At 43.6% G+C, this 57671-nt stretch carries 51 protein-coding genes and 1 riboswitch (1 of these 52 running past the window's edge); of the genes, 15 read left to right on the forward strand and 36 right to left on the reverse strand.

What is annotated here, in order from left to right; all coding sequences use genetic code 11:
- Positions 1 to 117: 117 nt before the first annotated feature.
- The 10 genes from BXO88_RS13185 to BXO88_RS13235 form a co-directional block, all read right to left on the reverse strand.
- Positions 118 to 1791: a hypothetical protein gene (locus BXO88_RS13185; RefSeq protein WP_078038197.1), complete on the reverse strand. Its 1674-nt coding sequence runs from the start codon at positions 1789 to 1791 to the stop codon at positions 118 to 120.
- 1286 nt (positions 1792 to 3077) lie between these two features.
- Positions 3078 to 3824, reverse strand: coding sequence for an IS21-like element helper ATPase IstB (gene istB, locus BXO88_RS13195; protein ID WP_078038199.1), 747 nt, complete (start codon positions 3822 to 3824; stop codon positions 3078 to 3080).
- A 13-nt stretch (positions 3825 to 3837) separates the two neighbouring features.
- On the reverse strand, positions 3838 to 5385 hold the full coding sequence (istA, locus tag BXO88_RS13200) for an IS21 family transposase (RefSeq protein WP_168171711.1): 1548 nt from the start codon (positions 5383 to 5385) through the stop codon (positions 3838 to 3840).
- A 623-nt stretch (positions 5386 to 6008) separates the two neighbouring features.
- Positions 6009 to 7007: a hypothetical protein gene (locus BXO88_RS13205; RefSeq protein WP_078038201.1), complete on the reverse strand. Its 999-nt coding sequence runs from the start codon at positions 7005 to 7007 to the stop codon at positions 6009 to 6011.
- A gap of 354 nt (positions 7008 to 7361) precedes the next feature.
- Positions 7362 to 8216, reverse strand: coding sequence for an IS3 family transposase (locus BXO88_RS13210; RefSeq protein WP_330395170.1), 855 nt, complete (start codon positions 8214 to 8216; stop codon positions 7362 to 7364).
- On the reverse strand, positions 8180 to 8749 hold the full coding sequence (locus BXO88_RS13215) for a helix-turn-helix domain-containing protein (RefSeq protein ID WP_078038203.1): 570 nt from the start codon (positions 8747 to 8749) through the stop codon (positions 8180 to 8182). The genes BXO88_RS13210 and BXO88_RS13215 overlap by 37 nt, the downstream gene beginning before the upstream one ends.
- Positions 8750 to 8852: 103 nt before the next feature.
- Entirely contained in the window at positions 8853 to 10034 is a 1182-nt protein-coding gene (locus BXO88_RS13220) for a cation:proton antiporter (protein ID WP_078038204.1), read from the reverse strand.
- Between the two features lie 49 nt (positions 10035 to 10083).
- A riboswitch (Fluoride riboswitch) is annotated at positions 10084 to 10160 on the reverse strand.
- Positions 10161 to 10465: 305 nt separating this feature from the next.
- Positions 10466 to 11728 carry an IS110 family transposase gene (locus BXO88_RS13225; RefSeq protein WP_078038205.1) on the reverse strand — a complete coding sequence of 421 codons (1263 nt, stop codon included), beginning with the start codon at positions 11726 to 11728 and terminating at the stop codon, positions 10466 to 10468.
- A 390-nt stretch (positions 11729 to 12118) separates the two neighbouring features.
- Positions 12119 to 13051, reverse strand: a complete 933-nt coding sequence (locus BXO88_RS13230) for a DUF1848 domain-containing protein (protein ID WP_078038206.1) — start codon at positions 13049 to 13051, stop codon at positions 12119 to 12121.
- 51 nt (positions 13052 to 13102) lie between these two features.
- The gene (locus BXO88_RS13235) at positions 13103 to 13456 is read right to left on the reverse strand and encodes a cupin domain-containing protein (protein ID WP_078038207.1); all 354 of its coding nucleotides are present in this window, start codon (positions 13454 to 13456) and stop codon (positions 13103 to 13105) included.
- A 145-nt stretch (positions 13457 to 13601) separates the two neighbouring features.
- On the opposite strand from BXO88_RS13235, the gene BXO88_RS13240 reads away from it, so the two are divergent.
- Positions 13602 to 13934, forward strand: a complete 333-nt coding sequence (locus tag BXO88_RS13240; protein WP_036612188.1) for a winged helix-turn-helix transcriptional regulator — start codon at positions 13602 to 13604, stop codon at positions 13932 to 13934.
- 12 nt (positions 13935 to 13946) lie between these two features.
- Positions 13947 to 14477, forward strand: coding sequence for an NUDIX domain-containing protein (locus BXO88_RS13245; RefSeq protein WP_078038208.1), 531 nt, complete (start codon positions 13947 to 13949; stop codon positions 14475 to 14477).
- 475 nt (positions 14478 to 14952) lie between these two features.
- Here BXO88_RS13245 and BXO88_RS13250 read toward each other — a convergent pair whose 3' ends face one another.
- The 3 genes from BXO88_RS13250 to BXO88_RS13260 all read right to left on the reverse strand — a co-directional run bounded on the left by BXO88_RS13250 (position 14953) and on the right by BXO88_RS13260 (position 16878).
- Entirely contained in the window at positions 14953 to 15414 is a 462-nt protein-coding gene (locus BXO88_RS13250) for an RpiB/LacA/LacB family sugar-phosphate isomerase (RefSeq protein WP_029201160.1), read from the reverse strand.
- A 316-nt stretch (positions 15415 to 15730) separates the two neighbouring features.
- A complete protein-coding gene (locus BXO88_RS13255) occupies positions 15731 to 16099 on the reverse strand; it encodes a DUF488 domain-containing protein (protein ID WP_078038209.1) in 369 nt (122 codons plus the stop codon).
- Positions 16100 to 16119: 20 nt separating this feature from the next.
- Complete coding sequence (locus BXO88_RS13260; RefSeq protein WP_078038210.1) at positions 16120 to 16878, reverse strand: DUF6429 family protein; 759 nt, start codon at positions 16876 to 16878, stop codon at positions 16120 to 16122.
- 366 nt (positions 16879 to 17244) lie between these two features.
- Here BXO88_RS13260 and BXO88_RS16355 point away from each other — a divergent pair, with 366 nt between their 5' ends.
- The gene (locus BXO88_RS16355) at positions 17245 to 17499 is read left to right on the forward strand and encodes a hypothetical protein (RefSeq protein WP_139355595.1); all 255 of its coding nucleotides are present in this window, start codon (positions 17245 to 17247) and stop codon (positions 17497 to 17499) included.
- On the opposite strand, the gene BXO88_RS13275 is transcribed toward BXO88_RS16355, so the two are convergent.
- From BXO88_RS13275 to BXO88_RS13295, 5 genes are all read right to left on the reverse strand, one after another.
- Entirely contained in the window at positions 17474 to 18790 is a 1317-nt protein-coding gene (locus tag BXO88_RS13275; RefSeq protein ID WP_078038212.1) for a sensor histidine kinase, read from the reverse strand. The two genes, BXO88_RS16355 and BXO88_RS13275, sit on opposite strands and share 26 nt — an antisense overlap.
- Positions 18787 to 19482, reverse strand: a complete 696-nt coding sequence (locus BXO88_RS13280; protein ID WP_078038213.1) for a response regulator transcription factor — start codon at positions 19480 to 19482, stop codon at positions 18787 to 18789. The genes BXO88_RS13275 and BXO88_RS13280 overlap by 4 nt, the downstream gene beginning before the upstream one ends.
- 136 nt (positions 19483 to 19618) lie before the next feature.
- Complete coding sequence (locus BXO88_RS13285) at positions 19619 to 21703, reverse strand: hypothetical protein (protein ID WP_078038214.1); 2085 nt, start codon at positions 21701 to 21703, stop codon at positions 19619 to 19621.
- Positions 21704 to 21915: 212 nt separating this feature from the next.
- The gene (locus BXO88_RS13290; protein ID WP_078038215.1) at positions 21916 to 22461 is read right to left on the reverse strand and encodes a hypothetical protein; all 546 of its coding nucleotides are present in this window, start codon (positions 22459 to 22461) and stop codon (positions 21916 to 21918) included.
- A gap of 42 nt (positions 22462 to 22503) precedes the next feature.
- On the reverse strand, positions 22504 to 22800 hold the full coding sequence (locus BXO88_RS13295) for a cation:dicarboxylate symporter family transporter (RefSeq protein WP_078038216.1): 297 nt from the start codon (positions 22798 to 22800) through the stop codon (positions 22504 to 22506).
- Between the two features lie 353 nt (positions 22801 to 23153).
- Here BXO88_RS13295 and BXO88_RS13300 point away from each other — a divergent pair, with 353 nt between their 5' ends.
- The 4 genes from BXO88_RS13300 (at position 23154) to BXO88_RS13315 (ending at position 26161) form a co-directional block, all read left to right on the forward strand.
- Complete coding sequence (locus BXO88_RS13300) at positions 23154 to 23378, forward strand: Nif11-like leader peptide family natural product precursor (protein ID WP_078038217.1); 225 nt, start codon at positions 23154 to 23156, stop codon at positions 23376 to 23378.
- 52 nt (positions 23379 to 23430) lie between these two features.
- Positions 23431 to 23661, forward strand: coding sequence for a Nif11-like leader peptide family natural product precursor (locus tag BXO88_RS13305; RefSeq protein WP_078038218.1), 231 nt, complete (start codon positions 23431 to 23433; stop codon positions 23659 to 23661).
- A gap of 62 nt (positions 23662 to 23723) precedes the next feature.
- A complete protein-coding gene (locus tag BXO88_RS13310) occupies positions 23724 to 24710 on the forward strand; it encodes a hypothetical protein (protein WP_078038219.1) in 987 nt (328 codons plus the stop codon).
- 116 nt (positions 24711 to 24826) lie between these two features.
- Positions 24827 to 26161 (forward strand): radical SAM/SPASM domain-containing protein, encoded by a 1335-nt coding sequence (locus BXO88_RS13315; RefSeq protein ID WP_168171713.1) that lies wholly within the window; start codon positions 24827 to 24829, stop codon positions 26159 to 26161.
- Positions 26162 to 26264: 103 nt separating this feature from the next.
- Here the strand turns inward: BXO88_RS13315 and BXO88_RS13320 are convergent, their stop codons facing one another.
- The 6 genes from BXO88_RS13320 to BXO88_RS13345 form a co-directional block, all read right to left on the reverse strand.
- On the reverse strand, positions 26265 to 28778 hold the full coding sequence (locus BXO88_RS13320) for a glycoside hydrolase family 31 protein (RefSeq protein WP_078038221.1): 2514 nt from the start codon (positions 28776 to 28778) through the stop codon (positions 26265 to 26267).
- A gap of 20 nt (positions 28779 to 28798) precedes the next feature.
- On the reverse strand, positions 28799 to 31294 hold the full coding sequence (locus BXO88_RS13325; RefSeq protein ID WP_078038222.1) for a TIM-barrel domain-containing protein: 2496 nt from the start codon (positions 31292 to 31294) through the stop codon (positions 28799 to 28801).
- Positions 31295 to 31475: 181 nt separating this feature from the next.
- Positions 31476 to 32795, reverse strand: coding sequence for a TRAP transporter large permease (locus tag BXO88_RS13330; protein ID WP_078038223.1), 1320 nt, complete (start codon positions 32793 to 32795; stop codon positions 31476 to 31478).
- Positions 32795 to 33283 carry a TRAP transporter small permease gene (locus BXO88_RS13335; protein WP_078038224.1) on the reverse strand — a complete coding sequence of 163 codons (489 nt, stop codon included), beginning with the start codon at positions 33281 to 33283 and terminating at the stop codon, positions 32795 to 32797. The genes BXO88_RS13330 and BXO88_RS13335 overlap by 1 nt, the downstream gene beginning before the upstream one ends.
- Positions 33284 to 33305: 22 nt before the next feature.
- Entirely contained in the window at positions 33306 to 34358 is a 1053-nt protein-coding gene (locus BXO88_RS13340) for a TRAP transporter substrate-binding protein (RefSeq protein ID WP_078038225.1), read from the reverse strand.
- Positions 34359 to 34449: 91 nt separating this feature from the next.
- Positions 34450 to 35016, reverse strand: coding sequence for a YcxB family protein (locus tag BXO88_RS13345; RefSeq protein ID WP_078038226.1), 567 nt, complete (start codon positions 35014 to 35016; stop codon positions 34450 to 34452).
- A 278-nt stretch (positions 35017 to 35294) separates the two neighbouring features.
- Between BXO88_RS13345 and BXO88_RS13350 the strand changes: the two genes are divergently transcribed.
- Positions 35295 to 36197: a helix-turn-helix transcriptional regulator gene (locus tag BXO88_RS13350; RefSeq protein WP_078038227.1), complete on the forward strand. Its 903-nt coding sequence runs from the start codon at positions 35295 to 35297 to the stop codon at positions 36195 to 36197.
- A gap of 183 nt (positions 36198 to 36380) precedes the next feature.
- Here the strand turns inward: BXO88_RS13350 and BXO88_RS13355 are convergent, their stop codons facing one another.
- Positions 36381 to 38108, reverse strand: coding sequence for a carbon starvation CstA family protein (locus BXO88_RS13355; RefSeq protein ID WP_078038228.1), 1728 nt, complete (start codon positions 38106 to 38108; stop codon positions 36381 to 36383).
- A 511-nt stretch (positions 38109 to 38619) separates the two neighbouring features.
- Here BXO88_RS13355 and BXO88_RS13360 point away from each other — a divergent pair.
- A complete protein-coding gene (locus BXO88_RS13360) occupies positions 38620 to 39195 on the forward strand; it encodes a hypothetical protein (protein ID WP_078038229.1) in 576 nt (191 codons plus the stop codon).
- Positions 39196 to 39794: 599 nt separating this feature from the next.
- A complete protein-coding gene (locus BXO88_RS16735) occupies positions 39795 to 40337 on the forward strand; it encodes a hypothetical protein (RefSeq protein ID WP_078038230.1) in 543 nt (180 codons plus the stop codon).
- A 623-nt stretch (positions 40338 to 40960) separates the two neighbouring features.
- Here BXO88_RS16735 and BXO88_RS13370 read toward each other — a convergent pair.
- From BXO88_RS13370 to BXO88_RS13415, 10 genes are all read right to left on the reverse strand, one after another.
- The gene (locus BXO88_RS13370; RefSeq protein ID WP_078038231.1) at positions 40961 to 42268 is read right to left on the reverse strand and encodes a hypothetical protein; all 1308 of its coding nucleotides are present in this window, start codon (positions 42266 to 42268) and stop codon (positions 40961 to 40963) included.
- Positions 42269 to 42292: 24 nt separating this feature from the next.
- Complete coding sequence (locus tag BXO88_RS13375; protein WP_078038232.1) at positions 42293 to 43399, reverse strand: LacI family DNA-binding transcriptional regulator; 1107 nt, start codon at positions 43397 to 43399, stop codon at positions 42293 to 42295.
- A gap of 84 nt (positions 43400 to 43483) precedes the next feature.
- Positions 43484 to 44908, reverse strand: coding sequence for a glucuronate isomerase (gene uxaC, locus BXO88_RS13380; RefSeq protein WP_139355596.1), 1425 nt, complete (start codon positions 44906 to 44908; stop codon positions 43484 to 43486).
- Positions 44909 to 45010: 102 nt separating this feature from the next.
- Complete coding sequence (locus BXO88_RS13385) at positions 45011 to 45811, reverse strand: SDR family NAD(P)-dependent oxidoreductase (RefSeq protein WP_078038233.1); 801 nt, start codon at positions 45809 to 45811, stop codon at positions 45011 to 45013.
- 37 nt (positions 45812 to 45848) lie between these two features.
- Positions 45849 to 47066: a UxaA family hydrolase gene (locus tag BXO88_RS13390; protein ID WP_078038234.1), complete on the reverse strand. Its 1218-nt coding sequence runs from the start codon at positions 47064 to 47066 to the stop codon at positions 45849 to 45851.
- Positions 47067 to 47149: 83 nt separating this feature from the next.
- Entirely contained in the window at positions 47150 to 47482 is a 333-nt protein-coding gene (locus tag BXO88_RS13395; RefSeq protein ID WP_078038235.1) for a UxaA family hydrolase, read from the reverse strand.
- Between the two features lie 96 nt (positions 47483 to 47578).
- On the reverse strand, positions 47579 to 48289 hold the full coding sequence (locus BXO88_RS13400; protein ID WP_078038236.1) for an RraA family protein: 711 nt from the start codon (positions 48287 to 48289) through the stop codon (positions 47579 to 47581).
- A 182-nt stretch (positions 48290 to 48471) separates the two neighbouring features.
- Positions 48472 to 49782 (reverse strand): TRAP transporter large permease, encoded by a 1311-nt coding sequence (locus BXO88_RS13405; protein ID WP_078038237.1) that lies wholly within the window; start codon positions 49780 to 49782, stop codon positions 48472 to 48474.
- Positions 49775 to 50371, reverse strand: a complete 597-nt coding sequence (locus tag BXO88_RS13410; RefSeq protein WP_078038238.1) for a TRAP transporter small permease — start codon at positions 50369 to 50371, stop codon at positions 49775 to 49777. The genes BXO88_RS13405 and BXO88_RS13410 overlap by 8 nt, the downstream gene beginning before the upstream one ends.
- A 26-nt stretch (positions 50372 to 50397) precedes the next feature.
- On the reverse strand, positions 50398 to 51564 hold the full coding sequence (locus tag BXO88_RS13415) for a TRAP transporter substrate-binding protein (RefSeq protein ID WP_168171714.1): 1167 nt from the start codon (positions 51562 to 51564) through the stop codon (positions 50398 to 50400).
- 458 nt (positions 51565 to 52022) lie between these two features.
- Here BXO88_RS13415 and BXO88_RS13420 point away from each other — a divergent pair, with 458 nt between their 5' ends.
- The 3 genes from BXO88_RS13420 (at position 52023) to BXO88_RS13430 (ending at position 54650) form a co-directional block, all read left to right on the forward strand.
- On the forward strand, positions 52023 to 52601 hold the full coding sequence (locus BXO88_RS13420) for a YcxB family protein (protein WP_078038240.1): 579 nt from the start codon (positions 52023 to 52025) through the stop codon (positions 52599 to 52601).
- A gap of 135 nt (positions 52602 to 52736) precedes the next feature.
- Positions 52737 to 53864: an enolase C-terminal domain-like protein gene (locus tag BXO88_RS13425; protein WP_078038241.1), complete on the forward strand. Its 1128-nt coding sequence runs from the start codon at positions 52737 to 52739 to the stop codon at positions 53862 to 53864.
- Positions 53865 to 53900: 36 nt separating this feature from the next.
- Complete coding sequence (locus tag BXO88_RS13430) at positions 53901 to 54650, forward strand: SDR family NAD(P)-dependent oxidoreductase (protein WP_078038242.1); 750 nt, start codon at positions 53901 to 53903, stop codon at positions 54648 to 54650.
- A 58-nt stretch (positions 54651 to 54708) separates the two neighbouring features.
- Here BXO88_RS13430 and amrA read toward each other — a convergent pair whose 3' ends face one another.
- Positions 54709 to 56094: an AmmeMemoRadiSam system protein A gene (gene amrA, locus BXO88_RS13435; RefSeq protein ID WP_078038243.1), complete on the reverse strand. Its 1386-nt coding sequence runs from the start codon at positions 56092 to 56094 to the stop codon at positions 54709 to 54711.
- A 136-nt stretch (positions 56095 to 56230) separates the two neighbouring features.
- On the opposite strand from amrA, the gene BXO88_RS13440 reads away from it, so the two are divergent.
- Both BXO88_RS13440 and BXO88_RS13445 read left to right on the forward strand, forming a co-directional pair.
- Positions 56231 to 57409, forward strand: coding sequence for a cysteine desulfurase family protein (locus BXO88_RS13440; RefSeq protein WP_078038244.1), 1179 nt, complete (start codon positions 56231 to 56233; stop codon positions 57407 to 57409).
- A gap of 127 nt (positions 57410 to 57536) precedes the next feature.
- Positions 57537 to 57671: the beginning of a sensor domain-containing diguanylate cyclase gene (locus BXO88_RS13445; RefSeq protein ID WP_078038245.1), read on the forward strand. Its footprint extends 1881 nt past the window's final position; only the first 135 of its 2016 coding nucleotides appear in the window; the start codon lies at positions 57537 to 57539; its stop codon lies off the right edge, out of view.

Raw genomic sequence — 57671 nt, forward strand, 5'->3', positions numbered from 1 at the left:
TTAAATTTAATCAATTAGCAATGGTGGGGTTACCCACTATAAATGACGAAAGGCCCTATATTTAATTCATATTTATCTTCAACAGTAAATTCTTCTTCGGATACAACATTTAATATGCTATCCATTTTGTCCTCCTAAGCTATTAACATAATCATTGAATTCTTGCCGTTGACAATTTAGAGTCTCCTCTAAGTGTTTTATTTCATTTGAAGCTGATGTCTCATCTTTTTTCATTCTTTGTAATACTGATTCATTATTTAATAGACCTATATTTGTTTGCTTGGTTACATACAACGCCTTGTCTGCAGCTTGTTCTGGTGCATCACGATCTAGTAATTGTCTCCCTACTGTTTTTGCATCAAGCTTTTCGCTTTCAAAATAAGCCTTTAATTCATCTTTTTCAGCTAGTTCAATAACTTGGCCTATTCCATTCAGAAATTCCTCTCCTGAAGGTAGAATGATTTTAGCTCTAGATCTTATAACCTTCTTAATTGATGCTTCACATATTTTAGTTGCAAATTCTTCACGGTCTGTACTTGCAAACATATTAAGTAACTCACCACGGCTTAATATTAGCCTTAACTCATTAACCGATATTTTCAATTCCTCTTGAGTTAAAATATTATATTGGGCACTTTTTATGAGCTGAATATTAATAATATCCAACATTTCAACCACGTCATCTTCTACAATCTTATCGAGTATTCTGTGTGCAGCTTCTCCTGACAAAGTGCTTCCGATAATTCCTCCAATGACAGCTCCAACTGGACCCATAGTACTTCCTATTGCACTACCTATATAACCACCACTAACACCACTTACCAAAGTTGTTACATCTTTTAACAACTGTTTAGTTGAAATTCTTCCTCGAAGAACATTTGAAACATCCTCGGCTGAAAGTATTGCTATCATTACTCCTGCAGATATAATATTTCCTCTCATGAGTTTTGCCAGATTATTTGTAGCAGCTGCACCATATATAGGTGCACCTGAACGCAAAGAATTCACTAAAAGATGTCTTATATTACTCGGAAGGAATTTGACTATTTGAATAGATGGATTCAACAAGAGCCCATTCACACCAGTTCTAACTACCTGTGCAGTTACAACTGATCCTACAAATGCTAAACCACCGGATCTTAATCCTTCATATGCAGCCGCTTCTATTGCATATTCTGTACTGTGTCCATCCCAAATTGATCTTGCAAAAGTTATTGCTCCGGAGATTCCCATTGCGCTACTTGCAATAACAACACCATGAGCTGCATCAAACATGATGGAATCTATATTACCAGCTTTAGCAATACGAACTGCGGTCTTATAGTCAATGTTTCCTCTACGGACCAGTTTTACTGCATCTTTAGGATCAGAAATGCCCGGTACTTGACCGTCCGATATCCTTTTTTCCATATATTTTATGGCAGCTTCATACTGATCTTTAGGTACTTCAATCTGCATAAAGTTACCATTGTTATCGACATATCTATAACTACCATTTTTAAATGCATGATCAACGGACTGATATGCATTTTGATAATATTTTGTTTGGATTAGAGTCCCTTCAGATATTCTATCTGGACCATTTTTCTTGTTGTCATCTCCAACAATCGTACTATCCTTAAAATGTAATTTATCTATAAGATCATTAGCTTGCTCAGCTGCAAATCCATGCCCACCCTTTGGGGAATTAAAACGAGTTAAACGATCAGCATGAGCACCATTCTCTACGGAACTCTGATAAGCTGCGGCCTCATTTGCTGTTGTTTTTTCTTTTAAATCCTTATTATTCATATATAACATTCCTCCATAAATATTTATACATATTGACACATTTCTCTGTGATTTTTCCGCATATGAATTACATACTATCTATTAGCATTTTCGTATATATTTTATGATTTTCATCTAGAGTCATTTGAAATGTGATAATAAAGAAATTATATATGTTTATAATGACAAAATAAGTCTAGGTAATGTTATTATATTATTCCTTTATAATTTATTTAGTGTCATTATTATTTTTAAAACCAGAAGTACTAAATATCATTCGCAGATTCTATAAGCACTTCATATTACCGCATTCACATATTTCATCGACGTATTTTTACATGGTATAAATCTGGCATATATAGGATACTTTTATCAAAAGATATCAACACTGAATCAAGAATGATGCAATAAATTATATTTAATATTTGGTAATATTAATTAAATTCATTTTAATTCAATTCAAATTTAATTTCTGCCCCTTGTGAGTATAGTTTGTCACTGATACAATAAATTTAATTCTTACAAGAAAGGAGGTCGGCATATATTAATGTCATTTTTTGATTATTTACATTGTTGGAAGATTACAGATCCGACATTTAATAATTGTTTTGATTATAACCATTGCAAGGTCAATGTTTTTCTCAAGAATTTGATGGAAGAAATCAAGAGAGGACGTTATATTATTTTACGTGGAATCACAATTCGTACTCTTGATGAGCTGATTAATGAAATCAAATCCATTAATGACGATTTCAATGTTAGAATTGATTACGATAAACTTCTCAGAGATGTTACTGAGTAAAGATTATTTCATAGTGCCTTATTATATTAAACCTATGAGCCACGGAAAACTACCGTGGCTCTATTCATTTTTCTTACTGTTATTTTCGTTTTACCGAATTATTAGTTATCCCGAAAATTTTTGTATGAAGTCCTTATGTTAAGCGGTTCTTTCATCACTTTCGGGATAATCTTTGCAAGCAGGGCCTCGGTTATCACCGGAGGCAATTTGCTTGTTGGTTGGCATTGCCCCCCAATCCCCCAGAACCTCATTTCACTCGGAGCTACGCATCACTGAAAGAGACACTGAAAGACTTTGCGTATAACGCAAAAAAGAGGGCAATCTCACTCCGGTATAGAGTGAAATTTGATGATTCTTGTCAATCTGGGACAGCGTTCCTATAATTCGCGGACAACGTTCCCGAAATATACGGACAGCATTCCTATATCATCCGGACAAAGAATGCTGTCCCAGAGGGACAAGCTAGCATCTTAAGTTTTAATGTAGCACATTACGGCTTTCGTCATCAAGCCGAAGGCTCATGTTCGACCGTAGGTCGCCTTGACGGTCCTTTCAAGTCAAAGCGATATGCATTTCTGACTAAACGGTCGAGTATAGCATCTGCAACAGTCTGATCCTTGAAAACAGAAGGCCATTCTTTAACCGGAAGCTGTGCAGAAATGGCTATGGACCTTTTGGCATGATGTCTTTCTTCTACAACTTCCAGAAGATCCTGAGCCATACTGATATCTAATTGTTTAATGCCAAAATCATCAAGTATGAGTAGATCCGGTTTAATCATATCCTGAATGATCTTATTGTATGAACCATCTCCACGTCCAATCCCCAGATTGGTCAACATGCGTGGCATTCTGTAACTTCTGACAGACAATTTTTTCATACATGCCTCCCTTCCGAAGGCGGACAGCAGATATGTTTTGCCGACTCCTGTTGCACCGGTGATGATCAGGTTTGACCCTGTTCTGATCCACTCACAATCAGATAATCTTGCCACATCTGTTTTTTTGATCTTACGCACAGGATCATAGTCAATGTTTGCAAGATAAGCGGATGGTTCTCTTAAATCTGCCACTTTTATCAGACGCTTAATTTTGGCATTCTGCTTGGCGGAATACTGTTCATTGACAATCATAGAAAAGCGTTCATCAAAGTCGAGATCTGCCATAGCCGGTAGTTCTTGCTGCCTCCGGTATTCGATTCTCATTGCATGCAGATTCATTTCCGTGAGTTGCTCATTGGTTTGATAGTTCACGATTTACACCTCCTTACATCCATTCTCCGATACGGAGATTTTCATGTAATGGCGTTGGATCGTCCGAATCGGAAGCGTTAGCGAGTTCTCCCTGAGACTCCTGACCATTTCTCAGGATGTTCTTCAGAGTTGTATATGTCACAGAGTTAAGACGTATTGCTTTCTCACAAGCTTTCTCTACTCTGTAATCACCATAGGTCCTTGAAAAATTAATCACTCCCATACAGGACTTGTATGCCTGTTCCTCAAAATCGGCATTTTCAAGCAGTCTGGATACAAAGGTTCCTGTTGACTGACCGATCAGGTTTGCCTTGGCCCTGTAGTATTTTCCGTCATATGATCTGAATGCTACTACGGTTTTATGATTTTCAGGCATATGATCTGAGTCAGTAACATATCTTTGCCCATTGAAGCGTCTTGTATGAATAGCTATACGTTCGCCATCCTTGGAGAATATCTCAATTTTTTTGGCAAATGCATGAATGATCACCATCTGACAATAGAATCTGTATGGGACGGAGTAATAAAAGCCATTGTATTCAACATGGTAATTATTTGGAACCTTATTCACAATCCTAGTAATAAAGGATTCAAAGTGTTCCATTGGAAGCGGGCGAAGACATGGTTTATCCAACGCAAGAAAAACGCTTTCACGACTTCCCTCGCGGTGCTTGAATTTACGTTTTGATAAGTCGACCACCCTTTCCCGTATGTCATGGTTCAGCGCTTCGAAGCTGTAGTAGATCTTATCTTTCAGCCATTCAAGCAGCCATGTCTCAAGCCATCCGACTCCAGACTCTACGGTCGCTTTATCGCGGGGTTTGACTATTCTTGCGGGGATGATTGCAACCCCATAATGCCTTGCAAGATCACGGTATGCATGATTGATTTCTGGGTCATAAAGACTTGTATGTATCACCGCTGTCTTGCAGTTATCAGGAACAAATACACGCGGGATTCCGCCATACCATTCGAGAGCATCGATATGCCCCTGGTTCCAGTTCAACTGTGTTTCATCAGGGAAAGCCTCTACGAAAGGATATGAACCATCGCCAAGAGTTGTGACGAAAAAATGTGCCTCATGCACCTCACCGGTATTGTAATCAACAACACACGAGAGCTTGTCGCCAACCCAGTCAATAAAGAGTTCTTTACCAGGCTCACGTTCCTGAGGAAGGACAACTTCCTTACCGGTATGTTTTTTCCATTCGATGTATTTGGCGCAGAATCGACTGTAGCTGTATCCATCAGGATTGACAGGGCGATAATCATTCTCCCAAATGTACTGCAGATTTATCTTACGGCTTGATTGTAAGCGGGCATGGATATGATCCCAATCAGGTTCATCTTTTACCTGTTTAGGTCCAAACGTGTCAGGATAAATCAGCTCATTCAGCTGACTTTGAGTCATTGTGCTGGCTGATTCATATGTAAGGCCACATTCCTTACATCTTGATAGTATCTCGCCTACTGTAGTCTTTGAACAGCCGACACTTTGACCTATGTCTCTATAGGTGAAAATGTTCATTTCCTTGAGACGAAGGATTTCTGTAATCTTCATATAGTCTAGGCACCTCATAATGATCCCTCCCCTAAAATGTGTTAATCACATCTTAGAGAAGTTGATTATTAGATGCTAGCTTTTGTCCGGATAATTCAGGAATCTTGTCCGCATGACTCAAGAACTCTGTCCGGATAATTCAAGAATCCTGTCCGCGTAATTCAGGAATCTTGTCCGGGTGTTGCAGGAATCATCAGTGAAATTGCCCAAAATATCATAATGTTTGTTCTGTTTTCTTTTGTTTTTCGTCTCTCTGACTCTGCTCTTCTGTTTTAAGGAACTGTTCTACATTGTACTTGGCAGTTTGATAATCTTTCTTCTCCTGAAGTACCTCATTATATTCAAGATTCAGATCCTTTATCTTTGGAATCTTTCCGTCAATCTTAGAAAAGGCTTCTTTCGCAGCCTTGCAAAGCGTTACCCATAAGTGCCAGTCACTGTGAACAATCGTTCACAGTGACTGGCACCTATGGGTCTTCGACCAAAGTGTCTTTTAGGATTACTTAAATCGTTAAAAAAAAAGAGGCACCGCTTATCGTTAAGATAATATTACATCCGTAATTAGTTTCTTATCAATAAACGGTACCTGATTTTATAAAAATTTTGATTTCGGCTACAATAAACTATGAATTTACAGGAGTCTCAGTTTCACAATAATACTTCATTACATCTTCTCTGGAAACCTTCTCATAGTCTTCATTTTTTATAACAGCGGTATATAATTCATCAAAGTCTTTAACATATACCTTTAGACTATGAACTAATGCTTTTAAACCTTTTTCTATGCCCTTATTCTCAATAGCATCTGCATAACTACACAAATCTGTCACCTCACTTTCTACTTCTTTTGTTACATTAAGTCCATACACGGATTTCAGATTCCTGACCTTATCTGCCACATTGACCTGTTCGTCAAACAGATATGTAAGCATCCTGATCAATCCATTCTCCGCTTTTTCTGAATCATGCTTTTCACTGATATAAATGATGATAGCATTAAGGATATCATACCTCGGACTATCTGAATTACTACCATACAAGAATCTTCTGTCAATATCATAAATCTCGATAGAATTCGCTCTGGTCTGCGCCGCTTCTGTACAAAGCCAGATGGAATACACTTTCTTTATGTTTCCATACTTTACCGGATCATCACTGTCTGTGGTAAATTCAACTCCCTGCTGTGCTGAGATCATTCGGCAGCAATAGAATAATGCCCTTAGCGGCAAATCATACCCTGGTTTATCTTCGTTCTGAGCCTCAAGATTTATAATAAGTTTAATATACTCTGAATCACATTTGTCCGGTAATCTGAGATACGTACGTATATCGTATCTGTCCAGACCTTCTTCGTTCAAATATGCTTCCGTATTTAGACCATCAATACGTTCACCTGCGTTTGTAAGCCCACTGTCAACATAAACTTTACTGACGAGAACGTCACCTTCTATACAGGCTTCAATCTCATCATAATTCATATCCCGGCACTCAGATACAACCTCTTTAAAAATCCTTGCAAGCAATGGTTTATATGCAAGGATGTTTTTTACCGTCATATCCAGCCGTATCTTATCGGGGTCTGCAGCCGCTATGGCTTTCCCCAATCCTGTAAATTGTTCCATATCTGCTCCTAAAGTACAGCGAGAAAGATATGAACCTCTCGCCTTGATTATATATCAGTTCTGCGCAAAGCTGATAATAAAATTTGTATAATCGGGAATGATCATTCTGAAAAGAATTTCAAGATTATAATCGTTGAATGTCTATTAGACCTTAGCATCATATCATAGTCCAACAGATTTTCATATCGTCTGTTTTTAGACTATAACCGTATTGGAGTAATCTACAGATGAAAGGGTTAATAACATTCTAAGACTCAAAAGTCAGGCAGAAGGTTAATGATAAATCGAGATATGAATTTAAAAAGCCCCATCAATCATGATATGTACCCAGAATTCTGGACACATATTTATGAACTAGGCTGAACACATGGATGCTATCCTGTATTGTACAGGTGGCATCCATTTTGTTTTGACCTGAATTCTTTTGTTATTGTAGTAATCGATATATTCTGCAACAGCGTTTGAGAATTCTTCGAAAGAAGAATAATCTTTCTCATAGCCATAGTACATCTCGTTTTTCAATCTCCCAAAGAATGTCTCTATAATGCAGTTGTCATAGCAGTTCCCTTTTCGTGACATGGACTGTATTATACCATGCTTTTGCAGTTCAGTTCGATAGTAGGCATGTTGGTATTGCCACCCCTGATCCGAATGGAATATAAGACCATTGAGATCAGAAAATTTAGCGAATGCTTTTTCAAGCATACGCTGGACCTGCTCCAGATTTGGACTCATAGACAGATCATAGGAGATAATCTCGTTAGTGTTCATATCAAGGATTGGTGAGATGTAACACTTACCCCAGGTGAAATTGAACTGAGACACATCAGTCGTCCACTTCTGTAACGGTGCAGTTGTACGGAAGTCTCTATTGATCAGGTTATCTGCAATCTTGCCAACTTCTCCTTTGTAAGAATGATACTTTTCTTTAGGTCGCTTACCCATAAGACCAGCTTCATGCATCAGACGCTGAACTCTTTTATGATTAACCTTATAGCCACGGATCAACAACTCACGGTATACTCTTCGAACTCCATACCTGCGCTTGTTAGAAGTGAAAATCTCGTTGATTTCATGCATTATGTCCTTATTTCTTTCGGCAACCACATCTTTCTTACCTATTTCGAAGTAGTATGTGGATTTGGACATTGTCATAGCCTTGAGCAAGTATTTCAGTTGGAATCCTTTGGAACGGAGTTCTTTGATGATCGCTGCTTTTTCGCCTTGAGTAGTGCAGCTTCCTTTTCTTCTCTCAAGGCGATCTCTTTTTTTATTACTTCAATTTCCGCCTTCATGTATTCGTTTTCAGCTCTTAATCGAACTAATTCTTCGTATTCAGATTCATTGGGTTTAGGTGGTTTTCTGGTGCCAACTTTTTTCATATCGAGGTTCCTTGGTTTACGGCCTTTCTGTTTTGGTATAAGACCATTGTAACCGTAAATCTTATATTTGCTAACCCATTGATAAAGTTGTCCATCATTAATACCTGCAGAAAAAGCCACGCTTTTGATAGATTCTCCAGCCAAAACACGCGCAACCAAGGCATAACGACCCTCTGGCGTCCATTCTTTATTATGGCCTTTGTGCCTTAATGCATCTGGACCACATGATTCTTCAATTCTAACCCACCTTCGTATTGTTTTGCGAAAATCTTCAGTATTAAGCCCATCCGGTGTATCAGGCCATTGCCCTTGGTAATACAATTCCACTGCTTTTCTCTTGTAATCATAGCTGTAGCGCATAAAAATACCCTCCTTACTGGTTGTCCAGTAAAGAGGGTACATATCATCATCGCATCCGAAAGGGCTTTTTGAGCTTCGTTCACAGTGACAGGTACCTATGGTCTTACGGTTTTTTGCTTAACAGATTTTTATATGTGCTGTCTATAGCAAAGGCGCCGAGTGGTGCAGTGATCACTATTGCAAGAACGGCAACTGTAAGTACTACATCGCCGCAGGAGAGCCCCATGGATAATGGGATGCCGCCGATTGCCGCCTGAACTGTAGCTTTCGGTGTATATGCCATCATGATAAACAGTCGCTCTTTTCTATTGAGCTTAGTGCCGATAAGGCATAAAAGCACTCCGAGCATCCTGAATATCAATACACCCATGATCAGCAGAATTGCTCTTAGTCCGACGTTTCCTATGTAGTAAATATTGATTGCTGCCCCCACAAGAACAAACAGTAATACTTCAGCCGCTACCCAGAGCTTTTCATATTTTTTTGATAGTCTTTCCGCAACGATCTGTCTTTTCTTCTGCAATCCTATTCCGATAAACATTATCGAAATAAGTGCAGAGAATGTTATCGGTGTATGCATTGAGTCTTCCATGTAAACAAGAATGAAAGATATACACAGAATGATCAGTACCTTTACGGTGTCACGAATATGAACGTTTTTAAAATAAAATGCCAGAGCCGAGCCTATCAGGAGTCCAATGATCATGCCAAGAAATATTGATACAGGAATATTTACGAAACTTGTCAGTGAAATTTCCTGTCCCTGAGCCATGCTTAAAAATGTCGAAAAAAGTACTATAACGTAAACGTCATCAACAGATGCACCCGCCAGGATGAGCTGAGGGATACCCTCTTCTGTACCATAACCTTCATCCATCAGTTTTACCATTCTGGGGACGACAACGGCGGGTGATACAGCAGCAAGCACAGCTCCGAGAATTGCAGCGTCAAGAAGAGGTAGTCCGAGTAATCCGGGAGCAAGAATAAGCATTCCTATAAGTTCACATGTAGCAGGTACAAAGCACATCAGAAAAGCAGGTCTTCCGATTTTCTTCAGTCCTGATACATCGAGACCGAGCCCCGCTCTTGTCAGGATTATGATGAGAGCTATTTTTCGAAGTTCAGAAGATATCCCGAGAATGCTTCCATCTATAAGATTCAGTACATAGAGCCCTAGCAGAATGCCGGTTATCAATAATCCAATAAGACTTGGAAGCTTGAGTTTTTTGCAAATAAAACCAAGAGACATTCCTAAAATAAAAATAAGCGAAATACTGAGTAACATAAAACCAATCCCTCCTGTGATATCAAAAAAGCTGACAACTCCTGCGTGAATAAACGCAGAAGTCATCAGCTATAGTAAGCGGTTCAAGTAATTCTACTTAGGGAGAACTTCATTCCCTTGTAGGTTTTAATATAGCATAGGGGATATATTAAAGCAATAATGTTCACAGGGCAATATATCCAAACGGTTTTTTTTCTTCACGAAGAAAAACCGGCCAAATTCATTTCGAATTTAACCGGCAAATATATGATATAAAGATGATAGAGTGCATAGTATCTGATCATCGGTTTTCAGAGGGTTACCGGCAGATTTGGGGGCTGCCGGCTTTGAGTAATGTGAAAGAAAGTATAGGATAGCCAAAAAACAAGCATACTTAAACAAGCTATCCAAAGAATAGCTTTTATTAAAAAAATAGATTATTGAGATTAATGTTATGAAGCTATATTAGATTCCTTGATTATTCCCTCAGCAATCAAAAGCTTCATTGCTTGTTTGATAGCCTTCTCTTTCTGCTTTTCCTTGAGGGTTCCAGGCATATCAATTTTATATAGATCGGTTGGGTTCCATACTTCGCCCGTAGATAACATATGATAGGCAGCTGTAAGGATCATCCTGGCGATTGCGATGATGGCACGTTTCTTACCACGACGTTTAAAAATATGCTCATATTTGACTTTGTAATAAGGAGACTTTTTGGATTTTACGGCTGAATGGGCGGCTTGCACCAATGCAGGTTTTAGGTATACACCGGCACGTGTAATCCGAACAGATTTCTTTTTACCTGCAGACTCGTTATTACCTGGAGTCAGTCCAGCCCAACAGCATAAACGCTTGGAATTAGAAAACTGTGACATATCCGTACCAATCTCAGAAAGAATTGTAATTGCAGAATTACGATCAACTCCGGGAATGGTACACAACAACTTGATAGCACTTTCATAAGGTTCGACCAGCGAATCAACCATTGAGTCTATATCAGCTATCGTAGACGTGATATAATCCATGTGAGCGTGGACAAGACGCATACGATATTTTTGGGGATCAGTCATTTGATACCCTTCGATGGACTCAATGACACTCTCGGACTTCTTCTTGAGCGAACGAAGTAGTCTTGAGGATATTTCTTCGTGGTTGATGGAATTGTCGGACTGTTTAAGAAGGTAGTCGATTACAGAGGTGGCTGATTTCCCGAAGATATCGGAAACAACTGAATCCAATGCGACGTTACAAACGGTAAGTGCATTCTGAAATCGATTTTTCTCACTGGTCTTACAGGAAGTCAGTTTATATCGATATCTCGTAAACTCTCTGAGAATACGGATTTCTTTACACGGTATATAACTTCCCGGTACTAATCCTAATCTGAACAGATCTCCGATCCACTTGGAATCTTTGGCATCATCCTTGTTCCCTTTGACAGCCTTTACCCATTTGGGATTGGCGATGGTGACGTTGATTTCGTCTTCCAAAAGGTTGAACACAGGTATCCAATATTTTCCAGTAGATTCCATACAGATATCACGGCAAGAATTATCCAGCAGCCATTTCTTAAACTCAAGAATCGAATTGTTGAAAGTGGAGAATCGTTTCTTCTGATAAAAAGGTTGGAATCCGGAAGTGGTTTTGATGATTGTGGCAACGAGAAAAGATTTGTGAACATCGACGCCACAGCAGGTCTGATAAACAACTTTCATAGGCACAGCTCCTTTCTTTAAGAATAAAGAGAAGCCATTGACTGTTCCACCACACAATTAACAATAGTTAAAACAATTCTTAATGTACGGTCTAAGAGAGCCACTTATTTGTGCTTGAAAGGTAGAACTTACACTGATTAGTATGCCGTCTAAAACGAAAAAGTATTTACGACTAAAAGCCACGTGCTTTGTAGTGTAGCTTCTCGCTTTTATTATAAATACATACTAAAGGACGGTCGATACTTTCATATCTATTTGTGCCGCCGCTTGCCGGCGGCATGGAAATTAGTATGAAAAAACTTCTATAGGGTATCAGATGTTCCTCATCTGATGAATTTATAATATCACTCTATACTGAAAAGAAACTGAAACTTGAAATATTTTCTGTCCCTAAACAAAAGACAGCTCCATCTGCCCGTTAACCCATGATTTTTGTGCTACATCATGTATTTTGTCTCCGTCAGAATAATTCCCGATAAGAAACGGAGACTTCGGATCATGAAGCCTGCTTTGCGAGAGTACTATTTCCGGTTCTGCGTTGGCATAACAGTACTTACAGAGATGCTTACAGGTATTATAGGCTCCTATGTCACATGTAATATAACAGGAACATTCTGCCCTTGCACCTTTTTTCTTAGGAGCATCAAGCCTCTTTCCTATTGCTTTCTCATAATCACTTATCCTCATGCATCCTCCACAGTCGGCACCATACTCCGAAAGCTCATCACCTTCAGCACAGGGTTTTACAGTCATTCCATGAAGGGACGCAATCTTTATCATTTCTTTTCCAAGTCTTAGCCTCTGATCTTTACTTATTTCTCTTGCCTCCGGAAAATTCCTCCTTACCTTAGGGAAAAGATCAATGAAACTGATGACTACCGTTTCCGCGCATCCGTGAAGGGCAGATGCAATCTGCTCAAACGCATGTATATGATACTCTTCTGTATACCTGTCAGAAATAAAAATCGGATCATACCGCCATCCCATGGAATTCTTTCCAACCATTTGAGATAACTTTTTAAAATCTTCTATCAGCTTATGTTTGTCCGGTACATTAGGTTCGATATCTCTCCCATAGGGAGTTATTGTCACAAACCAGTACTGACCGTAAGGTTTAAGAAGATCCATGTATTTGAACATTGGTGAAGGATTCTTTGTACAGAACCCGATAACATCAACTACATCAGGTGAAAGACGGTAACGGCTGACCTGTTCAGGATTATAGGGATTACGGACACATACAAAACCTTCTTTAAGCCTTCTGGAAAACCATTCCGAATAAAATGCAGGTATGTCCGTCCTTTGTCCTGTGTTTATTATCATTACCTATCACCGCCTCACAAGATGATCCTACTGTATCCTTAGCACCTTGCCTTAGTATACCACCGCATCATCTGCTGTGTATTCTTCAATAGAACCTGCTTTAACCTGGATACATGCGTAGCTTAACTCTGAATCATCAGCTGCAAAAAACTGTCTCTTTCCTTCAGGTGAAATCTTAACTACATCACCTTTAGCGATTTCAACATCTTCTCCATCTATCGAAGCCCTGCCCTTTCCGGAAAGGATGATATAAATCTCTTCGTTCTTCTTATGTGAGTGTACAAAGGGAACACTTGCTCCGGCAGGAAGATGGTTAATACTTATCTCTGCTCCTGTTAATCCAAGCACGTCATGAAGCTCTGTTCTTGGGTCCTCAGTTACATTTACTTTTTTAAAATTTGACATATTGTTTTTCCTCCATTTGTTTGCTATTTGTTTTTGTTTGCTGTATCATCATTTTATTCCCAAGAATTATTTAAACAAGTACGAACATTTATAATACATAGTTACATTTTTGATACTATTGTGCATTTTCAAGGAGAAAATTTTTATGAAAAGTATTTATGGTCAATGTCCTTATGCAACAACCCAAAGAGTCCTTCAAGGGAAGTGGTCTATAGTTATCCTCTTTCAGCTTAGTACCGGGACAAAACGTTTTAACGAACTCGAACGTAACATTCCGGAAGTAACAAGAACGATGCTCACAAGACAGTTAAGACAATTAGAGGATGATAAGCTGATCGTCAGAAAAGTATACGCTGAAGTTCCGCCAAGAGTAGAATACAGCCTTAGCGAAATGGGCGAAAAATTCAGGAAGGTATTGGACCAGATCGAATTATTCGGATTTGAATATATTGAAGAATTAAAGAAATGCAATGCTTAATGGAGGTTGACAATGAGTGAAATAAGAGACAAGAACGGACTTACAGAAGAAGAATATTTGAAATCCTATGATTCCAATAAGTGGAAGAAGCCGTCATTGACAGCAGACATCTGCATAATCACAAAGAAGTTCTCAGAAGAAATGGTACTACTCATAAAGAGAGGAAATCATCCATGTCTCGGGAAATGGGCCTTTCCCGGAGGCTTTTCTGAAGAAGGTGAGCGAATTGAGGAAACAGCTGCGAGAGAGCTTCTGGAAGAAACCGGTGTTAAAATGGCACCGAAAGATCTTACATTAATAGGAATTTACAGTAAGCCGGGAAGGGATCCCCGCGGATGGACAGTTTCAGCAGCATATTTGGCTGTTGTTGATCCTGATAAGGTAAAGCCTATTGCCGCGGATGATGCTGCGGATGCCGAATGGTTTACTGTTATACATGAAAATGACAATTACCGATTCGTGAATGGCGAAACAGTACTTACCCTTAAAGATCTAGCATTTGATCATGATGATATAATGATGGATGCGTTAAAGAAAGCATGACAGGCAGAAAGGGACGGATTTAGCAGTGCAAAACATGTGCCTGCTAAATCCGCTCTCTTTTAGGAAATAAAATATTTATGATGTAAGCACATTGCACACGAATGTGTGCGTTGGTGCTAATCAGTGAGTGCCAAATACTTTTGACACTCACATCATATTATCTCCTTCTCATTTAGAAATTCCGAAATAGGTGCCTGTCACTGTGAACTCTGATAAACTTACAATTGCTACTCTTTTAATCATAAACCCTCCGTTAACTTTGGAATTGTGAACCATGCAGCATAGCCTACACCCTTGCTGTAGGAATTTGGAGATTTAAAATGTATTTCAACACAAAACCTCTGCCCTTTTTTCCAAAAGTACAGTTCGAAACATACCTTTTCGGGTATATTTTGATCAGTCCCGGAGTCAGTATTCCATCTGCCATAATTCATAGAAAAATTTTGTGTTGACAATTATCCTAATCTTGAAGTTATTATTTCACCGGAACACAATGCTTGTCGTTGATATCACATACTTTCTGTACTCTTCTCCGATATTTTTCTTCCATAAGAGGTTCCGTAGTAAGCCATTTCTTAACTACTTCCATCGCCATAAGACCTCCAATGATCTTTGCGCCAAGACAGAGAATATTTGAGTCCGTATGCTCCCTTGCGAGTGTTGCACAGAGTGGATCCTGGCATACTGCCGCATAACAGCCGTTTATCTTATTTGCTATGAGCGCACTTCCATAACCTACACCGTCACAGAATATTCCCCGGTCACATTCTCCCTTTGCGACCGCAAGAGCTGCCGGGTATACGAAATCAGATAAGTCGCAGGACTCCTTGTCATATGTTCCAAAGTCTTTTACTTCATGACCCTGTGATATGAGATACGCTTTTATCTCCTCTTTCATCTCTGTTCCTGCGTGATCGTTTGCCATTGCTATTATCATAGTAACCCTCCTCGTATATAACTTATACCTGATAAACCTTAGTTTATGATGTTTTCTGAAATCAATTTATCTATCCATATTATTAAACGACAAACTGTTTTGTACAATAGTCAACTGGACTTTAGCTAACTATGCAGAATTGGGTTAGTTCTTACTCAAAACTAAACTGTTTTTATTTCCTCCAAGGGGTAAGATAAAAATAAAAAAGAGTATAAGGAATGATCATCCGGAGACTTCGATTCCTCTCTGAAATGCTCATCTAAAAATAGCTGCACGACCGTAAAATCAGTCGTGCAGCTACACATCATTTCTCAATCTAAGAATTTCTATCATGCGACAGCCAATCCTTAAGCACTAAAGCATTATTGTGTTCTTCATCTTTTGCGGAATAGAGCAACGTTATGTTCAAAGATCCAAGATGCACGTTCACAAATCCAAGTAATCTTTCAGCATCTTCTGAAGCATCAAGCTCCTCCATGTACTTCTTTCGAAATTCAGGATATTTCTTCGGATCATGGTTAAACCATTTCCGAAGCTCAATAGATGGCGCAATTTCCTTTTCCCATGCATTAATTGCCGCTGATTCTTTCTTTATTCCCCTTGGCCAAAGCCGGTCAACAAGTATCCTTATCCCATCGTTTTCCTCTGGTGCTTCGTAAATTCTCTTAGTCCTGATACTGTACATACATTGTCGCCTCAATTCATCTAGAAATTAAGTCTTATCTCCATCTCATGCCATTTTTCACCGCCCCACTCGGATGCGGACTCTCCCAGGTCATCAAATCCAAACTTCCTGTACATTTTTATCTTTTCCTTATGGCATGTCAAAACAAGTCTCTTCCGTCCTCGAGCCTGCTCTTTCCTGCAATAATTGAAAACAAGTTCCCTGGCAAGGCCCATTTTTCTGTACTCCGGAAGGACGTCAAGGCCCATAATCATTACTGTTTCTCCATCAGGCTCATGAAGGCTTTCATCAGTGAAAAATTCATCCCTGAATATACGTTCATTTGTTGCTATGCCATTCAGGAATCCTACAATCTTTCCATCATTTTCCCTGTCTTTAATCACCAAAAACAGATCCGACGCAACTTTGATACGTGCCTTCATATGTTCCGGGGTGCATGCTTCATTTGGAGGGAAGCATATCTGTTCGATCTTCACAACTTCATCTGATAACTCAGGTTTGATTTCACAAAACTCAAAACGTTTATATATCCCCGGTTCTTTTACATCAAGTTCTGACAGCATACGTCTTGCTCTCTCACGACCTTTATCCGTAAGATATGCATACTTGATGCTCTTTGGATTAATGATAAGGTCTTCCTCATCAAGTCTATCCATCGCATCAAAATCATAGTTCTTCCACGCAAGTTCATTAAAAGGCCTGCCTTCTCCGTCATTAAAACGTGTAAGATACATAAGTGCCAGTATCATGTCATCAATGGCTTCTTCCCGTGTCCTCATTTTCCTTTATCCTTTCAAGCTGGACTTCTCTTACAGACAAAATATGTCCTGTGCCAGTCTTTTTCCGCTTTCTGTTTTCATTATTTTACTCATAAAATTCTCGATGTTTTCCGTTTGTATTTCCATACTTTTCACGGCAAATGGGACAGGCAATATCGTGGGTAATTGCGGCAACTTCAAGGATAAACTGTGTGTCCTTATTAATCCCTTCTAATTCTCCGATGGTTTTTGCATACGTCCATACGCGGATAAGATGGTCGATATCATGAATGTTGCCATTGCCTCTTTAAGACTATGTCTACTCCTATTGTCGCTAATATATTTTTCTTAATAATATACGTGTTTTTGCTTAAAAATACCACTATATTGCTAGAAATTAAATTTTTCTACGAAATAGGTGCCTGTCACTGTGAACTCCAGGCTGTAAACATCAGCATGCCGGAAAACTCCTATGAGCAGAATCTCATGCTTAAGCTTCTTAACTATATAGAAAGCGAATACAAAAACGCTGCCCTTTCCGATTTTATCGAAAAGAACAGCTACTTTCACAGGATATTCCGTGAAAACTTCGGCATGTCACCTAGGGAATACAGGCTTAAATATTTGGCAAGCTCACAGTAAAACATGTTCTGTAGTTTTCCGAAACCACAGAGATCGAACCATGGTGGGAATCAGCAATAGCTTTTGCTATGGCAAGACCAAGTCCATAATGACCGTTCAGCTCCCGGGAACTGTCACTTCTGTAAAATCTCTCAAAAAGCCTGGCCAGCTCCTCTTTCGGGATATTTTCACCGGGGTTGGATATTCTGAATATGAGATTCTTTCCCTCTGATTTCAAGGATGTCTTGATTTTATCGTCACCATATGAACTGCTTGCATGGGATATGGCGTTGTCTGTCAATGTTGTAATAAGCTGACCCAGCTGAGCTTCATTTCCCTGTAAATGAATATCAGGCTCTATATCTGATTCCATTATGAAACCTTTTTCAAAAGCCAGCATTTCAAATGGCAGTATGCAGCCCTCGGCAAGTCTTGAAAAATCCACGTCCTGAAAGACCGGTTCCGTGTTTTCAGTCCTTGCAAGCTCTAGAAGCTGGGTCACCAGCTCCTTCATACGATCATTTTCATATATGATATTATCAAGCCATTTATCCTCCCCGAGGGAACGCTTCAAGATCTCAGCATTGGCATTAATGGCAGAAACCGGAGTCTTAAGCTCATGCCCCGCATCGGAAATGAACTGACGCTGTTTTGTATAGGCCTCTTCCATTGGTCTCATGATACGTTCCGCGAGATAGACAGAGACTATGAAAAAGATAGCTAAAGCAGCTCCTCCAAAGATCATAGTGTTTCTGAGAAGTGCCATCAGGCTGTCCATCATCACGGAACTGTCCATCATGGTGACATAGACTATATCCTGATCTCCATCCGTGAATTCCATGATCCTGAAAATGACCTGCTCCGTCACTCCTTCACTCTTTCCGCTCCGAACCAGCGTTCGTGCCAGAGACTTGAGGCTCTCGTCACTCATGATGGGTTTAACGTCATTCATGATATCAAGCATCTCTCCGGTTTTTAAAAACTTCACCACGTATAGGACCGCTGCATTTTTTAATCTGTCCCGATATGTTCCGTTCCTTCTGTCACCGGTGTCTTCTCCCGAACCGGGCATTTCCCGGTCACTTTCAGCTGCCCCGTCTGAATCCGGAACTCCCATAGGTCCCCTTCCGTTTTCTGCATCTATGGTAAAGCTTTTCAGTATTTCCTGATTATTTCCATAGACAGTACTTCCCGTAGATATGATAATGGTTATCAGTGTGATGCCGAGAACAAGCGCAAGGATTCCCATGATAGTAAGAACAATCTTGTTTTTCGTTTTTGCTATAAGTTTATTTTTTTCGCTTAGATTCATGATATTTCCTTCGAAATCAGCTTATATCCAAGTCCTCTCAACGCCTTTATCTCCATTTCCGATTTTATGAATTTAAGCTTCTTTCTTGTGAATGAAATGTAGACCTCAACGTTATTGTATTCGGCTTCGTTTTCGTAACCCCAGATTTTTAATGCCATGCTTTCCTTATTTATAACTGTTCCGGGATTCGCTAAAAACAGTTCCATGATATGAAGTTCCTTTTCGGCAAGCCTCACAGAATCTCCGGTGGAAACATTGCTGAGCATCATGGTTTCATGGTCAAGTTTCAGATCACCTGCTGATAGATTGCCGCTTTCATCCACTGCATCCATGTTCTTTCTGCGAAGCATCGCCCTGATCCTGGCCAGAAGCTCTCCGGCTTCAAATGGCTTTGTGAGATAGTCATCCGCGCCGCTGTCCAGACCTTCGATTTTATCATCAAGTCCCGCTTTGGCTGTAAGCATGAGAATGGGTGTTTTTATCCGTGACTTTCTCACTTGCTTTGCGATCTCATATCCGTTCATCCCAGGAAGCATCACATCAAGTATCAACAGATCATAGATCCCGCTGCAGGCCGCTTCACATCCCGTGTCACCCTCCATGCAGGCATCAACCTCGTATTTCTCCTGGCGAAGGATCTCACAAAGTGCCTCTGACATTCTCTTTTCATCCTCTACCAGAAGAATACGCATAATGTCTCCTTTCCTCATTCATCACTGATGAATCGATAAAACTTTACAAACCGGCAATAACCGGAAAATCAGCTTTGACTTCCCGGTTGTGAAGTTGAAATTTTGCCATGATTTCCGTCTTGGCAAAAGTCATCGCTTACCTGCTGCAGATCTCATTTATCCAGTCAATGAAGGTTCCTGTTGAAGTACCCTCATCATTACCATGTCTCATATCCCATACAAGACTGTAGTCAACTTCTGCTCCCTGCATCTCTGCCGCAAGAAGAATATTGTATCCTACTGAGAATGATGTGTGCTGATCTGCTGTTCCGCTTCTGTCTCTCCAGTACTCTGCCGGGTCAACCGCCTTAAGACCATTGTTTCCGAGAAGAATTTCCGTCGCATTCAGAAGATTTGTCTGTGTCTCCACAAGGGAAGCTTTCTCTCCTGTGAGCGCACCTTCTATATAATCATCCACCTGTTCCTGATCAAATCCATCAAGCTTTGACAGCTCATCGTAATTATTCTTAAGTATCTGTGCCACGCTTGCGGAGAAGTGAACCGTACCGTCAGTACTGTCTCCGAATGCATCACCCTCAGCAGAATTGTCCATGGTGTCAAATCCCGGTATCGCCTTGTTTCTGCTGTTCACGAGACCTGTACCTGTCATGAAACCGTCAAGATCAGTAACAGACCAGCTGCCGTCCTCGTTCTTCTGAAGCCATGCAGAATAGTCAGAGTAAGCAGTTTCAGGGTCAACATCTCCGTTACTTACTGAAGCATTGAGCGCATCGGATATATTCTTTAAGATCGCATCATAGTAGCTTCCCGAACGAAGTCCTGTAAGTGTCAGTGCATTGCCATCGGAATCATGAAGGTCAAGACTGTTTATATAATCAACAAATGCTTCTGCTTCAAGTTCCTGAAGACGCTTCTCAAAATCCGTGATGGAACCGTTATAAACTCCGCCTTCATCAGCGAGATTTACCCACCACCATGCATATGCTATGTCTGCGTTTTCTATATCGGCGATAGGGCAGTAGAGCTGTGCGGCATAGACATTGTCAGGATAAACACTTGTGAAGGTGCCGTCCTCGTTTTTGCTGACTCCGAGAACACCGGATTCATACATATATGCATAGTACTCTGACATATTGCCTGATGCGCCAAGCATAGAGCTCATCTGTCCGCCGCCGGAGGTTCCCACGGATATGATCTTCGACATATCTCCCGGTATCACATCTGTATTTGCACGAAGCTCAATGATTCCGGACTTCAGATCCACCATCTGGGTAGGGGATTTTCCGGTAATGTTTCCCTCTTCATCAACTGCATCCCTGCTCCTTCCGCCTGCGGAAACGTAGATCATGCCTTCCTCAAGGTATGAAGAATCGGCGGCTTTCGGTGAACTTGATTTCCATCCGCCCATCTCATTGAGATATACAACAGGTGCAGTATCGGCAGTGTAGTTTCCCACCTGAGCCTCATGATCGATGCCTGTGACATTACCCTCGGAATCAGTTACCATGTACTCTGCCGGGACATAAACAAGCATGGTCTGGTAATCAGTGTTGGTAATGTTTGCGTTGGTGTAAACACCCTGATAAACGGTGCCCTGATTCATGCCCATCATGCCTCCCGGCATACCGCCCATCATTCCGCCATGACCTTTCTCCGCAGCATTTTTCTCCGGGGGATTTTCTCCCTGAGCATTTCCGGAAGTGTTCATGTTCTTATCTCCGGATTTTGCATTTCCCTGCGGCATCTCTCCGGCAGGAGCATGACCTCCATCGCCGCTTCCGCCTGCAAGATCTATGGATTCCTGATTGTTCGCTCCGACATTTATGGCATGCTGCTCTGCCTCAACAGGCTCTCCGTTCTCATCAACAGCCGCAAGAATGTAGTATTTCCCATCCTCGCTCAGTATCCATTTATATACTCCTGCTTCGATTCCGGCAGAGTAGTCAAGATATATGGACGCGTCAATGTTTGCATTTGCAACTTCGGACACATATTTTGAAGCATCTTCATTTTCAGTTTTTGAAGAAGCCTCTGCTGCCTCTTTTTTCTCTGTGTTCTCCATCTCCGTACCTCCTGAAGTTTCCGTAACTTCTGTAACCGATCCGTCTGCTTCAGCCGCAGAATTTGAAGATGGCGCAGGAACATCTATAGAAGCTGTTCCACAGCCTGTCATGAACATAGTGGCTGTCAGTCCTATTGCAACGATTTTCTTTATTCTCATGATAACCTCATTTCCTTTAAAAGTGACATACTGTGCTTTGAGTGCCACGGGAAAACGTTAGGTGTTTCCCGAAAAGGCAGCCTCACAACCTGTCATATTTTTAATTTCGAAGAGATCATAAATCACGAAGCTTGAAGAAAGCTTGAAACTGAAAAAAACGCCACACTTATGGATATAAAATCCAATAGCGCGACGGTTTTTGCTGAATTCCGCTATGTGCTTTTCTTGTAGAATTTCACCACATCTCCGGATTCAATAAAAAGACTGTTGCTGTCCAGATGGTAGTATTCAAGTTCGTGCCAACCGCTGTATGTTCCGTCTTTCAGCTTCTTCAGTTTCACTACATTGTATGCATCTTTTGCAGTAAGGCTTCCATCCTGATTAAGTGCTACATCTACCGATCCGGTTTCCTTTTCAACAGTCGCTTCCATACCAACACGTTTTGTATATGAATACTGATATGTTCCTTCCAGCGGAGATATGATGATACCTGTTTTTGCCGGCTGCCCGTCCCATGCTCCGTCATCGCCAACATAGTATCCGTCCGGAGTCCATGAGTTCGTAAGCATGGCTCCGGTCGCACCCAGATAGTAATTTCCCACCCATTTATCGGTTACCGCTACCCCGTCATCACCAAGATAGTACCAGTCATCTTTGACCATGACCCATCTTCCTGCAAAAACGGTCATAACCGTAAAAACAGAGATTACTGTCATCAATGCCAAAACAACCGAACATCTCATTGCTTTACTTTTCATGCCAAACCTCCTTACACGCCTGTCTTTGTCTCCCATCATTTATTATCCGCCTGCTCCGGGCATAAAAATAGTCTGCCCCAATGGAACACCAAATCGCACTATCCTTTCATCAATTCCATAAGAATGCTCACAGCGTTCCAGATTCTCGGTCAATGCTGCACCGGAAGAAGCTGTCAGGAGACCGATGATAAACACTGACGATGCCTTCCGAATCAGTTTTATAACAGAAACTCTTTTTCTGACTGGAACTATGAGCGTATAGATAAACATTGGCATAATAAACAACATGATGATCCTTGCGCTTTTCTCAATTCCTTCATTGACTCCGTAATAGCTCATAACAAGTGCAGGAATAATGAAGACCAGAATTCCTACGAACCTCCATTTCGGACAAATATCAGAATAAGCAAGAACAGCGCTCCTTCCCTAAAGAATCTCTAAAAAAATTTCGGCAAAACTCCCTACATGTATAAGAGAGGGACATCTCCCTCCTGGCTTTTACTATCTCAAGATAAACGCCACATAATGACAGCTATGATCGATGTATCTTTTTCAAAAACAAAATCAGATCATTACGAATATATAAATGCGAATTAATATAATAAACTAAACTGCCGATAAAAAAGATAACGCATTATAGCGGGTGCTTTCTTTTGCAATAGTACTTTTTATAGAAAGGAGATCTGTCAAATATGGATATCAATGACTTTGATCTAAGTAAATTAAGTCCTGAGCTCAAAGAAAAACTATCAAAGTGCAGGAGCAAAGAGGAGGTCTTAGATCTTATAAAGACCTCCGGTATAGAACTGACCGATGAGCAGTTGGATCTGTTGTCAGGCGGCAAAGAGAAAGAATATGGAGATTTTCAGTGTGATGCGTTCAGCGACCCTAACCCATCACCGGGCACTTGCGGTTAAACAACTCTGTTCATGCGCAATGGTACTATTATAGAAAGGAGAAATGTCAAATATGGATATCAATGGCTTTGATTTAAATAAATTAAGTCCTGAGCTTAAAGAAAAACTATCAAAGTGCAGGAGCAAGGAGGAGGTCATAGATCTTATAAAGACCTCCGGTATAGAACTGACCGATGAGCAGTTGGATCTGTTGTCAGGCGGCAAAGAAAAAGAATATGGTAGCTATCAGTGTGATGTGTTCGGCTGCACAGACGTTTATGAATCTACGATAGGTTGCGGTTAAGTGAAGCTGTTCCTGCGGTAAAATTCCAGTACTAAGATTTATTTCGATTAAACAAAGCATTTATGCAAAGAGATGAATTAATTAATATTTTCAGACTTCTTATCTCCATTGTTTCCGGTGAAGGGCGTGGAGAGGCTCTTTTTGGTTCAGAAATTTCCGTGGTGGAGGCTGCCTTTGACCGTGCATTAAGCGGCTGGACCTTTCCTATGGTATATCTGGAATTCCCCCTTATGGGCAAACCCTGCTGTGATCTGGGGGCAGGCTATGGTGAGGAGCTTTTCAGATACGGAACCCTTCCGGATGCTCAGGCTTTCGGTTATAGAAAAGCCCTTGATTACTTCGCCACAATTTCAGGGAAGAAAGCGGCTTTTGGATACTCAATGGATCTGAGCCGAGGAGATACTGAACGGGCAGGTCTCTATCTTCAACATTGCGGGAATTATGATCTCATAGGGCCATTTCTCAGCGCCTGCGGCGAAGAAGCGAGGATCCCGCATTATATGACTGTCAGTGAACGTTTGGGAAAGTCCTGGCAGAGTGATTACATTGCTTTTTTTCCCGGGCGCCCTGGAACACCGACCCGTCTCGGTGGCTATGCATTTGGAAGTGATGATTTAAGAGATCTCTTTAATCTGGCAGGTTTTACAGCATGGGAGACTGACATGATCGAACTATGCCGGGAACTAAGTACGTTGTGCAAGCCGGCGGACTATCAGTTCGACATACTTTCAGACGGCACACTATCAGATGATTTCGGAATTGCTTTCTCTTTCGGCTCGCAATCACGCCCGAAGATCGTAGCGGAGTCTCTCAGGTCGGGCCCAGGGGCGAAGCTTATGAAAAAACTTCAGGAAATCCGGCTTATAGATGATCGCTGGAAGATGCTCCCAGATACGGTGTTTGCCCGTGCGTTGCCATTTAAAGCTGATGATGGAAGCGAGAAGCTTATAGCTTTGGCCGTATTGTTGAATATGGTAAAAATAAAATTCAAGGCAGGAATTCCACGAAGTGTAAAATTTTATATCGCTCTCGAGGCTTCTGAGCTTTAGGCTCTACAACTTAGTGAACCTTATCATGAAGAATGGACTGGCGGTTGCGATTAAGTTGATCTGTTCATGCTCTGAATTGAACACATTTCTGACTGAATGTTGCGGAAAGGATGGCTATGGAAAACACAAATTCCCAAAGGACTGCAGGAGAAGCCGGCTGGCGTCTCTCTCGCTATAATCTGAGCATGCCGGCTCCGGAAGGTGATGGTTATCTGATAGCAAATCTCTTAAGCGGCAGCTGTAGGATCTATAACCTTGCGGAGTGTTATCTGCTTTCGACATTTGCAAGCCTGGATGAACACCATCCAATTATTGCAGATTTTGCGAAGGCAGGCCTGATAGTAAATTTTGATGAACTTGCCGCAATTGAAGCCAGAAGTCGTGCGATCACCGGATTTTCGAACAGCCTGAGTTTAACTATTTGTCCGACCATGGGCTGTAATTTTGACTGTCCCTATTGTTTTGAAAATCATGGTCATGGGAAAATGAGCAGGAAGACTCAGGATGAGATCGTCGATCTGGCTCGTCGTATGCTTGAGCAAAGCCGTGCAGAACGTTTTTTTGTTTCATGGTTCGGCGGAGAGCCTCTTCTGGTTCCGGAGATAATTGAGAGTCTGTCTGAACGATTTATGTCTTTGGCTGAAGAACTTAAAGTGGAGTATACAGCAAGGATATTAACAAATGGTTATTTTCTGTCTAAAGCTAATATAGCCATGTTAAACCGTGTAAAAGTAAACCGTGCTTCCATAACCTTGGACGGGATAGGCTCCGTACACGATAGAACCAGGCACCTGGTGAATGGTGAAGGAACTTTCGGTGTCATCACTGAAAATCTTCGTAATCCTATGCCTTTTTCTGTCTCCATAAGGCACAATGTCAGCGCTGAAAATGCAGAGGATTACGAAAGATTCAGGTTGTTTTTGGAAGAGCTTTCTGCTGAGACAGGCAATCGCCTGATATTTACACCTGCACTTGTAAAGGATAATCCTGCATCAAAGAAGAGAGGGGCATGTTTTCGTCCACTCCTTGACGAGAGGGCTGCACATATAGAAGCTCTCAAGTATTCGGCAAGAATGACCAGTTTTATCTACTGCGGAGCACCGAATATCTGGGATCTCGGCATCGATGATAAAGGCAGGCTATATAAATGCTGGGAGGTGATGACTATGCCGGAGTTCAGTTTTGGTACGGTTAGCCGCTGGGATCCTGCAAATCCCATTTATACCGCTGACAGACCTGATCTTTTCACCAGTTTTATAAATGCTTCACTTCCGCTGGAAAACGATGAGTGCCGTGCCTGTATATGGCTGCCTCATTGTCTCGGAGGCTGTCCCTATGAGCGTCTTTATTCTCACGTCAGATGTCCCTTATACAAAGATGATCCTGAAAGATTTCTCCGTACATTTTGGAACAGATGGCACATTAAGACATCAGATAAAACAGCAAAATAGAAATAAACAGCCGGTATTATGAGCACATTTAATTTCTATCAGAAAAAAGGGTCCAAATATCTCACAAATCGTCGAGATATTTGGACCTTTTCCTGTTTTTCTTTTATTCGTCTTCGGTCATTCCTATGAGGTCGAACTTCTCCTTGGAGATAACTACCTCAAAGTCATCTTTCTTTGGTACAGGGAACTTAACCCAGATGGTACGGTCTGACATATTATAGTACCAGCCGGACTCTGCGGCGTCATAGGCATCCCTGATGATGAAACGTGGAATCTGCTCTCCGTCGAGAGTAGCCCAGTATGCGCCCTTTTCCTTGCTGACAAGCTTTATCATCATGGTTTCAAGAGTTGAAGGATACTCTCCCTCTTTCCTGAAGCGGATCTTCGTTCTGTCTCCTGCCTTCACTGTGATTTCGGTCTTTGCAAAGATTCCCTTTTCGAAATCCTCCGTATGTCCGTCATCATCGTAAAGTGTGAATGCGGCATCAGCCTCTCCGCCAACAAATACGTCGAGGTGCTTCATGGTATCTCTCAGGATATGTTTAACATCCTCAGTTGTTGTGAAGATTCCGTTTCCTCTCAGGAACATCGGAATGGATGATGCATCAACAGGAATTTCTATTTCCTGTCCGCCCTCATAAGCCTTGAGTTTGTCGTTCATGTCATACCATGTAGAGCCCTTTGGAAGGTAGAGTTTTCTGGTTACAGCGCCCTTTTCGAGAACATTGGCAACAAGGATACTGCTGCCGTACATAAAGCTCAGGCTCTCGTCAGTGTAGCAGCGCTTATCCTCAGGGAACTCAAGGAACAGCGGTCTCATGACAGGCATTCCTGTCTCATGGGCCTCAGCCATAAGTGAGTAGAGATACGGGAACATCCTGTAACGAAGATGGTAAGCCTCTCTCACATAAGGAATGTTTTCCTCATACATCCATGGCTGGGTTACAGTGTTGTCATTGTTTGCAGAGTTGATGGTAAATCTCGGCTGGAAGATTCCGTTCTGAATCCAGCGAAGAAGCAGCTCACTTTCAGGAGCCGGACCTGCGAAACCTCCGATGTCGCAGCCCATGTTAGCACAGCCGGAAAGTCCCATGCCCATGATTGTGGCAACATTGAACTTGAGAGTGCGCCAGTCTGTCAGATTGTCTCCGCCCCAGACCTGAGCATAACGCTGTATGCCGGCATATCCCGCACGGTTTATGATATACGGTCTCTCACCTGGATAAACGTCCTTAATAGCCTGCTTTCCAAGGAAAGCCATAAGATTCGAATGAAGGATCTTCAGCTCTGCCATGGTGCCACCGAGGCCCTCTCTGTCGCAGTAAGCATCTCTGTCTTCGACACCATCCATCTCACAGTTGTCATTCCAGACCGTCTTGGTGCCTTTTTTAAGAATGTTTTCTTCCAGCAGCTTCTTCCATGCATTACGTCCCTGAACACTTGTAAAGTCGATGAAACGGCCTTCACCACCCCACCAGCGTCCGTAATAATCAGCCTTTCCGTCGGGAGTCTTGATGAAAGCATTCTCCTTCTCGAAGTACTCGATGTAAGGATGATGCTTAAGTATTCCCGGCTTCAGGTTAGGGATGACATTGATCCCGCGACGGTTCATCTCTTCGAAGAACTTCTCCGGCTGAGGAAATCTTCTCCTGTTCCAGTTGAAAACATATCTCAGATTGTCCTCTTCGCCGCTTGAATAACCGCTGGCTAGCCAGAAGTTGTCGATAGGGATATCTTCCTTCTCATGCTTGTCGATGACCTTGTATATCTCCTGATCACAGTCCTTCTCCAGCTCCGCATAATACATGGTGGAAGCGCAATAACCAAGTGACTGCTTGGTCGGCATCGCCATACGTCCCGTGAGTCTGGTGTAGAGATCCAGTACCTTCCCCATATCAGGACCGTTCATTAGAAAGAGGTCAATGTCTCCGCCGTCAGTCTGGTAATAGCTGTAACGGTCCCAATAACCTGAGATCTCCTCTCCCATATCGAAGAGACAATCATAGGAATTGTGATAGAAAAGACCGAGAGCATGAAGATCGTTCTCGTTCACTCTGATGTAGAACGGGATGTGCTTGTACATGGGATCGCCCTTCTCCGGGTCATGACCGATAGCATCCTTCGGTGACATTCTGAGACGTCTTCCCTTCTTGTCGAGATAGCCTGTCTTCTCACCGAAGCCGTAGAAGTGATCCTTATCTCTGTCCATCTTGTTGTAGTGATAAAGTCTTCCAAGCTGATCCTTCTCAAAGGCTCTCTCCGCAAGATCTGAGTAGATCAGCTTTCCATCTCTTGTGTAGAGACGGAAAGAGAAGGGCTTCTTAAGGAGATGAAGCTCAAGAGTCTCTGTTTTGAAAACAAGCTCCTTTTCCTTTTCCTCACAGGGAACATCAAGAGCCGTTATTCTCTTTCTTTCCCCGGATAGGAGCTCATCCATGGCATCCTCCCAGGCAGTTGTTACAAGAGTATAGGATCTCTCAGGGAACTTACGGTCAAAAGAAACTCTGATTCTGATGAGATCCGAAGTCATAAAAACAAGCATCACATCCGCCGCATCACCGTGGATGATGTAGCCGTTTTCTGTTTTCTCTATTGATTCAAATTGTCTTAACAGCATTATGTTTCTCTCCAGTTTCTTTACATACCTATAAGGTCAAAATCCTCAAATGACACCTTAAGTGTGTAATCCTCGCTCGGATTCTCATACTTCACTTCCACACTTCTCTTGGTCTGGCTGTAGTACCAGCCCTCTGTAGCCTTGTCGAACTGATGACGGTTCAGGAAATGCCTGAGCTTTCTTCCGGAAAGACTTACCCAGTATGGGCTTCTCTCCTTCTTAACCATTTCAACCTTCACAGTCCTGATGCTGTCCTCATAGTCACCCTCCCGTGAGAAGCTTAGATCCACAACACTCTTTCCCTTCATAGATATCTTTGTTGTGAGGTACTTTCCCTTCTCATAGTCATTGGAAACACCGTCATCCTCGTACATGCTGTACTCTCTGTCTTCTCCCGGAACTACGGTGAGAAGAATATCTGTAACCTTATCCTTCTCCATGCTCATAAGCTGATTCTCAGCCTTCGGCACGATGGCACCCTCTCTCAGGAACATAGGAATGGATGACATATCGACAGGTATCTCTATGGTCTGTCCGCCTTCATAGCAGCGGAAGTTGTCGTTCCAGTCGTACCACCGGTTTCCGGCAGGAAGATAGACACGGCGTGTGGCAGCGCCCTTTTCCAAAACATTGGCAACCAGGATATCCCTTCCGAAAAGGAAATCAAAGCTATTCTCATATACCTCAGGATCGTTCTGGTATTCATAAACCAGAGCTCTCATCACAGGTGCACCTGTCAATGTCGCTTCCTTCTCAAGTGAGTAAAGGTACGGCGCAAAACGGTAGCGGAGGAGAATTGCATCTCTCACGAGGTCCGTTGAATTGTGGAACATCCATGGCTCAGTCACGGTGTTGTCATTGGAAGCAGAATGAATGGAGAATCTTGCCTGGAAGATACCCTGCTGCACCCAGCGGACGAAAAGCTCTTCCTCAGGAGCAGGACCTGCAAAACCTCCGATATCAGCGCCCTCGTTTGGCTGACCGCTTAACCCCATACCTGTGATAATGGGGATGTTGTACTTCAGTGTCTGCCAGCTTGTGTAGTTATCACCGCACCATGTCTGGGCATAATGCTGAATTCCGGCACTTCCCGAACGGCATACTGAATACGGACGTGCTGATGGATCATTCTCCCTTACAGCATCGTTTGAAAGCTTGCACATAAGAGTGCTCATGATAGGCTTTAGCTGTCCGATGGTACCGCCCTTTCCGTCGAAATCAACGATATCATCCTTGTCCATGAGGCTGTCGTACTCGCAGTTGTCGTTCCAAATGGAATCTGTACCCACCTCGATGAGCGCCTCCTTCATGTATTTCTTCCAGAGCTCCCTTGCCTCCGGCTTAGTGTAATCCCAGAAGGCACCTTCGCCTCCCCACCACATGCCGATGGCGGTCTTTTTCGGGTCCTTTGAATCCTTAACGAAAACATCTCCCTTTTCGAACTCCTCGAAATAAGGATGCATGAGGAGTATGCCCGGCTTTATGTTCGGAACATTCTGAGCTCCCTTCTCATTCATTGCGTGGAAGTAGGCCTTTGGATCCTTGAATCTCTCCTTGTTCCATGTGAAGACACAACGCTTGTTCTGATAGCTTGTGTAGCCTGATGAAAGATGGAATCCGTCTATAGGGAATCCCTCCTCATGAACTGTATCGATGAAATCGAGAACAGCATCATCACTATCCTTCTCGAGTTCAGGATAATACATGGAAGAACCCTGATAGCCCATTGCACGCTTAGGAAGAAGTGCCGGACGACCTGTAAGCTCTGTATACTGATCAACCACCTTTTTGATGGTGCCACCGGCAAGAAGGAACATGTCTATATCTCCGCCGTCTGCCTGCCAGTAGGCATATCTAGGCCAGTAATTGGACTTCTCACAGCCCATGTTGAACACAGACTCATAGAAGTTATGGAAGAAAACTCCCACTGCCTGCTTTGAGTCTCTGTCGAGACGGATGAAGAAAGGAATGTGCTTGTAAAGGGTATCCATCTTCTCGGCATCATATCCCATGGCATCCGTAGCACGCTGGCGAAGGAAGGTCTTGTTTTTATTGATTCCTCCCACCTTCTCACCGAATCCATAGAAGCAGTCATCCTCCTTCATACGGAAATATGAAGTGATTCGGCGGTTTGAATCAAGTGTGAAGGGGCAGAGCTTTTCTGTACTGTACAGAACCACGCCCTCAGAATCCTTAAGCTCTATAGTAATAGGGGATTTTCCTATGCGTAAGCTAAGCTTTCCTGTTTCAAAAAGGAGTTCACTCTCACTCTCCGTAAATTCCGGCTCCACCGGCTCCACTCTCTTTCTTTCACCTTCAAATAAAGGATCCAGACGATCCTCCCATGCTGTCTTCATCAGCACATAGGATTCTTCAGGAAACTCATGGGAGAAGGAAGCTCTTAAACGGATCAGGTCATCACTAAGGAAGTACAGCTTGATGTCAGCATTATCCGTATGGATCAGATAAGCACCATTGATTTTTTCTATATTTTTGACTTTTGAACAGATTTCCATAACTATCCTCTCAATTTTGGGTATAAAAATACAGCCTGCACTTCTTTGGTCTATCGACATCGTAAATGCAGGCTGTGTTCATAATATGATTTATCTTGCCATTTAAATCTACTGCCCGGAACCTGCCCGCGCCAAAGTACAGTTACCGGCAAAATATGAACTCACAGCTTGATAATGCTTCTTACCACCAGAAGCTCGGTACAAGTCCGCAGAGATACGGGATAAGCAATGTGAATATCGGCATAAATGTTACGAGAAGCAGCGCTAAAACCATGGCTGCGAACATCTTTACGATATACTTCGTTACACCTTCTATACCTACCTTGGCGATTCCGCAGCCAACGAAGAGGCAGGAACCTACAGGAGGAGTTACTGAACCTATACCCATGTTCATGATGAGCATGACACCGAAATGTACATCACTCATTCCAACGCTTCTTGCTATAGGAAGGAAGATCGGTGTGAAGATCAGAACCGCAGGAGTGAGATCCAGAAACATTCCCATGATAAGGAGGAAGAGGTTCATGATGAACAGGATCACATAGCGGTTATTGGAAATGCTCATGAGTCCGGCACTTATGGCTGCAGGAATTCCTGTATAGGACATAACGTAGGACATGATGGAGCTGGAAGCGATCAGGAAAAGAATGGTGGATGAGCTTACCATGGTGTCTGCAAGGAGCTCATAAAATTCCCTGGCATGAAGCTCTTTATAAACTATTCCCAGGGCTCCACAGTAGAGGCAAAGTACGACCCCGGCCTCTGTCGCTGTGAAGAATCCAGCAAGGATACCGCCCATAACTATGATTACCGCAAGAAGTGAAGGGATGGCATCAAAGGCAACCTTCCATGGAGACTCTGTCTCTACGATGGTGGAAGACTTGTATCCCATTTTCTTTGCCATGATGATGGCGATACCTGCTACGAAAACACCAAGCATGATACCCGGAATGTAACCGCCCATGAAAAGAGCTGCTACTGAAACTCCTCCGGCTGTGATTGAATAAAGGATCAGCGGTCCGGATGGCGGAATCAGGATTCCTGTAGGAGCTGAACAGATATTAACTGCTGCAGAGTAGTTAGGATCATATCCTTCATCCTTCTCAAGTGGTCCCATGATGGAGCCCATAGCTGAAGCTGCTGCAACGGAAGATCCTGAAACTGCTCCGAAGAACATGTTTGCAAGTACGTTTGTTGCTGCAAGATATCCCGGAACCTTTCCAACGAAAAGACGTGCAAATCGAACGAGACGCTTTGCGATACCGCCCTTGTTCATGATATTTCCGCCCAGTGAGAAGAAAGGAAGTGCCAGAAGTGAGAACGAATCAACACCTGAGAAACAACGCTGAGCTGCTGTCAGACTGAAGATGGAGAAATCCATTCCGCTTGCAAGAGCTGTTATGATAGAAGCTATGCCGATGCCGGCAGAGATAGGAACACCTCCGAGAAGCATCACGAAGAAAGAACCAAACAGAAGAACTGTTGCCTGTATAACGCCCATTATTCCTGTCCCCCATTCTTTTTATTCTTCTTCATAAACATCTGTGCATATTTAAGAACTCTTGCGATTATGATAAATACCCCTGATAATGGCAAAATCGCATATAGAGTCTTAAATGGGATACGCATAACCGATGAATAGTTGGTAGCATTACCCTGAAGCTTTGCGCCACCCATAACGAAAACATATACTACGAAGAAAATGATAGCTGCCTCGATGAAGATATTGAGAGCGAGCTTAAAAGCACCCTTCGACTTTTTAGTCACCAGATCCAGTGCCAGATGCTGGTCTTTATAAAAGCAGTAAGCTGAACCGATAAATGAAGCCCAAATGAGAAGATATCTCAAAAGCTCATCTGTAAAGGTAGATGGATCTTTCAGAACCCATCTAGTGAATATCTGCCATGTTCCGAAGGCAAGCAGCCCGAACATGGCTGCTGCCATCAGAAAACGCATGACAAGTGTCAGATACTTATCTATTTTTTCCAAAACGATCCATCCTTCCAATCAATTACTTCTGAGCAGCCTGAATCTTCTCGCAAAGAGCGTATGTATCAGGCTCATCCTTCTGAAGCTTCTCATAGATAGGCTTTACTGCCTCCTGGAATGCAGGGATGTCAACATCCTCAACGAATGTAACGCCCTTGCCCTTAACATCATTGATAACCTGATCCTCAAACTCCTTCCATGCCTGCTTGTAGTTTGATGACATCTCAGCTGCAGTCTCGTTGATGATCTGCTTCTGGTTGTCGCTCATCTCATCCCAAACCTTCTGAGAGATAACAACGATATCAGGAATCATGGTGTGAATATCATAGCTGTAAACCTTTGCAACGTCAGCGTGATCACGAAGAGCAGTAACATTGTTCTCAGCACCATCGATAACGCCCTGCTGGATAGCTGTGTAAATGTCTCCGTATCCCATAGCTGTTGCTGAACCGCCAAGTGCGTTCATCATATCGATAGCCATCTGTGAATCCATGGTACGGATCTTAAGTCCCTTAAGATCTTCAGGCTTTCTGATCTCTCTGTCCTTTGTGTAGAAAGAACGTGCACCGGAATCGAGCCATGTGAAACCGCGGAATCCCTGATCAGCTGTTGCATCATATACTTCCTTCATAAGGTCCTGATTCTCAAGTACCTTGAAGTATGACTCCTTGTCATTGAAAAGATATGGAACTGAAAATGCTGTATAAGCCTTTGAGAAGTTTCCGAGTGTAGCTGCTGAAACCTTAGCCATATCGAGCGCGCCGCCCTGGATCTGTGAGATCATATCTGTCTCTGAACCGAGAACACCGTTAGGAACTACCTCGATGTTGATGGTTCCGTTTGACTTCTCCTTAACTGTCTCAGCCCAACCCTTAAGTGCTATATTTACTGCATGATCCTCAGCCATGTTGTGACCGAGCTTCATGTTGAATGTCTTCTCTCCTGAAGCCTCACCACCTGCTGCAGCCTGTGTTGCTGTTGTCTGTGATGCATTTGATCCTCCGCATCCTGTAAGTGCCATGCTTACTGTCATAAGGATCGCTCCTGCCAATGCAACAATTCTGTTCTTTTTCATCGTACCCTCCATTTTTTTCAGCCGGCTTTTCGCATAACGCTCTGCCGACATAACATTCCGGGGCTTTGATCCCCGTAACCTCTTATGAATTTTATTTTTTCCCGTCACGGATCATATCGATCAGATCCCGTAGATTCATGCTGAGCATGTTTCTGCTTTGTTTCCATTCTTTGCCAGTTTTTTCAGAAAGAAAATCCACGAATCTCTGCTGCTTATCCTGAGCCCAGACACCTCTCGGTATCATGACTGCATTCTGACGGCTTTCGAAAAGATAGAAACATCTTTTATCAACAAGCATACGGTCTATCTTATCATATGGAAGTGATCTTCCTGTCTGATCGATAAGAACCGATTCACCTGTGAACTGATATCGTACCCTGCTCGTCTGTCCCCTCCTTGCCTGAATGAGCTGTTCAGCTCTCATCCTGCTTGGGAAATCGGTGCTGACCATAAACCAGCAGCCTATGAGCATAAGTGCGCCTCTCAGTGTAGTGAGCTTCACAAAGAAAAGTGCTGTAATAAGAAGAAGCAATCCAAGCCCTGCCCTGAAAAGGATCTTCAGACGTTCATAACTGTAATACTCAGCCTGAAACATCCATCTGATAGCATCATCGTTGAACACGGTCTCTGCTTCAAAATATACAGCGGATTTTTTCATCCTCTTCTCTCCCTTCGTGAATATGCTGTGCTTTTTGACATTTCCAAACTTTTCATTTGTTGATGTTTGCCACAATTCTAGCATTTATCAGAATAATCCGTATATTTCTATGTGACCTGTATATTGCAAAATGTGATATAGACTGTTATTATTTTCACCAGAATTGCAAAGAGTGAAATCATTCCCCGACGCTCACATATGAATATGTTTTTTACTATCAGGATCCATCTTTTCATGAAGGTCCATAGCTATTACAGACCACTCACAGGGAGGCTGACATGCCATTACATCACAGAGTAAATCATATTACTGATTCGCATCTGACACAGAGAGAAGCCACGCAAAAGCTGCCTCTTCCCATCATCATAACCTGGTACACTAACCGTACAAATGTACAGTCTGTGGTTCACTCCCATCCATATTACGAACTGATACTTCCGCTTTACGGAGGAGTTATGTATTCCGTCAACGGAAGCCTTATCCATCTGAACGAGGGCGAGCTCATAATCCTTCCTGCGGATATATACCACTATGGAAAATATGATATTTCAACAGATGTATCCGACCGACTTCTCGCACAGATCGATCAGACTTTCTGGGACAATGTTTCCGGCGAACAGCCTTTTCATGAACTTTGTAAGCTTCAGACTCCTATTGTCTTCAATTCCTCCGACGTGGCTGCGTGGGAGATCCGTTCGTTTTTTGAGCAGATGGATCTGAACAGAAATATCAAAGATCCAGCTAGTCAGCTCATGCTGTGCACCAATATGCTCCGCACGCTTTTCATATATATGACTGAAAGCCTCCACAACCAGAGTTCGACCGAGCTTGCCAGAAATCAACTTGTTGAAAAGGCGGTATCCTATATACAGGAGCATTTTACCGATCCGGAACTTACAGTTTATGACATCGCAGAGTACACCTTTTCCAGCAGAGAACATCTTTCCAGACTGTTCAAACGCTACACCATGGAAAGCATACATTCCTACATCACAGAGTTACGTATGCAGCATTTCCATAAGCTTCTACGTGAGGGTAAAAGCATCATGGATTCCTGCAACTACAGCGGTTTCTCAGACTACTCGAGCTTTACAAGAAGCTTTAAAAAGATTCATAACATGAGTCCGACTCAGTATCTGAAATCCCTCGAGAATCTGGATTCACGAAGCTTTGACCCATAAAACAGTCTCTTGAATTTGCAAAGGAATGGCAGTGATCAAAATACGATGTTTCTAAAGTCGCGCTTTGACCATCTGCCTTAATTTGTTTAGTAAAAATAAAAAAGTGCGGGAATCAGAGGTAATGAGATAACTTCAACTTACTCTCTGAAAACCGCACTTTTAGTTTAGTTCTTTTTTGACATATTACGCTGCTGAACTGGCTTTCTCAGCTGTCTCTGCCTTTGTCGCAAGAAGCTTTTTTATACAGGTTACAGCTACAAGTACACCAAGCACGATGAGGAACGCAGCTACTATAAGCTGTAATCCGTTTACGAGGAATGTTCCTGTTCCGGAAGAAAGAGCCTTCACATTTCCGATGATGTTCAGAATGATGGCTGAGAATGTTACTGTAAGCATTATCACCATAGGAACATAAAGCATCTTTCCATTACGTCCTGTAGCCTTCAGGAATACCGCAACACCGATGAGCACGAGAGCCGCAAGCATCTGGTTGGCTGATCCGAAAAGTGCCCAGACATTGGCATAACCACCGAGACAAAGGAGATATCCGAAGAAGAGAGTGATGGTGGTCGCGAAATACTGGTTGAGGCAAAGCTTCTGCCATGCAGGGATCTTTGCCTTGTCTGTTTCGTCGCTCGCAAAAAGCTCCTGGAATGACATCCTTCCGATTCTTGCTACTGAATCAAGTGATGTAAGAGCAAGGGCTGATACACACATGGTCATAAAAACATTGGCAACGCTGTTAGGCACTCCAAAGGTAGAAAGGAATCCAGCAACACCCTGTGAGAAGATCTGGAATGGTGTGAGGTCTGCAGGAACTGCACCGTTTACTGCAACTGCGCCGCAAACGAGAAGTGAGCATACACCGAGAAGTGTCTCAACTACCATTGCACCATATCCTACAAAGAGCATGTCCTTTTCATTCTTAACAGTCTTTGAAGATGTTCCTGAGGATACCAGACTATGGAAACCTGAAACTGCACCACAGGCGATGGTAACGAACAGTGTCGGGAAAATGTAGCTCTGAGAACCGTTTGCTGCAGTGAGTACGAATCCGTTGAAGGCATTAAGCTTCATCTCAGGATGCGCTACCACAAGTCCGAGAACCGCTCCGACGATCATTCCGAGAAGCATGAATGTTGTGAGGTAATCTCTAGGCTGCATGAGAAGCCACATAGGCATAACTGATGCGGCAAAAAGATATGCCATGATCACATAATTCCACTGTGGAGCTGTAAGATACATCGGCATAGCCATTCCCACTGCGAACATGACTACGAGAAGACCGATCGCAACTGCAACTCTTACACCTTCCTTCATGTTCTTGAATCGCTTCTCAACAAGACCGAATGCCATGGCAACGAAGATAAACAGCATCGAAATGGTAGCAGCGGCAGCTCCGTTAAAATTCCGGGCTGTAGTTCCGTCTGCAGCCTTTGTGAAGCCGTTGAATGTGCTGGATACCATGGATGTGAATGCTGCGATTACCAGCAAAGTGAAAAGCCAGCAGAACAGTGAGAAGAATCTTCTTCCTGCCTTTCCGATGTACTTTTCGATGACCATACCGATAGACTTTCCGTCATTCTTTACGGATGCGTACATAGCACTGAAATCCTGAACCGCACCGAAGAACACTCCACCGAACAAAAGCCAAAGAAGACATGGCACCCATCCGAAGGCTGCTGCAAGTATAGGTCCCTGAACAGGTCCTGCTCCCGCAATCGATGAGAACTGATGAGCAAATACTGTAAGCTTTGAAGACGGTACATAATCTTTTCCATCTTCATACTTTACAGCCGGAGTGATCGCTTTTTCATCGATACCCCAAGTCTTTGCCAGATATCTTCCGTAAAGGAGATATCCTCCCAGTAATGCTATTCCGGCAATGAGTAAGATAACTAAGCTATTCATCTTTTTAGTCCCTCCCTATAAAGACGCTTTGATATTACCTATAGATTAACTCAAATGCCCTAAGCTATAAAATGCAGTTATGTTATTTGAGATATTATTTTACATCATAATGATGTGAGTTATTTTACGGAGGCAGGGTTTCCACTTTCAATAGTTGAGTGATTTTACGGTTATTTTCACTTTTCCGTACAATCGCTCAACATTGACGTAAATCGACTCAACATTTTTATTTCACGTAAGAACCCGCGCCTTCTTCCGGTGGCTCTGAGGTCCCATTGATTTAATCTGTGTTTCCTTAGTTATTCCGGTTCAACAATCCGTTTCAAAAAAATTTCCCTGAAATTTATATATTTCAGTCTCATTACAGCTTCATGTCATATATTAAACGCGTTGATGCAAGAGCTTTTCACTAATAGCGAAAACTCAATTGCATGCACTGCATCATAATACAACATAGTACTTTACACTCATAACCTTTTTGACAAATTTAAAAAATGAGAGGTGAATCAAAATGAAGAAATCATCTGGAAATTCAATGAAAAAAACAGCGGCTGTCATCGGTATCTGCACACTTTTGGGTGTAGCTTCCATCGGAGCTATATCATCTTTTGCAGACAACACTTCTACCACAGAATCCGGTCAGCCGCCTATGAATAACGGAATGTACATGGGTAAGATAACAGCTATCGGAAGCGGATCTGTAACTATCGAGACTATGGGTGGCGGAAGGCATATGGGAAAAGGCGGAGAAGGCATGAAGCCTGCTGATGGAACTCTCCCTACAAATGCTTCAGGTGAGCTGGAAACTCCTCCTGCTCTTCCTGCCAATGCTTCCGGAGAAACAGAAACTCCTCCTACTCCACCTACAAACGCCTCAGGCGAGCTTGAGACTCCTCCTGCAGATGGTGCAAACGGCGGACAGATGGGCGGTACAACAACTATGACCTTCACTGTAGACAGTACTCTGATAAGCAGTTTTTCAGTAGGTGATATGATCGAGATCACTTCTTATGACGGAGCAACAGCCACAGCTGTCACAGCTGCCCAAAAACCGGCAGATATGACCACAAGCGCATCAGCTTCATAATTATATAGTCTCAATTATAAAAAGAACCACAGGTTATATAAAAGCGGTAGAAGTGATGACACTCTACCGCTTTTTATGATTGATCATCCTTTTTATTTATAGGATACAAAAAAATCCGCAAAGCCTTTCAAACGGGGAGGAGAAAAAGCTTTACGGATTTAGTGTACCGTGCACTGCCATTGGATTGGTCACAGCGCGTTTGCAAAAACTATATCTTGTATCCATGTTTGCATTATAGCACAATACATAGCATATATCACTACAATTTAAGCGATTTTATATTCTTTTTATAGATCGTTTATATTTGAATTTTTATCTGTATACACACACGTTTTTTCACGTTTTTCAGCACTTTGTTTTATAAATATCACAAACTTCCTTAGTAATAAATTCATCAAAATTTTATGCCATCTTTCTTATATTTTCACTTAATTTTTCGTCTCAAAATGGTCTCATTTCCTTTACAGGATCCCCCCATTCCATGTTATAATTAGCTCAGATATAAACTCTGATTCGTGATTTTTATTTTTCATGTTTTAAAAATATAAAAGTTCGAGCGGGAGATCATCATTCCATTCGAACTTTTGGAAAGGAGCGGTATGGCTGTTAACCCCATCGGAGCTGTCGGTTCGGAATCATCTGACAGTAATCCATATGAAAGATTTTTTAAAGCCTATTACGGTGGTGCCCAGGGTTATCTGAATCACAAACAGTTTCAGAACGGATACGGGCAAAATAACCAGAATTCCATAGGAAGAGATTCCGATGCTGTAAAGACCGGTCGGGTAAGCTCTCCTTCCGAATGCAAAACCTGTAAACAACGTAAATATCAGGACGGATCCAACGAAATGGATGTTTCGTTCAAATCACCTTCCCATATTTCTGTCAGCGAAGCTCCTTCAAAGGTCAGAGCACACGAACAGGAGCATGTAAACAACGCTTACCAGAAGGCTGAAGAGCGTGGCGGTAAGGTCTTACAGGCCTCTGTAAGCATGAAGACCGCTGTATGTCCTGAATGCGGAACCACCTATGTTGCAGGAGGCGAGACTTCTACCAAGATAGTTTATCCGGCTGAGAAGACTACATCTCAGAGCCTTGCAGAAGATACCGGTCTCGGAAAGGTTTTTGATTCAACTGCATAGCAGTTTCATTTTATCAACACTTTTTATATTCATACCTGTGAATTATTTAGTAACTGCATCTGATACAAAGCAGATGCCTCTTCATTTGATAAATTGCCTAAAGACTCATCCTGTGTTATACAGGATGAGTCTTTTATTTGTAATTTTTTTGTACGGCGAAAAGTTGAGTGATTTTACGGAATGTGCAATTCAAAGTTGAGTAATTTTACGAAATCTACGCTTTATAAAAGGTGAGTGATTTTACGGATACCGCCTGAACACGCAGCTATTTTTACCAAAATTTCAATTTTCGGTCTCAAATTTCACGCTAATTTACGCATCATTTCTCAATACGCCGTAAATCCACTCAACTTTACCGCATTTCTACTCAACTTTAAAATGCAAATATTTGTTCTATCGTAAAATCACTCAACTCTTACATAGATACAACGTATTTTTACTACATTTTCAAATAGCACTATCTTCAGAAATTTCCCATAAAAAAACCTGTCAACGGCTTTGACCATCAACAGGTTTTCTAAATCCCGATATAATTTCAATGATAAATATCTGTACTTTCTGTGGGTACCGGAAAATCATGGCAGCCCCCTTCAGAATCTCTCATCCTTACGATCCTATAGGGATCATTGTGGTGTTCTGGCTGATACACTGTAAACCTTGACCTTTTTAAACATTCTGCTGTTAAAAAAGATCCTGTCTCCTGAATGAGAGTATATAGGATGCGGATGAGCATCCTGCCCGAGCCAGTCGGAATCATGCTTGCAGAGCGGTACCCAGTTGAGTTTACCACCATCCCAGTCTGGTTCCACCTTGGTGATATATGCTCCGTCCTTCCTATGAGGATCCGGACCGTTGTCAGTAGAATTCTCTCTTTCGATGATCTTTTCTCCGGGCATACGATAGTAGCCGTCGCAGGTAAGATTTCCATGATGATCCATCAGGAAATGACCGTAAGCATTGTACTCATCAGGAAGTGCGATCTCCCAGAACTTTCTTTCCGGCAGCCCATCCTCATCAGTCCTGGTAAAATCAATGTCGCATCTTCCCACCATTGCAGGGCCATGATCGTATCCACCATGATAGATTATGGTCCTTCCATCGTCTGTCCACATCTCATGGCACACCCAATCCTCACGCTTTCTGGCGTATCCTCTGCTGTTACCGCCTTTATTCTCCCCTTCTAAGCGTACATGGTAGAGCAGATCCTTCTTTCTGTCATAGATATTCACACGCCTGATACCGCAGTCAAATGCCGGCCACTCGTGATTGAACATTATCACATCTGGATCCTGTGGATTGAACTGAACATGGGTGATCCAGCAAAGAGGCACCATCTTCTCAAATATCAATTCTCCTGTTTCTGTATCATACACACATAGATAAGAGTTCAGCTTTTCATCCTGCACTCGCTGATCGATATTGTATTTCGGTCGCTTGTCAAGTCCATAACCCTCGGTATCAGGATCAAAGTCAAGGATCCTTCCGTCTGTCATAGGCACACATAGTCTCTTGCCGTCCAGACTCACATGGGTAAATGCTGTCATCCTGCCATCGGGAACTCTGTTCAGCTCCTTGATATTTCCCTCTTTATCAGTACGGCAGATGCGGTCATCCTGAATGTAATATATACGCTCATTCACGTAATCCAGTGAGACGCTGGCTTTACCCAAACCCTGATTTTCTGTGCCATCAAAGTAAACATAGCTCTTTAATATGCCTTTTTTATTGTCGGTAAGCTTTCTGTCTGTTCCTCTGAACATATCATGCATCCAGACATTGGGATGACCATCTCTGTCTGAGATAAGATAGATTCGTTCGTCATCCCTGCTTAGTGAGGAACAGGTAAAGTACAAAAGCTGGGTGTCGAATTCATCCCCATTTTGATCTCCGCTCACCAAAACTCTTCCGTTCAATGTTTTTTCATTCCCCATCTTTATCCCCTAAATTGTGTTTTATCACAGTATCATCCTCTGCTGAAATATGTTCCTGTCATCCTCATAGAACATGATGTTGCTTCTGAATACCACCTGACTGCCTACAGTAACCAGATCCTGTGGCTTCACGTCCTTCAGCAGGTACTCTATGAGCACATGACAGCCTGTATATGACTGTGCATACGGATTTTTCTGTATAAGATTCTGAAATGTACTATGCTTCAGCGCTTCGATGTTTTCAGGAAAAAGGTCGCTTCCCACAGCAACTATCTTTCCTGCTCTTCCAGTTTCCACCAGCGCTCTTCCAAGCATCATACTGGTTCTGGAGGAAACACAGCATACCGCCGCCACATCCGGCTGACTCACCATTTCTTTTATATTTTCATAGTTTTCTTCATTTATCCAATGATTGTACAGCTTGTATACCTTGTTGGTACACTTATTCTCTTCCATGTACTGGTCAAAACCTATCTCTATCCCATGGTGAGAATATATATCCTGTTTGCCTGCGCAAAAGAGAATGCCTCCATAGGACATGATCCTCTCGGTGATTATCTCCGCAAGCGTACGGCCGATAACATTGTAATTTGCCTGAACACAGGAGAGACGACCGCTTCCCGGTACATCACTGTCTACTGTCACAAGCTTAAGACCTGCATCTGTGTATCGTTTCAGCTCCGCCGCATCGAATGGAGAAGTATTGCCATCCAGAACCATCCCATCGATCTCTCCATTCTCAAGCTTCTCACGAAGTTCCCGCAGATTCATCTGATCCTCTACGTCTTCCCCCTCAGGAGATCGGAATGCCACATAAGGACATTCCAAAAGTCTGATGTTCATATCCTTTCCGTATTCTGTCCAGGCATCTCTCATGCCCTTCCAGATAGGCGGATAGTAATATCTGTTATCACCGTTGGTGTTCGGAAAGCAGCCTACGATCAGCATGGTCTTTCTGTTCAGGGATGCTGCCGCATAATTTGGATGATAATCAAGCTCCCTTGCGGTCTGCAGGATCTTTTCTCTCGTCTCTTCACTGATGCCTGATTTTCCATTGAGAGCCAGATGCACTGTTCCCAGCGAAAAACCTGTTTTCGCGCAAATGTCTTTGATCGTAGTCTTTTTAGTCAAAATCGCACCTCTCGGTATTATAGTTTCACTATTGCCATAGATAAGGGCTCCGGCTTATATGTATCCTAAGCTCGCTAGACACTATCAGCTCTCCACGCCAAATCCAAAGAATCTGTTTGCATTGTTGAAGCAGATGTCCTCGATTATTTCCCTGAGATTATCCTCTGTTCCGAAGTATTCACCTCTCTTACAGAGCTCCCCGAGGTAATTACAGAAAACTCTTCTATATAATTCATGTCTCGGATAGGAAATAAAGGATCTGGAATCCGTCAGCATGCCCACTGACAGCGCTACCGGATAGAGATTCGCACAGCTTCTGAACTGACGGTCGATACCATACTGCTGGTCATTGAACCACCATGGAGCTGCAAGCTGAACCTTCGCCACTGTTCCGTTATCACAGAATCCGGCAGCCAGAACTGCCCAGTTCTCGATTTTAGTGCCATCAAGAGGATAAAGCAAGGTCTTGGGAAGCTCTCCCAGTTCTGTAAGCCTGTTAAGGATCTCTCCGACGGAAGTCACCGCACACTGATCGTCAGTACAGTCAAATCCTGTAGACTGACCGACTTTCCTGACTCCAGTCCTGTTGGCATCAAGGTAGGTCCCGATATGGAGCTGCATAACATAGCCCTCCTTATTGTAAAGCCTTCCCATCTCCACCAGGAATGCACTCTGATACTTATCTACCTCTTTTTCTGTTAATGCTTCGTTCCTTCTTGCTTTCCGGAAAATGCACTCTATCTCCTCCTCAGTATAATCCTCCCATTTGAAATGTGGTATACCATCATCCGAAACCGTTGTACCGGTGACATCTTTGAAATACTTAAGCCGGTTTTGCAGCGCCAGAAGCATTGACCTGAAATCATTTATTTCACAGCCTGATACCTCCGAAAGCTTATTTAAATAATCATCAAAGCTGTCAAGCTCCAAAAACATGGCCTTGTCCGGTCTGAATGCCGTGATAACACGTACTCCGCCCTTGTACTCCGCCTTCAGAAGCTTATGATACCTTAGATCATCTATGGGATCCTCTGTAGTAGACACGAGCTTTACGTTGCTGTGCTCCATGCACCACTGCCTCGTCATATGCTTTTCTTTGATGAGCGCTTTGGTCTTTTGATAAATTTCCTCTGCATTGTCCTCTGTAAGGGGCTCATCTATCCCGAAGTAACGCTTAAGCTCCAGCGCACACCAGATGAATATCGGATTTCCCACCATCTTCGGCAGCACCTTTGCGAAAGCCAGATACTTATCATGGAACGAGGTCTCGTTTCCTGTGATATACTTTTCGTCTATCCCGAAGGTACGCATGGCTCTCCACTTGTAGTGATCACCCTCCAGCCACATCTCTCCGAGATCTTCAAACTCCCTGTTCTCGTACATCGCTTTCGGTGAAATATGACAATGATAATCTATGATAGGCATGTGCTCCGCGTACTTGTGATAAAGATCACTACCAGTCTCATTGGTCAGGAACAGTTCCTCGGAAAATTTTGAATTCAGTTTCATTTTTACCTCCATGAATCATGCATGAATCAGGCTTACCCTGATTCGTATATGATTCGCCAATTAAGTTTGAAAGCTTACTTTCAAACCTTCTTCTCCCTCTTATCAGAACCCTATTAACGCTCCGCCATCCACCGGTATGCATGAGCCTGAAATGTATCTGGCTGCTCTGCTGCATAAAAACGCCGCCGTCATACCGACATCCATTGGATCGCCAACGGATTTCGCAGGAATTCGTCCCATGATCTTCTGAAGACGCGGAGGATCGTTGTCCACAGCCTTATGAAACATAGGGGTGTCGATCCAGCCCGGAGCGATTGCATTGACGGTAACTCCGTACTCCGCAAGCTCTGCCGTAAGTACATGTATCATGCCGAGGAAGCCTGCCTTGGCTGTAGCGTATCCTGTCACCTGCGGCTGTCCGATATAGGATGTCATAGATGCCTGGAAGATGATACGTCCGTGCCGCTGTTCCTTGAAATAAGGTGCCACCGCCTTTGCCATTGCGAAGGATCCCACGAGATGAACCTCCAGTACCTTCCTGTAATCTTCCACTGTCATGTCCCATATGAACTTTTTGCAATGGTTTCCTGCGTTGTTTATAAGTATGGTGACCTTTCCAAAATCCGATATCACCTTCTTCACCAGTGAATCAGCTCCCTCGGTATCAGTTATGTCGTGCTGATAGTATCTGACCCCGTCACCGAATTCTGCCAATGTCTCTGCCGCAGCTTCATGACTTCTCGATCCAACTACTGCAACCTCAGCTCCTGCGGATACGAGGCACCTGACGATTCCGAGCCCCAGTCCCGAAGCACCTCCTGTGACGATGGCTACTTCCCCGCTAAGGTCATACCAGCTACTGATGTCAAAATTTCGTAATTCCTCTTCACTTAATGCTGCCATTTTTCTCACTCTTTCTTATACAAAACACTACTGCCTCTCACACTTCACAGGCTCGTTTAAATGTGACTTCCTTCTCCTGATACTTATATGGAATAAAAAATTCTTTATGTCCCATGGCCTCTGACTTGCTGGGCTTTCCGCCGGCAATTTCCGAAACATAGTTCATGAGAGCCTCTGCCATTTCATCGATGCTCTTTTCACCGGTAAGGATCGGACTTGCATCAAATTCCATATCTTCACTCATGCGCTCAAAGGTTGCATGATTTCCGGTTATCTTTATACATGGAGCTACTGCACTCCCTACCACATTTCCTCTGCCCGTCACCAGAAAAACCATATGCGCACCACAGCTTATGAGGTCCATAAGCCCCTCACTGTCATTCGGGTTTGTGATCCCAAACTGCATCCAGTGAGGATCCGGTGTAGAATCAAGGAGCCATAATCCGGCATGTTTCGGTGGTGAAGAAACCTTTATCACTCCTTCTATCTTTTTAGAACCGCTCTTCGCCACAGCTCCCATTGACTTCTCTTCTATGGTGCTCAGTCCCCCGGCAAAATTACCCGGGCTTACTGAGTACTGTCTAACGGATTTACAGTAGTCGAGAGCCTTTTCGTAGGTGTACCTGATTTCCTTTGCGGCATCAGCATTTGCAGCCCTCTGTTCCAGCAGATCCCCGAGACCTATCGCCTCAACGATCTCTTCAAAAATCGCAGTGCCGCCAAGCTCCACCAGTTTGTCATAGAACCTGCCTACCACAACATTGCCCGCAAGTCCCGAGGTATAGTCAGAGCCTCCGCACTCAGCCCCTATGACGAGATCCGAAAGCTTCATCTCAACTTTTTCCGCGTGTGATAGATCTGCCAATGTCTCCCTGATCCACTTAACACCCTTCTCTATAGTCCGCGTCGTACCGCCTTCCTTTTGGATGAACATCCATGAATGCGGCTTACCTTCCTTTGCAGCAATATCTGAAAGCCACTCCGGCTGTATGTATTCGCAACCAAGCCCAACTGAAAGTACTGCTCCCACATTTGGATGCCTTATCATACTTATGAGCATATTGACGGCGTACTGATTATCGGTGCAGCCATCGAAACCAATGAGCTCTACATCCGGGTTATCTGAAAGCTCAACTATACGTCTCGCCACAAACTCAGAGCACTTGACCGTGTAGATGACCAGCACCCGGTTTCTGATTCCCGGAGAGCCGTTCTTTCTTTTATATCCCAGCCATTTTATTTCTTCAGCTTTCATTCAACCACCATCCTCCAAGCTCATATCCTGCAGTACCTTTTCAGGTATGATCAAACCTTTCTCAAGGCACAAAAACCGCAGGATCACTCATATCTGATATCATTGGGCGCTCCCGTCACAGCATCCAGATGACTGGATCTCTCATCGAAGTTCGAGCGCATCACGTGAAGGTGAATCCAGCTTCCGAGAACGATATCCGCTGTAGCTCTCCCGATGACCACACCGTATTTAAGGATGCTTTCATCCTTCTTTATGTCCCGAAGTGCGATCTTGTGTCCTACCGGAATGTCCTCAACTGCTTCCATAACCCTGAGCTCTCCCTCTCCGATTATCTCACACCACATTCCTTTCGGAATCTCAGTCAGAGCCGTAGCCACATTGTCCGATTCATTGATCCTGAAAGCTCTGTACAACATCTTAACCCCGTCTTTCCTGTAACCCTTATCCAGCCTACGTCTTACCGAAACCAACTCTGCATATGCCGAAAAACATACGCTTTGCGTCGGAATATGTCACAGTATTCCGTATTTTGCAAATGCATCCGTCGAAGACATTCCTCCCTCGATGGCTTTGCGAACCACCTTCTCTCCCGAAGCCTTGATGAGTGCCTTCTCCAGGACCTCATCCTTTATCTCCTTCGGGATGACCAGTACCCCGTCGATATCTCCGAATATGAGATCCCCGTCATGTATGGTCACCTGCCCTATCTCGATAGGACATCTGTACTTGAAAACATAGGTACGGATGGAACTGTCCTGAGCCCAGGTAGCTCTGCAGAATACAGGGAAATTCTGTCCGAGAACCTGCGGTGTATCTCTGGAATAGCCGTCAAGGATAGCACCAACAGCACCTCTCGCCTTTGCGGTGGCTGTAAGAAGCTCACCCCAGAGTGCGGAATTGTGTGCACCGGTCGCTACATAGATCTCATTCTTCTGAAGCTGATCCAGAGCCTCCGTCATAAGCCCGAAGGGCTTGTCCGGGTACTCATAAACATCATTCTCCAAAATAGTACATGCATACCCTGCCAGCTTCAGACGATTATCCGGTACACTCCTGTCTATAAATGCCTCCGCCGGAACAAGAGCCTCAAGGGGCTTTATCTCTGCCGGAAGAAACTGATGAGGATATCCCATCTGGTCCAATATATCTCCCACCACAGGTGTGTATAATTTTTCCTTCATCAATGCGAACATCTCTTCGTCATTGCTCCACTGTTTTTCCATATCTCGTTTCCTTTCATTATTTCAGCTATACCATTAACCTGACTCCCCGGTACCTGATCCAAAGAGCCAGAAATCGCCTTATTTCAGGCATTTTTAAGTAAAGAAATGCTGCCAAAATGCCGTCAAAGCATCTCAGCAGCATTCATTAAAACCACTTCATATAAAATTCACCGAATTACCGGTCATCCGGCTACACCGATCGGCATGATGAGATTCGGAATCGTCATGCAGAAAGCCGGTACATAAGTAACCACCAGAAGTACGATGATCATACAGATATAGAACGGTATCATACTCTTTGAAAGCTTCTCCAAAGGAATCTTCGATATAGCCGCACCGATGAAGAGCGTTGACCCTACAGGCGGTGTTACGAGACCGATACCAAGGTTTGTGATCATGATGACACCGAAGTGTACCGGATCGATACCGATGGAAGTTGCTATCGGAAGAAGGATCGGTGTCAGAACCAGAATAATAACGCTCATGTCCATCATGGTTCCGAAGATAAGCATCAGTATATTCATCATGATAAGGATCGCATATCTGTTTGTGGTGATACCAAGGATAGTTCCTGAGATCATGGCAGGAACCTTAAGGTATGTAAGCAGCCATCCAAATGCACTTGATGTGGAGATAAGGATCAGCACGATAGCAAGTGTGTTCAGAGCATTTTCCAATACCATCCAGAAATCCTTGAAATTCATCTTCTTATAAATAAAGAATGAAACTATAAGTGACCACACAACTGCTATAGCCGCCGACTCTGTCGCCGTGAAAACTCCGGCTACTACACCTACCACAACTATCATGACTGTGAACATACCCCAGATCGCCGAAGTAGCAGTCTTGAAAAGATAACTGATACTGAAAGGTGTTCCCTTAGGATAGTTTCTCTTAATGGAGATCACATAGCTGTAGATCATGAGAACGATGCCGAGGAAGACTCCCGGTGCAAACCCTGCAAGGAACAGACGTCCTACAGAAACGCTTCCCGCTACAGTCGAGTAAATAACCATGTTGTGGCTTGGCGGTATAAGGATACCCTCTACCGAGCTCGCCATAGTAACATCAGTGGAGAAATCTCCGTCATAGCCCTGCTTCTCCATCATCGGGATAAGAATGGTTCCGAGTGATGCCGTATCCGCAGCCGAAGAACCTGAGATACCACCGAAGAACATGGATGCAACGATATTAACCATGGCAAGTCCGCCTCTGATCCATCCGACCAGTGCATCCGACAGCTCTATGAGCTTGTCGCTAATGCCTCCCTTGCCCATTATCTCACCCGAGATGATGAAGAAGGGCACCGCCATAAGCGAGAAGGAGAACACTCCCTTTACCATGAGCTGTACCACCTGCATAAGCGGCAGCTGGAGATACATGAATGTAATAACCGAAGCCATGCCGATTGCGTAGGCGATAGGCATTCTCAAAATGATGAAGCCGAAGAACATGCCTATGAGCATGATCGTAGCTACTGTTGTACTAGGCATAGTTCCTTTCCTCCTCTCTGCACTTTCTTGCCTCCGCAAGTCTCGCATCGCGCTCTGCCTGTTCAGCCTCTTTCTTTGCCTTTTCAGCTTCCCAGAAATCTATATACTCCTGAGGGACCTTATCGAGCTTCTTGAACAACGCAAGGAAAAATCTCTCGCTCTGCATGAGAAGCATACATAATCCGGCAAGTGGTACTGCGCCGTAGAGCACTGCCTGAGGAACAGGAATACCTGACATAGTACTCTTGGTCATCAGTGCACAGAACTGTACTCCGTAGATGATCATAAACAGTGAAAATGCAAAGATCATAACCTGACTCAAAACCTTGAGAAGGTCTATGACCTTTTTCGGAAGTATGAAGTCAAGAATCATAACCCTGAGGTGTGTATCAGTTCTGACTGCAAGAGAAGCACTGACCAAAGCCATATAGACCATGCAGAGCAATATGGACTGTTCGCCCCACCTAGGTGTTTTGTGTAAGATGTATCGGCAGAATACTACATAACTCGTAATGCAAATAGATATGATGAACACTATTTTACAGAATGACATAAACAGCCAATACACAGTGTCATAGAACTTTTTCATCAGTCATCCTCCTGCAGTCCTAAGTCTTAACCCTGAACCTCTACAACCTTCTGAAGAAGATCTTCGATTCCCTCTGTGTAGCCTGCCCAAACAGTCTTACAAGCTTCCTGAGCTGCTGCAACATCAGAATCACTCATCTCAAGGATAGTAACACCAAGGTCCTCAAGCTTCTTTCTAAGCTCAACCTCTTCGCTCTCGATCTGAGCCTTGTTCCACTCTGAAGCCTTCTTTCCTGCCTCACGAAGGATCTGCTGATCATCTGCTGAAAGTGAATCCCACTTAGCCTGTGCCATAAGGATGATTCCAGGAGAGAATGTATGTCTGGAAAGGAGATAGTAAGGAGCTACTTCATAGAACTTGTTGGAGTAGTATCCGGGATATCCGTTCTCTGCACCGTCAACTACGCCTGACTGAAGTGATGTGTAGAGCTCGCTGTAGGAAATAGGTGTAGGCTCGCAGCCAAGTGCCTTCATGGTATCCATCATGAGCTGTGTCTCAGGAACTCTGATCTTCAGACCCTTGATGTCTGAGAAGCCCTTGATCTCATTTCTTGTGAAAATGTTTCTGGCACCTTCATCTGTGTATGTGATACCGACCATGCCGGCACCTACATCAACGCCCTCTGTGAAGAATGCCTGACCGAGCTCGTCGTTCTCAAGTACCTTCCACATACTCTCGCGGCTCTTGAAAATGAATGGAAGACCGAACATGTTGAGCTTTCTGAAACCGTAATCAGAAAGTGAGTTTGTATTTCCACGATAGAAATCAACTGTTCCTCCGCCCATCTGAAGCGCATTGAGGCAGGTCTTCTCATCACCGAGTGTTGATGAAGAGTTTACTTCGATAACGATACGTCCGTCTGACATGTCGTGAACATACTTTGAGAACATGTAGCCTGCTCTGGTGTTAATGTTGTCATCAGGATTCAGCTCGCCATACTTGAATACCACCTCAGCATCCTTTTCCCAGTCAAGGATAGTCTGAAGATCAGGCATGGTGTCATCTGATGCTGCAGCTTCCTTCTTTTCTTCCTTCGCTGCCTCTGTAGCTGCCGCTGTTGTCTCGGCAGGCTTCTCTGCCGCCTTCTCTGTTGCGGCTGCTGTGGTGGCTGTAGTCTGTGATGATGATCCGCACGCTGCCAGTCCTGTGAGCATCGCTGAAACCATAGCAAGTGCTACTAATCTTTTTTTCATAGTTTCCTCCTTTGATAGATACGCCGGTCCGGTTGGATTTTGTTTTTTGCAAAGAACCGACGATACATGACAGACCTTCATAAGTTCTGTCAGAGCCTGAATTTAAAGGAACGTTTCACCATGATTGTCGTTCTGAAACGTTTCACTTGTTAACACAAGAGTAATCCCTTGTAGGACAATTGTCAACAGACTTTTATATAATATGTATATCATGCGCATGATATACGATTGATAATTATGCACATTATATATGCTTCCGTTTCTCGTTTTTTCACGCCAAAGAAAAAATATTGCAGTATTTACTTTTAAATGATTAAATGATAGTATGAATAGCACAAAATATGATGATTTTTCTAAAACGTTTCAGTAGGCACCCGTCACATATCTTCACGTATACTGTTTGAATACCGGGGTGCATCAGTGAAGCATCATCATTTCAAGATATTTTGGAGGTTTTTATGGCTTATACAGAGCAGAACCTTACGGTTTTTCATTCAAAGATCACAGACTCCGACTTCCGGAGATTTTCTATTTATAACGGTCTCATCAGAAATCACAGTTTACTGAAGATAGCAGTGTTTGCCGTTTTGCTATGCCTTTTCGGCTGGTGCAATTATCACACAGGTATGCCGCTTCTCTGTCTTTCCTTCGTTATCCCGGGGCTGCTGCTTCCTTTTGTATATCTTTTCAGATATATGAAAAGTGTAAACAGACAGATAAAGACCCTGAAATTGACTAAAGAAGCCAAAGAAGCCTATACCGTAGGATTTACATCGAGAGGTATCTGGATTCACAGAGGCGATGAAAATGTCACTCTTGACTGGGAAACCCTGGACAGTGCCGTTTCGGTAAAGGGAGCCACTTATCTTTACTACATGAAGAACAGAGCGCTGATACTTCCGGACAGCACCATAACTTTGTCAGACATCTCTTTCTTCAGATCACTTCTCTCTGAGAAGCTGGAGCAGAGATATAAGGCTAGTCTCCTCCGTCCTTTCTCTTTCAAAGACAGGACTCCGGCATCCGCTTCTGTATAAGGCAGTGATTGTCATACAGAAAGAGGCATTTGCAGCCTTGAGAATAAATTCCGCATATCTGAATTTTTAATCCGGCAACCTAAGTGCATTTAACTGCATTAACTATATCTTTCAAAATCAAGGAGACTATCTATCATGATAATTCAAAAATTTGAATCCTGGTGGGTCGAGAGAGGTCGCTGCCTCTTCGATGAAAAAAGACAGGGCGGAGCCAAGATGGGCTGGGATGTTCTGGTTATCAAGCTGACCACCGATACGGCCATCGAAGGCATAGCCACATGTATGGCCGCCAGATCCGGCGCTGTTTCAGAGTCTTATCTCAACGAAACCGTGGCACCTGTTGTTTTGGGAAAAGACCCTCATGACCGCGAAGCTATTTTTCAGGAGCTTTGGATCATTGACAGACACGAGGCATTCTTCCCTGTTTTCCTTCCCGGTCCTGTTGACGTAGCACTCTGGGATATATGTGCAAAGGAAGCAGGCCTCCCGCTCTTCAAATACATAGGAGCCTACAGAACCAGCCTTCCTGCCTATGCAAGCTCCAACTTCCTGCCATCTGTTCAGGATTATGTCGAGGAAGCACTCTATTACAAGGAAAAAGGTCTCAAGGGTTACAAGATGCATCCGGCCGGCCCTGTAGAGTTTGACATGCAGGTTCATCAGGCAGTCCGGGATGCTGTAGGTCCCGATTATGCTCTCATGACTGATCCGGTCGGAGATTACACTCTGGACGAAGCAGTCCGCGTGGGGCGTCAGCTGGAGAGGCTGAATTTTGAATGGTTCGAGGAACCCTTCAGAGACTTTGAGCTCTATAAGTACACAGAGCTCTGCAGAACTCTGGACATCCCTATAGCTGCTACAGAGACCACAAGAGGATGTCATTGGGGCGTGGCTCAGGTTATCGCTCAGCACGCAGCCGACATCGTAAGAGCCGATGTTTCATGGAAAGACGGAATCACAGGCACTCTGAAGATTGCTCACCTCGCTGAGGCCTTCGGTCTCAATGTCGAGATCCATACAACCACCATGAACTATATGGATATGGCAAACCTCCATGTAAGCTGTGCCATCAAGAACTGCAAGTACTTTGAGTACTTCGTTCCCGAAGATAATTACAGGCTTCCTATGAAGGGAGATCTTCCTATCGATGAAAACGGAATCATTCACGTTCCGGAAGACAAACCGGGAGTCGGTGTCGATCTAGACTGGGATCTCATTAAGAAAGCCTGTCACAATTACATCTGTCAGGAATACAAGGGATGATCGCCGCATAAAAAATGCGGCAGAACGGAGAATATTATGTCAGAATTAGATGGATATGCAGGAATAGTTACAGGAGGTTCCAGCGGCATAGGACTGGAAGTGGCAAATCAGCTTGCCGCCCGGGGCGCCACTGTATATATCATTTCCAGAACCGGGCATGTCAAGTCAGACTGCCCTGAAAGCCTCCCCGGAACTGTTCACATAAAGGGAGACATCACCGATACCGAAGAGATGAGGGGTATCATCAGAGAGCTCGCAGAGAAGCATGAAGGTCACCTTGACTTCCTTGTCAACAACGCAGGTGCCACCTATAAGTGCGTGGCACAGGATATTCCGGAGGAGGAATTTGACAGGGTCCTGAACACCAACGTCAAGTGCTCATTCCTGATGGCTCAGATGCTCTATCCATATCTCAGAAAAAGTCCTCACAAGGGCAGGATAGTCAATATCTCCAGCATGAGCGCTCATCTCGGATTCTCACTGGTGGTTCCCTACTGCGTGAGCAAATCTGCAGTGCTCGGTCTCACCAGAGGACTAGCCATCGAATGGGCGAACGACAACATTACCGTAAACTCCATAGCTCCCGGCTGGTTCCACAGTAAGATGCTCGACGAGGTCATGGACGATAAACGCCGCGAACAGATACTGAATCGTATCCCTGTACATGATTTCGGAGATACAAAGGATCTCGGAGCACTGGCTGCATTCCTCATCGGTCCGAACGGTTCTTACATAAACGGTCAGGACTACGCCATGGACGGCGGAGCACTGGCTTTCGGATATTAGACTCTCCACATCGCACACCAAAGTGTACTGCATAGTCAAGTAGCGGTGAAAGTCTGCATCAGATATGTCTCACAACTTCGAATCTCTGGAGTTTCACCTTCTCCTCTGGATCGATTCCGCCCTTTTGTCTCGCGATGGCTATCTGCTGCTCCACAGTATCGACTCCCTCGAGATCAGGAAGCAGAAGCCCCCTGCGGTTACCGGCGCTGACTATGACTCCGTACCGCTTCACATCCAGCTCCTCAGGCCCCGTGATATCTTCGGGCTCCCCCAACACATCAACATTGATGTCGAGGAAAGGCAGCTCCTCAGGACGTATAGCATCGAACCTCGGGTCTCTCGTAGACGCACTGATGGCATTGTTTATGATCTCCCGTGCCACGCACTCGGTTACAGGCAGTATGGTCCCTATGCATCCTCTGAGTCTCCCGTCCTTATGTATGGACACGAAAGCTCCGGCACGCTTCGACAGCATTTCAGAAGGCAGTCCCTCAGGGATCTCCAGCACCTTCCGATTCATGATGAAGCTTTCCAGCGAAGCTCTTGCCAGTCTCACATACGCATCCGATGCCAATGTCTTCGCCTCCAGTTCTTCCTTAAGCTTTGCGAGATAACTCTCCCGGAAATGTCTGGAATCATCCGACTCCACAGGATAGAAGGAGGCGATTCCATATCCGACTCCGGTCACATCCTGATGGGAGTAAACATTGGCATCCACCTTCATCCCGTCCAAAGCACCCGCCATGATCACGAAAGAACGATGACCGCACTCAGCCGCACGCCTGCAGAAATCCTCCCGGAAATCAAACATCTCCTGAAAGGCGGCTCTTCCCGCCACATCCATGATCCTTTCATCATAAACCGGACCTTCCGAAGCAAATCCGTACGGTCCGTGAGCCTGAAGCTTATGAGACAGATCACCGCTCGCCACAAAGACCACTCGACGGCCTAAATCGTCAGTCGCCTTTTGAATCATCTCTCCCAACCTGTAATGCTCGGCAAGTCCCAGGCCCGAAAGTCCTATCCTTATGAGTTTTCCTCCACTGTACTTTCTTCGAATGAACCAAAGCGGAACCATGGTACCGTGATCCAGCTCCGCATCCTTCTCTCCCAATGTTCCTGCCGGGAAATCCTCACTCTCCGCTATGTCACATATTCTGTCTCTGAGTTCCTCATCATATCTCTCTTCGAAGGTCACTTCCGATGCTCTGAACCTCGCAAAGTCCCCTCTGGCACCCCTACCTGGAGAAATATGAAAATAATCAGAATACATGATACTGTGAGGGCTTGTGATGACGATAGTTTCAGGCTTAAGCTCTGCGATCTCCTGCGCCACCCTCTCATACGCATCTATCGTTTCCTGAACGCTCTTCTCACTGCCGCGTCCTATCTCAGGGATGATCAGCGGTGGATGCGGCACCATAAATGCAGCTAATATAGACATAGTTCCTCCTTATTTTTTTACTCACCCGCCTCGCAACGAACGCCAGAACACCAGGTTCACATTGCACCGGCCTTTTAAACTATTTTACCATACATACATATTGCACCGCGTAACCAATATCATTATTATAGTTCCCATGAAAAACTATTACATGGACAATGCGGCTACCACGCCGCTCTCAAAAGAGGCCCTCGAGGCCATGATGCCTTACCTTACAGATGAGTTCGGTAATGCATCCACTATCTATATGCCGGGGCAGCGGGCAAAAAGTGCGATAGAAAACAGCAGACGCACCATAGCTTCCACCATAGGTGCGAAGCCGTCGGAAATTTATTTCACCAGCGGAGGATCCGAGTCCGACAACTGGGCGCTGGTTGGTGCGTTTGAACATGCCCGTCCCGCCCTTCGTGAAAAGGGGCTGCCCGGACACATCATCACTGACAAAATAGAACATCATGCCATCCTCAACACCTGCAGGTATCTGGAAGCTCAGGGCGTTGAGGTGACCTATCTCGATGTGGATGCTTATGGCAATGTCGATCCCGCGGCTGTCATGGCTTCCATCCGGAAAGACACCTTCCTCGTCAGCATCATGACTGCCAACAACGAGGTAGGAACTGTCGAGCCGATAAAAGAGATTGGAGAAGCACTCAGGAAACATGAGACAGAAACCGGACAGAAGATCCTCTTCCATACCGATGCGGTTCAGGCATTCGGTCACATAGAGTTAGATGTTTCGGAGCTCAATGTTGACCTCATGTCTTCAAGTGCTCACAAACTAAACGGACCAAAGGGCGTAGGATTCCTCTATATACGCCGTGATATAACTCTTCCGGGATTTATTCACGGAGGTGCTCAGGAGCGGGGCCGGAGAGCCGGTACCGAAAATGTTCCCGCCATAGCAGGATTTGCGAGGGCGGCGGAGATTGCCTGCGGAAGCCTCGGCATAAGGAAGATCCGGGAAACCGAAGTACGGGACCATCTCATCGAGAGACTCCTCACAGAGATTCCGGGCGCAAGACTGAATGGCGACAGGGCCTCGAGACTCCCGAACAACGTAAATGTCTGCTTTCCGGGGACAGATGGCGAGACTCTGCTTCTACTTCTCAACGAACGGCAGATCTATGCAAGTGCAGGTTCTGCCTGCGCCAGCGGTTCTCTGGAGCCGAGCCATGTGCTTATGGCGATGGGGCTCAGTAAAGATGACGCAAGAGCAAGCCTCAGACTGACCATCAGTCATGACACTTCTATAGAGGACACAGACTATGTGGCGGATACCCTGAAAGAACTGGTGACCCGTATCAAAAAAATATAATTTAAAATAAATGCCGGCGCGGAACGCTTTATTCTCATATTTTGATACTCACATCATAATCTAATAAGAAAAAATGCCGATATGTACCTTGGAAGTGTTGCGATAGAGACCCAGGAGGATCTCCATTATGTTTCTTGCAGAGACCGGTATAGAAAAAGAACTTGATGCATTATTAAAAGAATGTACTGAAAAAAAGCAGGACACTCAGATGATCCTGTTTGTTACGGCTGACGATATAGAAGAGGTATCTAAAAAAATAAAC

It is taken from the genome of Oribacterium sp. C9 (assembly GCF_002007235.1).
Taxonomy (GTDB): Bacteria; Bacillota; Clostridia; order Lachnospirales; family Lachnospiraceae; genus Oribacterium.

Coding starts and splice junctions, on each gene's coding strand:
- BXO88_RS13185 (WP_078038197.1), bottom strand. CDS start 1,791: ATGAATAATAAGGATTTAAAAGAAAAAACAACAGCAAATGAGGCCGCA.
- istA (WP_168171711.1), bottom strand. CDS start 5,385: ATGAAGATTACAGAAATCCTTCGTCTCAAGGAAATGAACATTTTCACC.
- BXO88_RS13205 (WP_078038201.1), bottom strand. CDS start 7,007: ATGGAACAATTTACAGGATTGGGGAAAGCCATAGCGGCTGCAGACCCC.
- BXO88_RS13215 (WP_078038203.1), bottom strand. CDS start 8,749: ATGCGCTACAGCTATGATTACAAGAGAAAAGCAGTGGAATTGTATTAC.
- BXO88_RS13220 (WP_078038204.1), bottom strand. CDS start 10,034: ATGTTACTCAGTATTTCGCTTATTTTTATTTTAGGAATGTCTCTTGGT.
- BXO88_RS13225 (WP_078038205.1), bottom strand. CDS start 11,728: ATGAAAGTTGTTTATCAGACCTGCTGTGGCGTCGATGTTCACAAATCT.
- BXO88_RS13230 (WP_078038206.1), bottom strand. CDS start 13,051: ATGATAATAAACACAGGACAAAGGACGGACATACCTGCATTTTATTCG.
- BXO88_RS13235 (WP_078038207.1), bottom strand. CDS start 13,456: ATGTCAAATTTTAAAAAAGTAAATGTAACTGAGGACCCAAGAACAGAG.
- BXO88_RS13240 (WP_036612188.1), top strand. CDS start 13,602: ATGAAAAGTATTTATGGTCAATGTCCTTATGCAACAACCCAAAGAGTC.
- BXO88_RS13245 (WP_078038208.1), top strand. CDS start 13,947: ATGAGTGAAATAAGAGACAAGAACGGACTTACAGAAGAAGAATATTTG.
- BXO88_RS13250 (WP_029201160.1), bottom strand. CDS start 15,414: ATGATAATAGCAATGGCAAACGATCACGCAGGAACAGAGATGAAAGAG.
- BXO88_RS13255 (WP_078038209.1), bottom strand. CDS start 16,099: ATGTACAGTATCAGGACTAAGAGAATTTACGAAGCACCAGAGGAAAAC.
- BXO88_RS13260 (WP_078038210.1), bottom strand. CDS start 16,878: ATGAGGACACGGGAAGAAGCCATTGATGACATGATACTGGCACTTATG.
- BXO88_RS13275 (WP_078038212.1), bottom strand. CDS start 18,790: ATGAATCTAAGCGAAAAAAATAAACTTATAGCAAAAACGAAAAACAAG.
- BXO88_RS13280 (WP_078038213.1), bottom strand. CDS start 19,482: ATGCGTATTCTTCTGGTAGAGGATGAAAAGAGAATGTCAGAGGCACTT.
- BXO88_RS13285 (WP_078038214.1), bottom strand. CDS start 21,703: ATGAGAATAAAGAAAATCGTTGCAATAGGACTGACAGCCACTATGTTC.
- BXO88_RS13290 (WP_078038215.1), bottom strand. CDS start 22,461: ATGAAAAGTAAAGCAATGAGATGTTCGGTTGTTTTGGCATTGATGACA.
- BXO88_RS13295 (WP_078038216.1), bottom strand. CDS start 22,800: ATGAGCTATTACGGAGTCAATGAAGGAATTGAGAAAAGCGCAAGGATC.
- BXO88_RS13300 (WP_078038217.1), top strand. CDS start 23,154: ATGGATATCAATGACTTTGATCTAAGTAAATTAAGTCCTGAGCTCAAA.
- BXO88_RS13305 (WP_078038218.1), top strand. CDS start 23,431: ATGGATATCAATGGCTTTGATTTAAATAAATTAAGTCCTGAGCTTAAA.
- BXO88_RS13310 (WP_078038219.1), top strand. CDS start 23,724: ATGCAAAGAGATGAATTAATTAATATTTTCAGACTTCTTATCTCCATT.
- BXO88_RS13315 (WP_168171713.1), top strand. CDS start 24,827: ATGGAAAACACAAATTCCCAAAGGACTGCAGGAGAAGCCGGCTGGCGT.
- BXO88_RS13320 (WP_078038221.1), bottom strand. CDS start 28,778: ATGCTGTTAAGACAATTTGAATCAATAGAGAAAACAGAAAACGGCTAC.
- BXO88_RS13325 (WP_078038222.1), bottom strand. CDS start 31,294: ATGGAAATCTGTTCAAAAGTCAAAAATATAGAAAAAATCAATGGTGCT.
- BXO88_RS13330 (WP_078038223.1), bottom strand. CDS start 32,795: ATGGGCGTTATACAGGCAACAGTTCTTCTGTTTGGTTCTTTCTTCGTG.
- BXO88_RS13340 (WP_078038225.1), bottom strand. CDS start 34,358: ATGAAAAAGAACAGAATTGTTGCATTGGCAGGAGCGATCCTTATGACA.
- BXO88_RS13345 (WP_078038226.1), bottom strand. CDS start 35,016: ATGAAAAAATCCGCTGTATATTTTGAAGCAGAGACCGTGTTCAACGAT.
- BXO88_RS13350 (WP_078038227.1), top strand. CDS start 35,295: ATGCCATTACATCACAGAGTAAATCATATTACTGATTCGCATCTGACA.
- BXO88_RS13355 (WP_078038228.1), bottom strand. CDS start 38,108: ATGAATAGCTTAGTTATCTTACTCATTGCCGGAATAGCATTACTGGGA.
- BXO88_RS13360 (WP_078038229.1), top strand. CDS start 38,620: ATGAAGAAATCATCTGGAAATTCAATGAAAAAAACAGCGGCTGTCATC.
- BXO88_RS16735 (WP_078038230.1), top strand. CDS start 39,795: ATGGCTGTTAACCCCATCGGAGCTGTCGGTTCGGAATCATCTGACAGT.
- BXO88_RS13370 (WP_078038231.1), bottom strand. CDS start 42,268: ATGGGGAATGAAAAAACATTGAACGGAAGAGTTTTGGTGAGCGGAGAT.
- uxaC (WP_139355596.1), bottom strand. CDS start 44,908: ATGAAACTGAATTCAAAATTTTCCGAGGAACTGTTCCTGACCAATGAG.
- BXO88_RS13385 (WP_078038233.1), bottom strand. CDS start 45,811: ATGGCAGCATTAAGTGAAGAGGAATTACGAAATTTTGACATCAGTAGC.
- BXO88_RS13390 (WP_078038234.1), bottom strand. CDS start 47,066: ATGAAAGCTGAAGAAATAAAATGGCTGGGATATAAAAGAAAGAACGGC.
- BXO88_RS13395 (WP_078038235.1), bottom strand. CDS start 47,482: ATGTTGTACAGAGCTTTCAGGATCAATGAATCGGACAATGTGGCTACG.
- BXO88_RS13400 (WP_078038236.1), bottom strand. CDS start 48,289: ATGGAAAAACAGTGGAGCAATGACGAAGAGATGTTCGCATTGATGAAG.
- BXO88_RS13405 (WP_078038237.1), bottom strand. CDS start 49,782: ATGCCTAGTACAACAGTAGCTACGATCATGCTCATAGGCATGTTCTTC.
- BXO88_RS13410 (WP_078038238.1), bottom strand. CDS start 50,371: ATGAAAAAGTTCTATGACACTGTGTATTGGCTGTTTATGTCATTCTGT.
- BXO88_RS13415 (WP_168171714.1), bottom strand. CDS start 51,564: ATGAAAAAAAGATTAGTAGCACTTGCTATGGTTTCAGCGATGCTCACA.
- BXO88_RS13420 (WP_078038240.1), top strand. CDS start 52,023: ATGGCTTATACAGAGCAGAACCTTACGGTTTTTCATTCAAAGATCACA.
- BXO88_RS13425 (WP_078038241.1), top strand. CDS start 52,737: ATGATAATTCAAAAATTTGAATCCTGGTGGGTCGAGAGAGGTCGCTGC.
- BXO88_RS13430 (WP_078038242.1), top strand. CDS start 53,901: ATGTCAGAATTAGATGGATATGCAGGAATAGTTACAGGAGGTTCCAGC.
- amrA (WP_078038243.1), bottom strand. CDS start 56,094: ATGTCTATATTAGCTGCATTTATGGTGCCGCATCCACCGCTGATCATC.
- BXO88_RS13440 (WP_078038244.1), top strand. CDS start 56,231: ATGAAAAACTATTACATGGACAATGCGGCTACCACGCCGCTCTCAAAA.